This is a genomic window from Paenibacillus sp. FSL H7-0331, from assembly GCF_001956045.1.
This window is the reverse complement of record NZ_MRTH01000049.1, coordinates 1-50,733: the sequence shown is the minus strand read 5'-3', so window position 1 is coordinate 50,733 and position 50,733 is coordinate 1. Positions and strand designations below refer to the sequence as shown.

The 50,733-nt window shown below is 43.1% G+C and carries 44 protein-coding genes and 2 pseudogenes; 42 read left to right on the top strand and 4 right to left on the bottom strand.

Annotated elements, in window-relative coordinates:
* Positions 1-607: IS630 family transposase (locus tag BK127_RS37150; RefSeq protein WP_144026671.1), on the bottom strand; the 607-nt coding region annotated here is incomplete at its 3' end.
* A 52-nt stretch (positions 608-659) separates the two neighbouring features.
* Here BK127_RS37150 and BK127_RS37145 point away from each other — a divergent pair.
* The 14 genes from BK127_RS37145 (at position 660) to BK127_RS37080 (ending at position 21,191) form a co-directional block, all read left to right on the top strand.
* Positions 660-1,805, top strand: coding sequence for a sensor histidine kinase (locus BK127_RS37145; protein WP_256711608.1), 1,146 nt, complete (start codon positions 660-662; stop codon positions 1,803-1,805).
* A 288-nt stretch (positions 1,806-2,093) separates the two neighbouring features.
* On the top strand, positions 2,094-5,300 hold the full coding sequence (locus tag BK127_RS37140) for an S-layer homology domain-containing protein (RefSeq protein ID WP_076237728.1): 3,207 nt from the start codon (positions 2,094-2,096) through the stop codon (positions 5,298-5,300).
* A gap of 31 nt (positions 5,301-5,331) precedes the next feature.
* The gene (locus tag BK127_RS37135; protein ID WP_076237727.1) at positions 5,332-6,417 is read left to right on the top strand and encodes an iron-containing alcohol dehydrogenase family protein; all 1,086 of its coding nucleotides are present in this window, start codon (positions 5,332-5,334) and stop codon (positions 6,415-6,417) included.
* Positions 6,418-6,533: 116 nt separating this feature from the next.
* Positions 6,534-9,179, top strand: a complete 2,646-nt coding sequence (locus BK127_RS37130) for a metallophosphoesterase (protein WP_076237726.1) — start codon at positions 6,534-6,536, stop codon at positions 9,177-9,179.
* A gap of 191 nt (positions 9,180-9,370) precedes the next feature.
* Positions 9,371-11,158 (top strand): sensor histidine kinase, encoded by a 1,788-nt coding sequence (locus tag BK127_RS37125; protein ID WP_076237725.1) that lies wholly within the window; start codon positions 9,371-9,373, stop codon positions 11,156-11,158.
* Complete coding sequence (locus BK127_RS37120) at positions 11,133-12,809, top strand: response regulator transcription factor (protein WP_076237724.1); 1,677 nt, start codon at positions 11,133-11,135, stop codon at positions 12,807-12,809. Before BK127_RS37125 ends, BK127_RS37120 begins: the two co-directional genes overlap by 26 nt.
* Before the next feature lie 304 nt (positions 12,810-13,113).
* Positions 13,114-14,829 carry an extracellular solute-binding protein gene (locus BK127_RS37115; protein ID WP_076237723.1) on the top strand — a complete coding sequence of 572 codons (1,716 nt, stop codon included), beginning with the start codon at positions 13,114-13,116 and terminating at the stop codon, positions 14,827-14,829.
* Between the two features lie 81 nt (positions 14,830-14,910).
* Positions 14,911-15,807 carry an ABC transporter permease gene (locus BK127_RS37110; protein WP_076237722.1) on the top strand — a complete coding sequence of 299 codons (897 nt, stop codon included), beginning with the start codon at positions 14,911-14,913 and terminating at the stop codon, positions 15,805-15,807.
* Positions 15,808-15,825: 18 nt separating this feature from the next.
* Entirely contained in the window at positions 15,826-16,710 is an 885-nt protein-coding gene (locus BK127_RS37105) for a carbohydrate ABC transporter permease (RefSeq protein WP_076237721.1), read from the top strand.
* A gap of 59 nt (positions 16,711-16,769) precedes the next feature.
* Complete coding sequence (locus tag BK127_RS37100; protein WP_144026670.1) at positions 16,770-17,861, top strand: amidohydrolase family protein; 1,092 nt, start codon at positions 16,770-16,772, stop codon at positions 17,859-17,861.
* Positions 17,858-18,214 (top strand): Rieske (2Fe-2S) protein, encoded by a 357-nt coding sequence (locus BK127_RS37095; protein WP_083689876.1) that lies wholly within the window; start codon positions 17,858-17,860, stop codon positions 18,212-18,214. The genes BK127_RS37100 and BK127_RS37095 overlap by 4 nt, the downstream gene beginning before the upstream one ends.
* A gap of 29 nt (positions 18,215-18,243) precedes the next feature.
* On the top strand, positions 18,244-19,320 hold the full coding sequence (locus tag BK127_RS37090) for an amidohydrolase family protein (protein ID WP_076237719.1): 1,077 nt from the start codon (positions 18,244-18,246) through the stop codon (positions 19,318-19,320).
* Positions 19,317-19,697 carry a Rieske (2Fe-2S) protein gene (locus BK127_RS37085; protein WP_076237718.1) on the top strand — a complete coding sequence of 127 codons (381 nt, stop codon included), beginning with the start codon at positions 19,317-19,319 and terminating at the stop codon, positions 19,695-19,697. The genes BK127_RS37090 and BK127_RS37085 overlap by 4 nt, the downstream gene beginning before the upstream one ends.
* Before the next feature lie 12 nt (positions 19,698-19,709).
* Entirely contained in the window at positions 19,710-21,191 is a 1,482-nt protein-coding gene (locus BK127_RS37080; protein ID WP_076237717.1) for a glycoside hydrolase family 88 protein, read from the top strand.
* Positions 21,192-21,270: 79 nt separating this feature from the next.
* Here the strand turns inward: BK127_RS37080 and BK127_RS37075 are convergent, their stop codons facing one another.
* Positions 21,271-22,308, bottom strand: a complete 1,038-nt coding sequence (locus BK127_RS37075) for a phosphatidylinositol-specific phospholipase C/glycerophosphodiester phosphodiesterase family protein (protein WP_076237716.1) — start codon at positions 22,306-22,308, stop codon at positions 21,271-21,273.
* Positions 22,309-22,737: 429 nt separating this feature from the next.
* Between BK127_RS37075 and BK127_RS37070 the strand changes: the two genes are divergently transcribed.
* The 9 genes from BK127_RS37070 to BK127_RS37030 all read left to right on the top strand — a co-directional run bounded on the left by BK127_RS37070 (position 22,738) and on the right by BK127_RS37030 (position 31,747).
* Positions 22,738-23,757: a metallophosphoesterase family protein gene (locus BK127_RS37070; RefSeq protein WP_083689875.1), complete on the top strand. Its 1,020-nt coding sequence runs from the start codon at positions 22,738-22,740 to the stop codon at positions 23,755-23,757.
* 12 nt (positions 23,758-23,769) lie between these two features.
* Entirely contained in the window at positions 23,770-24,336 is a 567-nt protein-coding gene (locus BK127_RS37065) for a hypothetical protein (RefSeq protein WP_256711607.1), read from the top strand.
* Positions 24,337-24,340: 4 nt separating this feature from the next.
* Entirely contained in the window at positions 24,341-24,748 is a 408-nt protein-coding gene (locus tag BK127_RS37060; RefSeq protein ID WP_256711606.1) for a hypothetical protein, read from the top strand.
* Between the two features lie 95 nt (positions 24,749-24,843).
* Positions 24,844-26,283, top strand: coding sequence for a hypothetical protein (locus tag BK127_RS37055; RefSeq protein WP_076237715.1), 1,440 nt, complete (start codon positions 24,844-24,846; stop codon positions 26,281-26,283).
* A 32-nt stretch (positions 26,284-26,315) separates the two neighbouring features.
* Complete coding sequence (locus BK127_RS37050) at positions 26,316-26,774, top strand: hypothetical protein (protein WP_076237714.1); 459 nt, start codon at positions 26,316-26,318, stop codon at positions 26,772-26,774.
* Positions 26,775-26,807: 33 nt separating this feature from the next.
* Positions 26,808-28,220, top strand: a complete 1,413-nt coding sequence (gene melA, locus BK127_RS37045) for an alpha-galactosidase (RefSeq protein ID WP_076237713.1) — start codon at positions 26,808-26,810, stop codon at positions 28,218-28,220.
* A gap of 347 nt (positions 28,221-28,567) precedes the next feature.
* A complete protein-coding gene (locus BK127_RS37040) occupies positions 28,568-29,683 on the top strand; it encodes a tyrosine-type recombinase/integrase (RefSeq protein ID WP_076237712.1) in 1,116 nt (371 codons plus the stop codon).
* Positions 29,684-29,827: 144 nt separating this feature from the next.
* Positions 29,828-30,949 carry a toll/interleukin-1 receptor domain-containing protein gene (locus BK127_RS37035; RefSeq protein ID WP_076237711.1) on the top strand — a complete coding sequence of 374 codons (1,122 nt, stop codon included), beginning with the start codon at positions 29,828-29,830 and terminating at the stop codon, positions 30,947-30,949.
* A 237-nt stretch (positions 30,950-31,186) separates the two neighbouring features.
* Positions 31,187-31,747: a DEAD/DEAH box helicase family protein gene (locus BK127_RS37030; protein WP_076237710.1), complete on the top strand. Its 561-nt coding sequence runs from the start codon at positions 31,187-31,189 to the stop codon at positions 31,745-31,747.
* A 527-nt stretch (positions 31,748-32,274) separates the two neighbouring features.
* On the opposite strand, the gene BK127_RS37025 is transcribed toward BK127_RS37030, so the two are convergent.
* A protein-coding gene (locus BK127_RS37025) for an IS3 family transposase (RefSeq protein ID WP_372237405.1) occupies positions 32,275-33,416 on the bottom strand; the annotation gives its coding sequence in 2 pieces (ribosomal slippage) (positions 32,275-33,140 and positions 33,140-33,416; 1,143 coding nt in all).
* Positions 33,417-33,495: 79 nt separating this feature from the next.
* On the opposite strand from BK127_RS37025, the gene BK127_RS37015 reads away from it, so the two are divergent.
* The 5 genes from BK127_RS37015 to BK127_RS36995 all read left to right on the top strand — a co-directional run bounded on the left by BK127_RS37015 (position 33,496) and on the right by BK127_RS36995 (position 37,855).
* Positions 33,496-34,365, top strand: coding sequence for a hypothetical protein (locus BK127_RS37015; RefSeq protein ID WP_076237707.1), 870 nt, complete (start codon positions 33,496-33,498; stop codon positions 34,363-34,365).
* Positions 34,366-34,584: 219 nt separating this feature from the next.
* Complete coding sequence (locus BK127_RS37010) at positions 34,585-35,769, top strand: hypothetical protein (RefSeq protein WP_076237706.1); 1,185 nt, start codon at positions 34,585-34,587, stop codon at positions 35,767-35,769.
* Between the two features lie 257 nt (positions 35,770-36,026).
* Positions 36,027-36,350, top strand: a complete 324-nt coding sequence (locus tag BK127_RS37005; RefSeq protein ID WP_076237705.1) for a hypothetical protein — start codon at positions 36,027-36,029, stop codon at positions 36,348-36,350.
* A 283-nt stretch (positions 36,351-36,633) separates the two neighbouring features.
* Positions 36,634-37,074, top strand: coding sequence for a hypothetical protein (locus BK127_RS37000; protein ID WP_076237704.1), 441 nt, complete (start codon positions 36,634-36,636; stop codon positions 37,072-37,074).
* A gap of 247 nt (positions 37,075-37,321) precedes the next feature.
* Positions 37,322-37,855: a hypothetical protein gene (locus BK127_RS36995; protein WP_076237703.1), complete on the top strand. Its 534-nt coding sequence runs from the start codon at positions 37,322-37,324 to the stop codon at positions 37,853-37,855.
* A gap of 185 nt (positions 37,856-38,040) precedes the next feature.
* On the opposite strand, the gene BK127_RS36990 is transcribed toward BK127_RS36995, so the two are convergent.
* A complete protein-coding gene (locus BK127_RS36990) occupies positions 38,041-38,250 on the bottom strand; it encodes a hypothetical protein (RefSeq protein WP_076237702.1) in 210 nt (69 codons plus the stop codon).
* 176 nt (positions 38,251-38,426) lie between these two features.
* On the opposite strand from BK127_RS36990, the gene BK127_RS36985 reads away from it, so the two are divergent.
* The 14 genes and pseudogenes from BK127_RS36985 to BK127_RS36910 all read left to right on the top strand — a co-directional run.
* Positions 38,427-38,729: a helix-turn-helix domain-containing protein gene (locus tag BK127_RS36985; protein WP_256711605.1), complete on the top strand. Its 303-nt coding sequence runs from the start codon at positions 38,427-38,429 to the stop codon at positions 38,727-38,729.
* A 297-nt stretch (positions 38,730-39,026) separates the two neighbouring features.
* Complete coding sequence (locus tag BK127_RS36980; RefSeq protein ID WP_076237700.1) at positions 39,027-39,806, top strand: DUF5677 domain-containing protein; 780 nt, start codon at positions 39,027-39,029, stop codon at positions 39,804-39,806.
* A gap of 642 nt (positions 39,807-40,448) precedes the next feature.
* Positions 40,449-40,862, top strand: a complete 414-nt coding sequence (locus BK127_RS36975; RefSeq protein WP_076237699.1) for a hypothetical protein — start codon at positions 40,449-40,451, stop codon at positions 40,860-40,862.
* Positions 40,863-41,112: 250 nt separating this feature from the next.
* A complete protein-coding gene (locus BK127_RS36970) occupies positions 41,113-41,469 on the top strand; it encodes a hypothetical protein (protein ID WP_083689874.1) in 357 nt (118 codons plus the stop codon).
* Between the two features lie 937 nt (positions 41,470-42,406).
* Positions 42,407-42,859 carry a hypothetical protein gene (locus BK127_RS36960; RefSeq protein ID WP_076237697.1) on the top strand — a complete coding sequence of 151 codons (453 nt, stop codon included), beginning with the start codon at positions 42,407-42,409 and terminating at the stop codon, positions 42,857-42,859.
* 280 nt (positions 42,860-43,139) lie between these two features.
* Positions 43,140-43,946: a class I SAM-dependent methyltransferase gene (locus BK127_RS36955; RefSeq protein WP_076237730.1), complete on the top strand. Its 807-nt coding sequence runs from the start codon at positions 43,140-43,142 to the stop codon at positions 43,944-43,946.
* Between the two features lie 48 nt (positions 43,947-43,994).
* On the top strand, positions 43,995-45,179 hold the full coding sequence (locus tag BK127_RS36950) for a hypothetical protein (protein WP_076237696.1): 1,185 nt from the start codon (positions 43,995-43,997) through the stop codon (positions 45,177-45,179).
* 762 nt (positions 45,180-45,941) lie between these two features.
* A complete protein-coding gene (locus tag BK127_RS36945; protein WP_076237695.1) occupies positions 45,942-46,430 on the top strand; it encodes a GNAT family N-acetyltransferase in 489 nt (162 codons plus the stop codon).
* A gap of 533 nt (positions 46,431-46,963) precedes the next feature.
* Entirely contained in the window at positions 46,964-47,359 is a 396-nt protein-coding gene (locus BK127_RS36940) for a hypothetical protein (RefSeq protein ID WP_179097737.1), read from the top strand.
* A gap of 223 nt (positions 47,360-47,582) precedes the next feature.
* Positions 47,583-48,149: a histidine phosphatase family protein gene (locus BK127_RS36935; RefSeq protein WP_076237693.1), complete on the top strand. Its 567-nt coding sequence runs from the start codon at positions 47,583-47,585 to the stop codon at positions 48,147-48,149.
* 258 nt (positions 48,150-48,407) lie between these two features.
* Positions 48,408-48,803 (top strand): annotated as a pseudogene (locus BK127_RS45190) (DUF4259 domain-containing protein).
* 393 nt (positions 48,804-49,196) lie between these two features.
* The gene (locus tag BK127_RS36920) at positions 49,197-49,538 is read left to right on the top strand and encodes a hypothetical protein (RefSeq protein WP_144026668.1); all 342 of its coding nucleotides are present in this window, start codon (positions 49,197-49,199) and stop codon (positions 49,536-49,538) included.
* 224 nt (positions 49,539-49,762) lie between these two features.
* Positions 49,763-50,230, top strand: coding sequence for a hypothetical protein (locus BK127_RS36915; RefSeq protein WP_076237690.1), 468 nt, complete (start codon positions 49,763-49,765; stop codon positions 50,228-50,230).
* Positions 50,231-50,457: 227 nt separating this feature from the next.
* Positions 50,458-50,733: pseudogene (locus tag BK127_RS36910) on the top strand (transposase); the annotation flags it as partial.

The following is a 50,733-nucleotide window of genomic DNA, read 5'->3' as shown; positions in this document are numbered from 1 at the left end:
GTTGCTCCCCTTTGGGAAACCAGTTATACTGCAAAGCCAGGTAGGTGCGAATCATGGATTCGTCTTCGAAGAGCAAGTGATCGATTTCCCCTTGATCCAACTGCTCTTTCAACTCAGGCAGCGTCACTTCGCGGAACTGTTCTTGTTCCTCTGGATTGGCGTTGACCAGTGAATACGTAGCTTTTGTGTAGCTAAAACCCAACCGCGCCAACAGCTTGGAAACACCCTTTTCTGTAAACGTCTGGTCAAATTCTCGCTGGATCCATTTCCTAATGATGTTCAGGGTCCAAGTGTACCGGGCTTTGAATCCAACGTCGGCGGGACGCAGATTCGTGATGGTAGTCTTCACTTTGTCTTCTTGTTCTTCGGAGAGTTTTTTTGGACCTCCAGGCGAATGTCCAAGATCCAGACCCAGCAATCCTTGGTTACGGTAGGTGTTCCAATACGTGCTGACGGTTTGGTATGTCCGTCCTAAGATACCCGCGATTTCCGTTAACGTCCGTCCTTCCAAGTGAAGACGTACAGCGAGATAGCGTTCATACATCCGAGTGCTATTGGTTTCTTTCATTGCTGTTGCTAGTATCTCTAGTTCGTTTTCTTTTTTCATCTCTGATCCCTTCCTTTTCGGTCTTTTCTACATCATTACCCGAATTGGTCGGTTGTTTAAAACACGAGTTCATTCTATATACATTATGGGACCGAACGGCCAGCTGCTATATGGAAACGATATCGGTCGGGGGCTGCGTCCCCAGCTATTGGATTTGTTAAAGGGCTGGACCCCTAAGAAAAATGAATTGCGCTACGACAAGCTGAGATTATCCAAGGATCGATTCGGGGATCGACGTTTCCCTCGAGGATATAACAAACCTTTAGATCAGGCGAATACTCAGGAGATTCGTTTGCTGGCAGCCGGAAAAGCGATTATGCAAGGAAATAAGCAGATCGGTACTTTATATGTAGGCAAAAACATTTCCTATAACTACGAGCTGTTTAATTGGTTATTGTATATTTTTGGTGGATTGGCTGTGCTTTTTTTTGGAATTGCCCTGTATATGAGCCATATCATGTCAAGACGGGCGATGATCCCGATTATACAATCCTATACAAGGCAGCGAGAATTCGTGGCTGATGCGTCGCACGAGTTGAGAACACCGCTAAGTGTCATGCTGTCGTCCATCGATTCACTGGAAATGGAACAGACGGAGGAGACGGATCCGTTTGTGCGAAAGCTGCTGGTGAACATGAAGGATGAGGTCAAACGCATGACCAGACTGGTTAGTGATCTGCTGCTGCTGGCTCGTTCGGATACGCCGGAATATATTTTGCATTGGGAAGCTTTTGATTTGGAGCCTCATGCCCAAATGATTGTGGAATCCATGAAAAATTTATCCGGTTCCAAGCAAATTGATCTGCAAATGGTTGCCTCAGGTAAGCTTGAAATCGAGGGAGATGTGGAACGTTTTAAGCAACTGCTCATCATCCTGCTGGATAATGCGTTGAAGTATACGCCAAGCGGCGGTAAGGTCACTTTGAGGCTGTCACTAAATGCCAGCGAAATCAATCGCAAGCTCATCATAGTTGTTGAAGATAACGGTATTGGGATTGCTGAAGAAGAACAGAAGCAAATATTTCTGCGTTTTTATCGCGCGGACAAATCCCGTTCCCGACAGATGGGCGGACATGGTCTGGGGCTGGCTATTGCGAAGTCGATTGTAGATGCCCATCACGGTACCATTGATGTCAGCAGCACGCTCGGCGAGGGAACGAGCTTCACCGTAACATTTCCGGCGGCCAGGAGTAGATGAGTGGAGTGGGATGGGATGAGGTTGAAGGCAAAGCAGGTAACCTGAGGCGGCAGTCTTGAGGTACCTGCTTTTTTCATACATGCCAGAACGTGTAAACGGCCTTACTATCAGCATATTTCAACACCAATGCAATATAATGTTCAATTTCCACAGAATGGGTAATAAGTATTATCTCGCGTGTTTGTTCATCACAATCCATGGATACCATCCAGATACGAACGCCGCACTTATTACATAGGCTTTACTTGTCCATTGCTTGACAAAATCGATTTATTGGGGGAAATATGTATGAAAAAAAGCTTATCAGTTATTGTATCTCTGTCCGTCGTGTTCTCAACTCTTGCTCTGGGAGGTGCGGTATCTGCCAAAACCTCTGCGGATTTCAATGATTTGAAGGATCTGGATGCTACGACGAAAGCCAAATTTGATTCATTGATCAGTGCGGGAATATTTGACGGTGTCAGTGAAGGCACATTCGGCTTGAAGGACAAAATGAACCGTGCCCAATTTGCTAAAGTAGCCGCTTTGATATTCAAGCTGAAGGTAGACAATACGCTGACAGCCTCCACCTTTACGGATGTAAAGGCAAGCGATCCGGCCAACGGCTATGCTTTACCTTATATAGAAGCTATCGTGAAAGCGGGGATAACTGACGGATTCGCGCCAGGTCAATACAATCCCGCAGGTGAAGTAACGAAAGAGCAGTTGGCTGCATTCCTCATTCGCGGATTGGGTATGGAAAACCAGGTAAAAGCAACAGCTGGATTGAACGACCCAACCATATCCACCTGGGCTCAAAGCTATGCGGCTTTGGCGATCAGCTTGAAGCTGCTTCAGGCGAATGCGGACGGTACGTTTGGCGGCATGACACCGGCAACGCGTGATTTGCTTGTGTTATCCTCCTATGAATCGTCCCAGCAGTATAAGCCGATATTTAGCGGCAAGTATGGGATCGTTTCCTTCAAGGCGAGTAATTCCAATGCATTCACGGTTCAATTCAACGGTGCCCTGCCTGACACCTCGGCAGCCAAGCTGATCCTGACTCGTAATGGTTCACCGGTAACAGGTGGATATACAACCAGTTGGAATGATGATAAAACAACAGCGACCTTGACTTTGGATAATAAATGGGATGCGGCAGCATGGGGCGTTACGCTGGATGGCGTATCGAATCTGGATGAGTCGGCCAAATCCGCTCAATTTACAACGACTGCGGAACAAATCACGGGTATCAGTTTCCTGACCGCTGGCGATACGCTGCCTAACGATAAACGGATTCGTATTGATTTTAAAGCAGCTAATCAGTATGGTGGCCAATCCTCTTTATCGGCGAGCAATTTTAAAATTTATGCCAGCAAAGGTACAACAACGGTCATTGGCGGGGAGCAAGCCTTTTATCTGGATTTACCTGAAGGGACGGTTAAGGGCGAAGGGGTATCCATCACGGTCATCTATGAGTCAACGAGTATACAGGGCAATAAAGTATTTCAAATTGGGGACAAAAGCACCGTATCCAGGCTGGAGGTCGGGCAGCTCGTTGATGATTCCGGCAATAAGCTGGCTGCGATTGCTTCCAAGGGCTACGCTTATCTGAATGTGAAGGCCTATGACCAATACGGCATTCGTGTGGAAAATAAAGCCGATTTGAATGCAGGTATTGTGGTGCTGACGAATGATTCCGATCTGGAAAAAGGTAATGAGGGCGAGAATCTGGCCTTTATTGACAATGTGATCGGGGATACGGCCGCAGATCTGAAGCTGCGCTCAATATCTGATAAAACGAAGGAGGTTACCATTTCCCTTATTGCCAATGGTTCGGGTCAAACCTATACGAAGATAGTCAAGATATCCGGCAACCAATCCGCAGCAAGTGTGGCATTTGGCGCTTATAATTACAGCTTGTCCAAGGGTGATGTGCCGACAGGGGATGAAGCGATCGATGCGAAGTTTTATGTGCCGATTATTGTAAAGGATTCCCAAGGTAATCAACTGACGCCACAGGAAATTTATGATCAACGGGCCAAATTCAATATTTTCTCCAACGGTGGTGTAACACTGGCTGCTGATCCTATATCCAATAATGGCTCGCATAAGGGTATGATCGCAATTACAGGTGTGATCAACAAAGATAATTCAACTATCACCATCCAGCTCAAGGATAGTCCGGATGTGAGAGCCCAGCTGACATTAAACGGCAATGAAGAGCGCAAGGCTGACGACATTCGCTTCTCAATTACACCAGCCAAATACATGACTGCCGGTACTAATAATGAGTTGAAAATCAAGCTATATGACCAATTCGGCGGCGAGCTCAAGTACGATGCTGCTAATCAATATGTAGTTCGCTACTCCTTGAAAGCCAATTCAGGAGATGCCGCAACGCTTGGCGCTACCAGTCTTGCAAGCACGCAGCGGACGGATCAGGCTAACAGCGCCTCGCCGCGAAAATACATTTTGCAGCCGATGACATTGGGTCAGGAGGTATACCTGGACTTTAAGCTGGCTCATGATTCATCCGATATGAGTGTGGATTCCGTGTTTGATAAATCATTCAATTTCTACACCGGAACTGGCGCAAAAGCTGCGAATTATTTGTTCAAGGCTTCCTTGTTGAAGGCGGATACGAATGGCGGCATTGCTGTGAATGGGGTTAACTATGCAGAAATTGATTCGGTTTCAACGACAATGAGCGTTATTGACCCTAATGATTCTGCGAATAAGCTGACCTATGAAGCCTATCTGGATCATTCAAACAATACTTTACTGGCGACCGATGATTATTTGAGCACAGGATCAGGGGCAGCAGGAGCGAGCAGCGTCTATGACAACTACCGCGGATTTGCCAAGGAAGTCAAAATTAGAGCTAAGCTGGATAATAACGAGATCGTCAAGGTGCCATCCTCCGTTGTTTCGGTTACGTCCAGCAACAACCAGGTGGCGGATGCAGCGAGCAAATCTGCCGATCAGAATGGCAGTCGGTTCGTTGCCGGAGGCAAAGCGGGAACAGCCCAGCTCAGCATCCTGTACAACAATGGCCGGAATGAAATTGCCAATTCGAAGATCGATGTAACCTCGAAGAATGAAGGTCCGGTTGTAGGCAGCATCGTGCTGAACAAGACAGGCAAGGAAGTTGCCTTGGCGGAGCTTCAGGCAGGGCTGTATATCTGGGATACGAAGCTGGCTGAGAAAATAACGGTTACTGATCAATACGCTGGTGAATTTGTAGCAGAACGTGCACCTGGGGCTTTGAGTGAGGAAGCAGCTGTTTCACGTAATGATTTGTTTAAAATTGGAAATACAGGAACGAACGGTAATGAGGTACTGAAGCTGAGCTTCTTTATAAGCAACGTAGTAGGCAGCAAGCCAAGTGCTGTTACTATAGATAAAATGGGTAAAGTTCAATATACAGGTGCTGCAGGCGACGTAACCAGCTTTAAAATTAACATTGTGGCACCAAGCAGCCAAACGGCCTCCTTTGATGTCAGTGTAAAATAATCGGTACAATCCATACGGAGGAGCGGTTGAGATGAACGGAGTTCATTTGGTGATGGGAACACCGAATGCTTATATGCAGGAGGTGGGATTGATTCATGCAGCTGGCGAATGGATTGCCAAATGGGGAAAGCGGATTTTTATTGTTACAGGCGCAGCCTCTTGGGAGAGCGTGAATAAGAAGCTGACCGCGAGTCTGGACCGAGCCGATATCGTCTACGCATATGCTGTCTATGAAGGGGAATGCTCTTATAATGAAATCGAGAGATTATCCGCTATGGTTCTGGAAGGTACAGAGCTAATCGTTGCGGTTGGAGCGGGTAAAGTGACGGACATCGCCAAAAAACTCAGCCACGATCTGAAGCTGCCCTTCATAGCAATTCCTACGCTGGCAGCTACATGCGCGGCGGCCACGAATTTGTCTGTGATGTATACCGATGAGGGGCATTATTATGATAGTCAAGTATTTCTCAATAATACGCTGCTGGTACTGATCGATACGGATGTTGTGGCCAAAGCCCCACCTCGTTATTTGATTGCAGGGATAGGCAGCACGTTGGCAACGTGGTATGAAGCATCGGCTTGCTCCATTGATAAGCGGCATAATGTACCGACAATTAGCGGGCTGCAAGCAGCGAAGCTTGGCTATGACACCATAATGAAGTATGGAGTAACTGCGATAGAAGATGCAAGGCAAGAGAATGCATTATTTGCATTGCAGCAGGTCGTTGATGCCATTGTATTATGCGGCGGTATGGTCAGCGGCTTGGGTGAGGATAACTGTCGCTGGGCTGCTGCTCATGCGATCTATAATGGCTTGATAACTCTTCCCCAGCAGCAAGCCTTACATGGAGAAATGGTTGCTTATGGCACATTGGTGCAATTAATATTGGAGCAGCGTCAACCAGCGGAAATAAATGAACTGCTTGCCTTCTATAAGCTTATAGGTTTGCCAGTCAAGCTTCACCAGTTGGGCATAGACTATCCGATTGAAGAGGCAGAGAAGGAACATTGGATGAGCGCAGTGCTCTCTGCAGCCGGGACGATCGGAAACATGCCTTTTGAAGTGACAGCCGAAGCTTTAACAATGGCCGTGGAGCAGCTGGAGAAGTGGGAATAGCATCAAGTAACAGTCCTCGTTGTTGTTCGTGGCGGGGCTGTTTGTCTATCATTCGAATGCAAGGTGGTATACAATAAAGTCCATCATGGATTGTGCTAACAGAGGGAGGTTTCAGCATGGAGAATCAACCGCGGTTTAATGGAATGCAAAAAACAGTGCTGATCCTGTTCACCGCGCTCGCTCTGATCGGGTTACTGTGGATTATTCGTTTGATCGCGATAGATGGCTTCCTCCAAATAGGTATTCCGCAGGTTTCGGCGAACGATACGAGTCTTACCCTTTCCTTGGATAATGGAGATATCGTAAGAGGGAGTAAAGGGATCATAGCATCAGGCAGCAAGCCGGAGTCTAAGCTTAGTTTGCTCATTGATGATGTGAAGGTGACAGCCAAACCGGTTATGCAGCAAAAAGCAATGCTCACCTTTGAAGCTGATGGGATGAAGTCAGGCGATGGGTTTAAAAATTCGATATGGGTGAACGACAAGCTTGCCTATACCTTTGATAAAAATATTGCGGGATTTACCAAATTGACAGTTCCCATCAACGCGGAGCTGCTGCAGCAGGGAAATAATAAAATAACGCTGCGTGCTGGCAGCAAAAAAACGCCTGATGACAAGGAGGGTGAACGCGATGTGTGGAAATTCCGCGCCCTGAAGTTCGAGCTTGGGGACGGAACGGTTCTGGATGATCCGAATTATAAGACTGCTACTGTGTATACGGTCGGGGCTGCTTCTGGCGCGGCACAAGATCCAAGCACGTTCCAAAAAGAATTTAATTATGTGATCAAAGACGATAAGTATCGCAGTGTCTATTATTTGTGGGATACGCTGGAACTGCCTGAAACCAATCATAAGGTCGAATTAATCGCTGAGGAGGGAACGAGCAAAAAGGCCAAAACGGTTATCGTTCAAGTCGATAATACCGCACCGGTTCTTGAGGTCGTTTCACCTATCGAGGGCAGAACCTACAAGAATCGAATTGCTGTTAATGTCAAATCCAATGATGCGATATCGGGCACTGCTTCTGTTGTCGCCAAGCTGGACGGTAAGGTGATCGAGCTGCCGGCCGAGCTGCAAACAACTGAGCTGCCGGTTGGTGCGCATAAGCTGGAAGTAAGTACGACCGATAAAGCGGGTAATGAGCGCAGTAGTGCCGTCAACTTTCAGGTTTTGAATGAAACGCCTGAGCTGCCGAGCCAGCCTGCACCAGCCGATCGTTCTTCAATTTCAACCGCTGAGCTGAAGCTAAGCGTACAGGTGGATGATTCGACCAAGGATCCGTTAGATGTATCCTTTTACAAAGCTCGGCGTTACGATTTGAGCGAAACGGGCAATCACGAGGCATTAACCCATGCCGTTGATCGGGAGCCGCCGCTCGAATTGGTACCCCAGGGTGAGACTATGATGACTGATGAGCAGCGATCCTTGGTTGCCGTCAAAGATGGTCAATATCTGGTTAATGATAACAAAGAGAAATTTCCGTATCACCGCTTCACCTTTGAGGTGGGCAACGATCCTTTAACCGATTCTGATATCGTCTGGACGGGACATTCGCTGCCTGATCGACTGGTCACTATGTATGTATGGAATTTCGATACGCAGCTATGGGAAGACATAGACTCTAACAGAGGGACAGAGGACTTTACGTTAAGAGGGAGAATCAAGCCAGCTCAGATGGTGCGCGGCGGCAAGGTGGAGGTGCTTGTGCAGGATCGTATTCCGACGACAGGTGAGTATGATTTTGCCTTTCTATGGATGACCGATACCCAGTACTATTCGGAGTCGTTCCCCAAAATTTATGATCTGATGACCAAGTGGACCGTTGATCACTGGAAGGAAAAAAAGTTCAGCTATATGGTGCATACAGGGGATATTATCAACAATTGGAACAGCAAGACTGAATGGGAAAATGCTTCAAAAAGCATGAAAACCCTTGATGATGCTCATATCCCTTATGGTATCGTTGCAGGTAATCATGATGTCGCTTATGATGTCGGCAATTATGAGGAGTTTTGGAAATATTTTGGCCGCGAGCGGTATATCAAGCAGCCTACCTTTGGCGGGGATCTGAACAATAACCGGGATCATTACGATCTGGTTTCGGTCAAGGGCAACGATTTTGTTATTGTTTATCTCGGTTGGGTGATCGATCAAAAAACGTTCGATTGGGCCAATAGTGTGCTCAAGAAATATGCGGACCGCAATGCTATAATCGCGACACATGAATATTTGAAACCAAGCAAAGCCTATTATGGTCAAGGTCGTGGGATTTATGAGCAGCTCGTAGAACCGAATCTGAATGTGTTCATGGTGCTGGGCGGTCATAATCCGGGTGTTGCCTATAATATTAAGAAAATAGGGGACCGCAAGGTGCTGGAATTGCTAAGCGATTACCAGAATGGTCCTGAAGGCGGACAGGGCTATATGCGTTTCCTGCAATTCGATTTGCAGAACAAGCAGCTATTCGTCAATACGTATTCACCCTATTTAAATAAGTACAACTTTTTCAAACCGGACGAGGATGAATTCGTGCTGCCGCTGAATCTGAAACCGATTGAAAAGCAGGTGGCAACCGATTATATCGGTATTTATTCGAGAACGAATGAGCTGATCGGCAAAGCATCGAAGGTTCCGAGCGGAAGCACGGCGACAGTTCCATACCCGAATACGCAGCCGGATGAAAGCTATTCCTGGTTCGCGATAGCACGGGATGAATTTGGAGGCTTTAGCCGATCGGATGTATGGTCATTTACAACCAAATAAAGATGCGAAGAACAGCCACAGGGCCTACTCTGTGGCTGTTCTTCGTGCTGTGAGTCGTATTCAGCTTGACAGTGCCGCTTGTTAACTTCTTATTGACTTGTGATTACGCTTCATCTACGATGAACGCAAACCAATTGACTTAGCACCAAATAACAAGCTGTACAGCCATTCAGGAGGGTGAGGCTATTTTTATGAAAGTAAACTGGCAAAAATGGTGGTTTTCGATATTCACCAAGCTGCTGGCGATGTTCTTTATTGTTGTGCTTCCAGTTTATGCTTTGGCGATTCAGATGAACGATCTGGGTGCTCAAATTGTAAGGGATGAGGTGTCCAATTCGCTGCTTTCGCAAATCCACTTTTACAGCAATTCCCTGAATAAGGAAATCGATCGCATGGTCAGGCTTCAGCGCGAGTATGTGAATGACAATGATCTGACCTCGTTAAGCGTGATTGCAGAAGGCTTGACCTTCTATGAGCGCACAGCGCAGATGAAGCAATTTCAGCAAAAGCTGGAATTGATGAAAAGCTCAGGTATTTACGTAAAAAAAGCAAGCGTTTACATTCCACCGATACAGCGGGTAATTTCGACAGACGAGCTGTCGGAGGCGTTATCCCCAGAAATGACGAACCGTTTGAAGGTTGAACGCGAGCTTCCCCATACTTCACCGCTGCTGTATAAGGACGGTGCGTTGTTGCTTCGTGAATATTATCCGAGTTTACCTGTTTCTGCCCAGCGTGATCCGTTATTTGTACTGGAGACCGAGGTTTCTGTAGAAGAATTGCGGCATTTTTTGCGGCAAATTTCCGGCTCTAAGGGCGGGGCAGCGCTGCTGCATACGAGCTGGATCATTGCAGGCGATCAGGGACAACCGGAGCTGGAACCGATAGCGGCTAACGTTCGCAGCTGGGTGACGAACAAGGGAGAAGGGACGCAAGGCATCGAGACGATCACCTTGAACAAGCAGAGCTACATTACCGCTTACGAATATTTACCGGATACCGATACGACACTGATGGTTTATATACAGGAAGCGGACCTGCTCGGACCTCTCAACAAATATAAGAGCTACATCATCCTGATGTCGATTGTCACCGTGGTGCTAATTATTTTCGTTTCGTACTGGGTGTATAAGGTTATTCACAAGCCTTTGACCAAAATGGTTCGTGCCTTCCGCAAGGTGGAATCGGGTAATTTGTCGGTCTCCCTGCATCATAAAAGCAGAGATGAATTCAGCTACTTGTATCATCAATTTAATGTAATGACGGCGAAGCTGAATACGCTTGTCTACGAGGTTTACGAGCAGAAGCTGCAAACGCAGCAGGCTGAGCTTAATCAGCTGCAGTCCCAGATCAATCCGCATTTTTTGTATAACAGCTTGTATTTACTGTACAGGATGACCAAAGCAGAGGATTACGATAACAGTCTGAGATTCACCAAATATTTGGGTGATTATTTCCGCTACATTACGAAGAAGACGGGGGATGATGTTCGACTTGCCGATGAATGGCATCATGTTCGGATGTATATGGAAATCCAGAACGTCCGATTTTCCAATCGTGTTCAGGTGAGCATTGATGAGCTGCCGGAAGCGTTGCTTTCGTTTCAAGTGCCACGACTTATTTTACAGCCATTGGTAGAGAATGCCTATAATTATGGGCTTGAGCACACGATCACGGATGGCAAGCTGTCGGTAACGTTGGAGTCGCGGTCTGAAGAACTGCGGATTATTATTGAAGACAACGGAGCGGGAATGTCGGAAACAGATCTCACGAATTGGCGGAGCCGATTATCCTCGAAGCAGGTGAACGCGGAGGTTAGCGGCATTATGAATGTGCACCGCAGGCTTCAGCTGAAATTTGGAGAACAATCGGGAATTACGCTGTCCACCGGACTGCAGGGAGGACTTCAGGTAGTTATGAACATTCAGATGACCAAGGAACAGGAGGGACAACATGCTGCACTTGATGCTGGTCGATGATGAACCGTTAGCTGTCGATTACTTGTTCGATGCGATACAGGAATGGAAGCAGTATGAGCTGACGGTGACCAAAGCCTATTCAGGTCTTCATGCGATGGATAAAATGAACGATATGCGTCTGGATATTTTGCTCACCGACATCAGAATGCCAGGCATGAATGGTCTGGAGCTTGCGGACCGTGTACGAGAGCAATGGCCACGCTGCAAAATCATTTTTTTATCGGGCTATAATGACTTTGATTACATCCAAACCGCCATCCGCAAAGGCGGAACCGATTACGTTCTCAAGACCGAGGGTGATGAACTGATATTTCAGGCTATAGAAAAGGCAGCCCAGGAAATCACCACCGAGCTGATGGAGGGTGATATCTCGCTTAAGGCCAGACAGCAGCTTCAACAGGCACTCCCTGCCTTGCGGCGTGATTACTTGTTGGAGCTGCTTCGTGGTGAGGGAGATTCTGTGGCTGTCCGAGCAAGAAGGTTTGCTGAGCTTCAGATCGGATTGGATGCCGAGCAGCCAGTATTCGTGGCCTTGGGCCGTGTGGATGATTGGAGAGAGTATGCTTCGCTATCGGACAAATCGTTGATGCTCTATTCGATTCAGAACATTGCCAAGGAGTTATTGGCTGACAGATTTGGATTTCTGTTCATCCCTTATGATAAATTCCGGTTTGTATGGCTGATACAGCCCAAGAGCAGCAGTGATGGAGAGGCTTCTTCAGCTTCACCTGAAGAATGGGAACGACTTGGCCGATTTGTGAGAGGAACCTCGGAGTCTATCCAGGAAACGTGCAGCAAGCTGCTGAAGCTGCCCATTTCGTTGATTATGAGCTCTGGGTCATGCACATGGGAAGAGGCGGCCCGGCAGATCGATTCACTGAAGCTGCTGTTAAGCAGCGGCTGGATAAGAAGCCAGGAAATGCTGATTACCGAGTCGGGCTCATCCGAGACAAGCGGGGAGCGATCCAGTCGTGCTTTCTTCGCCGAGACCGAATTCCGCAATCAGCTGCGCAAGCTGGATCTGCTTGAACCGCATCTCGATAATGGAGATAAGTCTCAATTTGTACAGCTGTATGAGGACATTACCCGGTTTGACGAGCTGGCTTTCACGGAGCAGAAGATCACCTATTTGACTTTGGAAATATTCAGCCATTTATCGGCTTTTTTTCTTTCCTATTTGAACCGACGCAATCTGACGGACAGGATCGGTCCGCAGCTGCAGCTGGACACTTACATACAGCTGGAAAACCATCGCTCCTGGCAGACGGCACTGAGCTATTTTTGTCGATTGGGAGAAACGATAGCGGAGCATAACAGTCATGTTCAGGAAGAAAAAACGACGGATATGATTCGGCTCATTCATCAATACGTGCACGATTATATTAATGAAGAGCTGTCGTTAACCCGTTTATCCGAGGTTGTGTACCTGAGTCCTCCTTATTTATCCCGTCTGTACAAGCAGCTTACAGGGATCAATCTGCTGGACTACATTACAGAGGTTAGAATAACGCGTGCCAAGCACTTATTGAAAAGCACGAACCTCAAAATCCACGAGATCGCAGCTGAGGTTGGTTTTGACTCGGCTCCGTATTTTACCCGCTTATTTAAAAAGATCACGAACAGCACGCCGCTTGAGTATCGGGAATTATGATGGAATGGGAAGCTGGCTTACCAAGCAGTTTCCTTTTTCATAATATCAGAATTTATTAGTTTCAGCAGAGCTGAATATTCTGATATTGCAAGAAAAGCTACATTTAAAACACGGATGTATCTTCTTCGAATAGGCTTCGATCAGAAGTTTTTCTTATATCCATTTGCTATAAGGACAGCATCAATCTTGTCTAATTCACGAATTGGATAAAATAAGATAACGATCATAAGAAAGTCCCGTATGCTTCGAGGCGGGTTCGTTTTACAATCAGGATAGTAAGAATAAATATCAAGGGGGAACGTTCATGAAGAGAATACAACGCAATTCACTCATTATGACAGCGCTATCAATTCCACTGCTGTTGAGCGCCTGTACCTCAACCAAAGAGGCGGCAGCACCAAATACTACACCACCGAGCTCTACACCACCTGCAGCAGCAGTGGATAACAAGCCTGCAGATCCGATGGGTAAATACAGTCCGACGATTGAGGTGTCTACAGTTCGTGCGATAGATGCGAGCTTCAAATTTGCCGAGGGAGAGTCGCTGGATAAAAACATTTGGACCCCCATTATGGAAAATGATCTGGGCATTAAAGTCAAAAACCTGTGGGTTGTCGATGCCTCCCAATTTTCACAAAAGCTGAACGTCACACTTGCTTCAGGAGAGCTGCCCGATTTTATGGCGGTTGACCGGGTGGTCATGCAGCGTTTGATCGATTCCAATTTGGTGGAGGATCTGACCACGCTTTACGATAAATACGCAACCCCGTTTACCAAGGAAGCGCTGCTTAAGGATGGCGGTGCCGCAATGAAGTCTGTTACCGTGAACGGCAAGCTGATGGGGATTCCGCAGACATTTGAGAACAATGGTGTAGCCTCCGCCAGCATGGTTTGGATCAGGACGGATTGGATGAAGAAGCTCAATCTGGCGGAGCCGAAGACGATGGACGATGTGTTGAATATTGCCACGGCATTTGCCAAAAACGATCCGGATGGCAACGGCAAGGCCGATACGATTGGGCTTGGTGTGAGCAAGGATATTTTTAAGGAAGCCAATAACGGGGTCACGCCTGCTTCACTGATCGGACTGTTCAATGCGTACCATGCCTACCCGACATTTTGGGTCAAGGACGCCTCCGATAAGCTGGTATACGGCTCGGTGCAGCCGGAGATGAAGCCAGCTCTGGAAAAGCTGCAGCAGCTCTATAAGGATGGCGTGATCGATAAGGAGTTTTCCGTTAAGCCTTGGAAAAAGGTAGCTGAGGATGCGGCGGCAGGTAAGCTGGGTGTAGCATTCGGCTATGTGGCGGATGCGACGACCTTCTTCAAGGACAACCGCAAAAATGATCCGAAGGCGGATTGGCAGGCATTTCCGATTACATCCGCAGACAGCAAACCGGTTATTCTACAGGCTAATGATGCCGCGACTTCATTCTTTGTCGTGAAAAAAGGCAGCAAAAACCCTGAAGCCGTAATCAAATTACTGAATTTGTACAATAAACGTTACTTTCAGACCGATTACAGCGGCTCCAAAAATCCTTTTATTATCGATACAGCAACCGGTATTTACCCCGGAAAATATTTCCCAGTGCTCATTAATCCGGCAGACTTGAATATCAATGCCCATTTGAAGGTGGTAGAGGAGCTGAAAAACAAAGGTGATGGAAGCAAGCTCGACTTTCCGGCATCGCTCCACTTCAGCCGGGTAGCAGGCTTTCGCAAGGGTGACGACAGCCTGTGGTTCTCGGAGCGGACCTTTGGTCCTGAGGGTTCATTCGGTGTCATCGCGACCTATTTGAAAAACAAGAACTATCAGTTCAATGCCTTCACCGGTGCCCCTACAGCTACGATGGTGGAGAAGGATGCCACACTCCAAAAGATCCAGAACGAAATGGTAACCAAAATTATAATGGGGGCCGCACCGATAAGCGATTTTGATAAATTCGTCAAGGAATGGAAAAGCCTTGGCGGCGATGCAATTGAAAAGGAAGTTAACGAGTATTACAGCAAAAATAAATAATACAAGGGGGCTTACGGGGAGGTTGTGCCCGGCCCCTTTCCTTCGAAATCAAGTCTTGAAGCATAAGGGAGTTGAATGGAAATGAATACGAAATGGAGGCTGCAGCTTCCTCTGCATTTGATGATTATTCCGGGTTTATTGCTCGTACTCATCTTCAGCTACGGTCCTATGCTGGGCATTATTATTGCCTTTCAGAAATTTAATCCGGCCAAGGGAATTATGGGTTCACCTTTAGTCGGCTTCGATAATTTTGTGTATGTCATGAAGCTTCCGAGCTTTTATCAGGTTATCTGGAATACGATCTATATCGCGGTAATGAAAATTATAGCGGGGTTAATAGTTCCATTGACTGTGGCTGTGTTATTGAACGAAATGCGGCGAGAATTTGTGAAGCGTATGGTGCAAACTCTCGTGTATTTGCCGCATTTTTTATCGTGGGTTATCCTGAGCGGGGTTCTGGTGGACATCCTGTCGCCTTCTTCCGGGATTGTGAATCAAGGCCTGCAGTGGCTGGGTATAGAGCCGATTTTTTTTATGGCGGATAATCACTGGTTTCCCTTTACACTGGTGCTGTCCAATGAATGGAAGGAATTTGGCTTCAGCTCAATTATTTATTTGGCAGCCATTACGAGCATTAACCCGTCGTTATATGAGGCAGCTGTCATTGACGGTGCTAATCGATGGAAGCAAACCTGGCATGTGACTTTACCCGGCATGGCTCCGATTATTGTGTTAATGGTCACGCTTAGTATAGGAAATGTGTTGAATGCCGGATTTGAGCAGGTGTTTAATTTGTACAGTCCGGTTGTTTATGAAAGCGGCGATATTATCGATACATTTGTTTATCGAATCGGGATCGTTGATGCGCAATATGGCGTTGCAACGGCCATAGGACTGTTTAAATCAGTGGTTTCCTTTATCCTGCTGTCTACATCTTATTTGATGGCTTATCGTTTCGCTAACTACAGAATTTTCTAGGGAAGGGAGGAAAGCGTAATGGTTGAGCATCCGTCGTGGTCCCGCAGACTGTTTATTATCTCGAATTATGTGCTGCTGGTCGGCTTGTCGCTCTTATGTATTTTACCGTTGATTAATGTATTTGCGATTTCGCTCAGCTCCAGCTCTGCTGCGGCAGCAGGCTTTGTCAAGCTGTGGCCGGTCGAATTTACATGGAAGGCTTATGCGTTTATTGTCCAAAAACCCGAGTTCATACGCTCGCTTGTGGTAACGCTGCAGCGTGTGGCGCTGGGTGTTACCTTGAACATGGTGCTTGTTATTCTGGTTGCCTATCCGTTATCCAAGGATGCCAAGGCATTAAAGGGAAGAACGTTATATGCGTGGATCTTTGTGTTCACCATGCTGTTTAACGGTGGTCTGATCCCGTTATATATGACGATTAAGGCGCTTGGCCTGCTGGATTCGATTTGGGCACTGGTTCTGCATCATGCACTGCCTGTGTTCAACATTCTGATTTTACTTAACTTCTTTCGCGGACTCCCCAAAGAGCTGGAGGAAGCAGCATTTATGGACGGCGCCGGTCATTGGACGGTGCTGTGGCGAATATTTGTCCCGCTGTCGACGCCGTCTCTGGCGACCCTGCTGCTATTTTCCATTGTTGGGCAGTGGAATGCCTGGTTTGATGGCATTATCTTCATGAATTCACCGCATAATTATCCTTTGCAGAGCTATCTGTATACGGTTATTACGGCAGTAGATACGTTATTGGCAGGCAGTGTTGATATGGAGATGCTGGCTGAGGTATCAGATCGGACTGCAAAGTCTGCACAAATTTTCCTCGGAGCACTGCCGATTTTGTTAGTCTATCCGTTCATCCAGCGTTTCTTTATGAAAGGGATTGTGCTTGGCAGCGTGAAGGAATAAAGAAATGCAAGGACGTAATGTTAGAAGCTAAACAACTCCGATAAAGGATGGGACTCATAATGGGGAATAAATCATTAATCGTCGATGCCGATGTGCACAATGGAATGAAAAGCTTAAACGAGCTGCTGCCATTTCTCCCGCGGGTATGGCACGAGCAGTGGCTGGAGATGGGAATTGGAGCGGCTCGGGTCTATTATTCAGCAGTCGGCGGAGCCATGAAGGACGCAGTCCCGGAGAATGGTGGCGGACAGGGAAGTGACCCGGAATTTATGCTGAAGCACCTGCTTGAGCAGTATCATATCGACTATGCGATCCTGAACTCCGGAATTGAAATCTCCTTATACCCGGACCCGGATTATGCCAACGTGGTTGCCTCCGCCTGGAATGATTGGATGTCGGAGCTGTGGCTAAAGGCTTCACCGAAGTTTCGCGGCTCGATTCTGATCAATAATACAGACCCGATTGCTGCTGCCAAGGAGATTGATCGAATGGCTTCTAATCCGAATATGGTGCAGGTGGTCATGACGAGTGCATCACGGATGCTGCTCGGTCAGCGTTTTTTTCATCCGATTTATGAAGCGGCAGAACGCAATGGGCTTCCTGTAGCCGTTCACCCGGGAGGTGAAGGACGAGGGATTTCCCCGTCCCCGACGAACTCAGGATATCCGACACGTTACTTTGAATGGCACAACATTTTACCTACTGGCTATATGGCGCATGTGAATAGTCTGGTTTGCGAGGGTGTATTCGAAAAATTCCCGCAATTAAAATTTGTTGCCATAGAGGGCGGCATATCCTGGCTGCCTCACCTGATGTGGCGGATGGATAAGAATTTCAAGGCGCTTCGATCCACCGTGCCTTGGTTGAAGCGTCGCCCTTCGGAATATATTCGTGAGCATATTTATTTGACAAGTCAACCGATTGAAGAGCCGGATGATCCCAAGGAGCTGCTGCAAATTTTCCAAATGATCGGAGCCGATAAACGGGTGATGTTTTCAACAGACTATCCGCATTGGGATTTTGATAACCCGATGATGGCGCTGCCGCCGATGCCACGTGAAATGAAAAGGCGTGTGATGGGGGAAACCGCGCAGGAGTTATATCGATTACCTGCTCTTGCGGCTGAAGTGGAGGAGGTGCATGAGTCTTGAATCCATATTTTGCAGCTTCTGAGGAAGAAGTTATGGCACTAGGTAAAAAAATCGTCGTCATCAAAAATATGGAGATTGGGATTTTCTATGTGGGTGGCCGTTTCTATGCGTGGCGCAATCTGTGCCCGCATGCTGCTGCACCGGTGTGCAAAGGGTTAATTAACGGAACCACGCTGCCCAAGGACGTTTACGAATATGAATTCGGTTATGAAGGCCAAATCCTGCGCTGCCCTTGGCATGGATGGGAATTTGATTTGACCGATGGTCGTCATCTGGCACCTGATTCCAGCGCCAAGCTGCGGGGTTATGAGGTTAAGGTAGAGGATGGCAGCCTGTATCTAATGATGTCTTGAGATATAACCTGATACGAGGAGATAACTTTATGAATAAGAGAGTTATTGTCGATATTGATGTTCATCACGCATTGAAGAGCAGTGACGAGCTGCTTCCCTTTCTGCCCAGAACGTGGCACAACGAATGGAAAGCGATGGGAGTCATTCCCGCACACTATTATTCTCTGATTGGAGCGTATAGGAAGGATGCCTATCCAGAGTCCGGGCCACCGGGAAGTGACCCAGCATTAATGAAGAAACAGCTTCTGGATGAAAATGGCATTGATTATGCGATTCTGACAACGGATGCAATCAATATTTCGGTGTACTATAATCCCGATTATGCCAATGCGGTTGCTGCTGCTTACAACGAATGGACAGCTGGTTATTGGCTTCCGGAGGATTCGCGCTTCAAAGGCTCGATCCTCATTAATAATAGCGACCCTGTAGCCGCTGTAAAGGAGATTCATCGCTGGGGCGATCATCCCGATATGGTGCAGATTGTGATGCCAAGCGCCTCGCGGACCTTGTATGGACAACGGATTTTTCATCCGATTTATGAGGCTGCTGAGCAGTATGGACTCCCGATAGCGATTCACCCTACTGCCGAGGGGAGAGGGATTGCACCAGAGCCTACCAATGCCGGTTATCCGACCAGGTACATGGAATGGCATGCAGGCTTAAGTCTCAGCTATATAGCCCATCTGATTAGTCTGGTTTGTGAAGGCGTATTTGAGAAATTCCCGGGCTTTAAGCTGATTGGTATGGAGGGTGGAATATCCTGGCTGCCTAATGTGATATGGACGTTGGATAATCACTACAAGTCGCTGCGATCCTCAGTTCCTTGGCTTACCAAATATCCGTCAGAATACATTATTAATCAGGTTTATTTAACGACCCAACCTTTGGAGGAGCCCGAAAAGAAAGAGTATTTCCTGCAAATTCTGGAGATGATCCATGCGGAGAAAACACTGCTTTATTCCTCGGACTACCCGCATTGGGATTTCGACGCGCCCAAAACCGTCGAATTAAGTCTTCCGAAGCATTTGAGAGTACCTGTTATGGGTGAAACAGCATTGCAGCTGTTCGGTTTGAAACGACCTGTCGGCAAGGAGGCAGCCGAATGAATCGTCATTATATAGCTACGTTGCAGGAATTACGGGAAGCAAGGAGCAAGCTGGTCGTCCTTGAAGGGCAGGAGATCGGGGTGTACGAGGTTGAAGGTGAAGTCCATGCCTGGCGAAGTGTCTGTCCTCATCGGGGAGTAAGCATATGTAAGGGGTGGGTCGGCGGTACCAATCTGACCTCCCAGGTCTACGAATATCACTATGACAGGGATCAGCAAATATTGCGTTGTCCCTTGCATGCCTGGGAATTTGATCTCAAGACAGGACAATTTTTACTGGATGCATCGGTTAAGCTCAAAAGATACGAAACAATAATCGAAGAGGACCGTGTATATGTGGTGACAAGCTCGAAGTCTGGATCTGGAATATCATCGTAGAGGAGGGACGGAATGCAGCAGCAACAGCAACAGCTTGAATGGCATAAGCATTACCGATTTGCGGATTCGGTCGTCGCACCGAATCGTCCATTCGACGGCTCGCATCTTCCCAAGGGAAGTGCAGCAGCAGTGATAGTCGCTCCTGCTAATATAGGTACATCCACAGTGCTGTACTTTACAGGCAAGCTGCCAAAGGAGCCTATTCAAGGCTTGCGAATCACGTTTGCGGTCCATGTCAGAGAGGAAGTAGAGCTCGAGGCTTTTTTGTATGAAAGTGGGGAACGACTCGGTCTGTTTGATGTCAGATATGCTTATGCCAAGCAAATGTTCGAAATCCCTGTTACTCCTGACGGGGGAGAACGAATATTTCGCGAAGGCGTGGGCTTGCGGATGATCAAGGGGACAGAAGATGTATGGTTATTGTGTGGTGAGGGCGAGGACTGCGCCGTATTTTCCCCACACTTACTGCTGGCTCCAGCCCATGCAACGAATCGTTTGGCATTATTCACATACCATCTCCAATCTCAGGCCTGCTACCACCGCTCGGGATGGATGGAAGGCTGTGTGCTGGATGGACTGTACGATATGTATCGTTTTACGAAGGACACTCACTATCTATTGGCTGTCGAGCAGCATTTGAAGCTGTTTGTGGACGATAACAAGGAAATCGAGGAGCCTACTGGACCGCGAGTGAAGAACGGTAAAATAGTTGCTGATGTGATTGAACAGACATTACCCTATGCAGTATTGGCTAAAATACAACCAGATCATCCGGTTATCGATTCACTAATCGCTTATTGGCTTGATTATCAAAGAGCAGATGGTTCCATATACGATCGTGAAACCGATACGATTACCGGTGAAGGCGTTTATACGGTAGGTTATCCTATAGCAGCTATTGCCGCGGCACGCGGACGCGACGATCTGGCTGAGCTCGCCTTAATGCAGCTATGGTCACGCAAAGAGAGGTTGGTTACGGAGCGTGGGATTTATTTGCGTGCAGATGCCGAGAATCACTGCTCCTACCTGAATTGGGCCCGTGCCTTAGCCTGGTATTTGCTCGGCGCTGCCAGAATGTTAATCGAGCTGAAGGCTTGGAATGACAACAAACCCAGTACCCTCTATCAGCAAGCGGCAGCAGAGTTCGTCCGTTCAGCTGGATTTGCGGCGTCTTTACAGCAGGAAAACGGCCTATGGACCGTATTTGCTGACGATTCGTCCACAGGTACGGAAGCTGGGGGATCTGCTGGAATTGCTGCGGCAATGGTGTTGGGCGCAAGAGAAGGGCTGCTGGAGGTCAGCTATCTGATTCGCGGGGAACGGGCCTGGATTGCTCTGCAGGAATATTTAACCATCGATGGGTTCATAAGAGGAGTTTCCCAGACCAATCAGGGCGGTGAGGAATTGCAGCGGAGCGGCTATAGGGTCATGTTTCAAATGGGGATGGGGCTGCTTGCTCAGCTAGGAGCAGCGCTGAATAAGCCTTGTAACTGAAATAACTTGGATGCCATACAAAAACGAAAGAACCTTCCCCACGAAGTGAAGTGGATCGGAAGGTTCTTTTGCTTATATTTTAGCTATTAAACAGCTGTCCCAGCAGCAGCTTTATCTTTTCCCATGTCGTTGGAGCAGGAGCGACTGTGGACTGTCCTGTCACCGTATCAGCAGAAGCTGTTGTAAGGGAAGGGTCCTGCGTTGTAAGATTTGCAGCGGATTTCTCTGCATCGGTCTGACCTACGGCAATCAAGGGTGCTTCGTCAATTCCAAGATCCTTATAGCTAAGGAAATCCGTGTAGACTCCATGAACGCCCATTCTCATCAGTTTTTTCACATCTTTGACCTTATTCAAGGAATGGACGTAAGTGACTACACCGATATCGTTTAAATCCTTGATGAAGGACTTGGTAGCTCTTTCCTCAGGCATAGCAACCACATGGACATCGTGCTCTTTTACATATTGAACCACCTCAGCTGGCTCCATGGAGGTCAAATACAGCGAGAAAATCACATGTTTGAAAGGGATTATGTCACGAACTATATCCAACATTTCTGGAGAATAGATTTCGGGAATAAAACGGTCAAGAATTGTCGGATCAATTCGATTGGCTGTATCACGAATCACTGTGAACTGCTGTTTGACCAGCTCAGGATCGGTTTCCTTGGTGTCGGTAATAAAGTAGACATCCGGATACTTTTTGCTTAAGCGGGCTACATCGGCAAAAGAAAGCGGCGTGTAGTTTTCAAGAATTTTATAGCTCTTGAACTCTTTAAGCGTTAGCGGCTCCTCCAGCTTGTTAGCAGGTATATCTTGCTCAAATTTGGTAGCCAGATAGCCCATCCAATCATGACGGGCAGCTAACAGGCCGTCCTTGGTAATCGAGAAATCAACCTCGAACAATCGCTGTCCTTTATCATAATTCGTTTGGAAGGCTTCAAGGCTATTGGTGTAATCGACCCCATCAATGCCGCCAAGGGCATGGGCGATTAAAGGGAAGCGGGTCCAATCTTCATTCACAGCAGGTTCTGCTGCAATTGCGGGAATCGCTTGTGAGGATATCAGGATCGACAGTAACAGTGTGAATGGGATACATGCTTTTAATATGCGTTTCATATCATTCTCCACCTTTCTTAATGGTTATTAACTCCTATCCGATTGTATTGCTCTATCTCTCTCTCTCTGGGGCCTTCGTTAATTGTTATTACCCATTTGAAGCACAACTGTATGGATTAAATCGCGAAAGTAACACATTTTACAAATTTTTTACAACTGCATAGGGTGCTTTTCCCTCTGAATGCTTACGCTTCTTTCAGCATAGCAAATCAGATTGAACGTTAAGTGAAAGCCCGCTGAATGTCTACTGAATAGAGACTGAATGTTTGCTGAATGCGGTAGTCAGCTTGTATCGCCGATTTCTGGAGCTCCTTATTCTTGGTAGGGTACGGAAAAATGTGTTAGTATAAAAGGAACTTTGACATGTGATGAAACTGTATTCAGCAGGCTTGATCCTCGCGGTTGAATATGGAAAGGAAGTGCAGCAGCATGCACACGAAACCTCGTGAAAGCTTGATGATAAATATCAGAACTATCAGATTCTTATTGCTAATCGCCGGACTAGTCCTGCTGGCAGGATGCTCGTTTGGAGCGCCAGCCGCTAATCCTGAACTCAATAATGGACAACCAGCAAAGCCTGATACAGCGCAAGTCACGCAAAAACCATTTCGATTTGTTGTGATGGGAGACAGCCGCGGGTCGTCCAATGGTATTAATGAAGTGACGCTGCGCGGTCTTCTGGATAAGATCAAAGGTTTACAACCTTTGCCCGAATTTCTGATGTTTACCGGGGATCAGGTCGTTGGGGGCTCTGACGTTGGCAAACAGTTGGGAGCATGGTCCAGGCTAGTCAGTGATTATTTTCCGATGACCTCCGTCTATCCGGCACTCGGCAACCATGAGCATGATGAAAAAATATTTTCAGAAGCTTTTTCGATGCTGCCTAAGGAGCAGTTGCCCGGCTATGGAAAGACGGTGTATGCGTTTGATTATGGCAATGCCCGATTTATTACATTAAACTCTGATCGAAAAAATGCCGCAGATCACTATGTTATTGATGAGCAGCAGCGGACGTGGCTGGAAAATCAGCTGAAAACTAGCAGCGACAAACATATATTCGTACAATTTCACGTACCGGCTTATCCGATAGGCGCCCATTTGGGAAGCTCTCTGGATGCTGAGCCTGCAGCCCGGGATGCACTTTGGTCGCTTTTGGATAAATATAAGGTAACGGCTGTGCTCGTTGGCCATGAGCATAACTATAATCGTAGAAAAGTGGACGCAAGCTTTGACGGCAGTGGATACCATTTTGACAACACAATTTATCAGCTGACGATAGGTGGAGCAGGTGCGCCTTTGTATAATGGAGGCAAGGAAACCAAGCAGGTTGTGGTTGGCCCCAAAGCAAGCTATCATTACATGGTTATCGATATTGATGGCAGTAAAGCAACCTTTAAAGCTTATGATTTACAACAAAATGAAATTGATGCGTTCACAGTTGAGCGATAGGAGCGTTGAAGCATGAAAATAGGTCCACAGTTCCGGGACTTGGCGGTCGCACAAGGGTTTATTGCGGTTGTCTTGTTTCTCCTCATCCCGCTTGCCAACGCATTTGGCGGACCGAGTGCTAATCGATTAGCAGGTATCCTGCATGGAGTAGGGGCTTCTATGACGCTTCTGGTAGCTACCTATACGTGGCATGCCTACTATATGTACGTTCGTGGTGCACAGGGGGCACGATTGAAGCTGGAGCGGCGGCTGCTGGTCACCAATCTTCTGGTGCTGCTGACCGTCATTATCGGTAATTGGTTGTATATCGGCTATCAGTCGCCAGAAGGTGCTGCCGAGTGGTTTAAGCTGCATCTGCCATTCGGCCATTGGGTAGTCATGGAATATAAAGAGTTTGTCTCGCTGATGGCGATTCCCTGTGGGATTACAGCCGCTGTATGTCTGCGGAGGTTTGCTTCCAGTGGTGACGGTGGTCGCGAAGTTCGTTATGCTGTTGGTGTCCTGCTGTCGATGATGTGGCTAACTTTACTGATCGGATTTGTATTTGGATTGGTGCTGTCCAAATGGAAGGGTGTCTGATGAAATGGAAACGGTGCACGATGAAGGAGATTTTGATGACATGGTGACAAAAGGAGGCGGCACATCGCCTCGTTCCGGTGAGGTCGTCGCGGGTATGCTGGCTGCTTTACTCGGCATGGCTGCTTTAACAGCTGCCCATTGGTGGAGTGCAGCTGATCCTGCTGCGGCCAATGTATGGTTGATACGGTTAAGCTCATGGCTGCCAGGTGGATTGCGTATTGGTCCCTACGGTGGCAAGGAAATCACAGCGCTCACTGTCTGGCTGGGAAGCTGGCTTGTATTATTCATTACACTGAAATGGTTTGAGCTGCGCTTGCGGTTCTGGACGGTGTTGTTTACGATCGGAATGATGATACTTCTCGTACTGCTGTGGCCGCCTGTATATCACAAAATTTATGGTTGGCCGACTTGATTCGATCTGAACGGATCGATCCTTATTGATTGGTTGCCGTCTGTTAGGCGGAATTTATATAAATAGCTATGTGAGCAGGTCAGGAGATGTCAGACATGAAGAGCCGTGAAGAGCGTATTACGGATAAGATAAATAAAAAAGGCGGCTATCTGCTCACTTTGCTGTGTCTGTTTCTGTTTGTCATTCTGCTTGGAACCCTGTTGTGGTCGAAACCACCTGTTGCTGGTCGATTTGAATCGACTCCAGCGGCCGAAAGCCCGGTTTGGACGATGGCCTATTTGCAGGATGAAGGCGCCGCTTATGTGGATACATTAAGCGAACAAATGAAGCTGCATCCCGATGTTTTGCTTTTTGCTGGACCTGCGGCTTTGGCTGGAAAAGTGGAGCGGTCCGGAGCTGTTCCGGCTCCCAGAGCATTCTTCCCGGTCTGGGATGGGTCCGCTACAGAGGCGAACATGGCTGTTCGTTTCACTCATATTCCTGAGCAACAGCTGACTGGTTATGGCAGAACCGCTTATTTTGTTGATTATGGCGCAGCGCGGTTCTGGTTTCTGAATGCGGAGCGTCTGGAGGCGGAGCCAGCCATTCAGCTGGCTTGGTTGAAGCAGACAGCGGAGCATAATCCGCGGCTGCATCGGGTCGTGCTCCTGAACAAGGAGCCGATGCAGCCTGAGGTTTGGAGCGGGCTCACGGTTAGCGGCGCCGAGCTCGTATTGATCGGCGCGAAGGCTTACGCGCCGGAGGCTGCTGTAACCGAACGGCCGCAGGCCGGTTACAGCAGCACCTCCGCCCACCCGGGGTGGGCGGAATGGACCATGAGCAGCCCCGCAGGCGGGCTGCTCATGGTCCAGGGCAGCGGCAGCCGGCTGGAGGCGGCTGCGGGCAGCGCCGGTCGCGCAGCGGACCGGCTGGCACTGGATGCAGCCGGACTGCGTCAATCGGCTGCTGTGCAAGAGCGCGCGTCGATTAGTATCGGCGCGATGTGGAAGTACCACGCCGGCGGTCCCGACGTGCGCACCGTGCTCCCACAGGGGCTCGACCTGACCGGCGAGCAGCCGCTCGTCACCCAGAGTCCGCTGCCACGCGAGGATTGGCGCAGCGCTGCCTATTCGGATGTACAATGGGGCTGGGCGCGTGCGCCCTTCGGACGCTCCCGGGAAAGCTTGGCAAGCAGAAGTATCGCAACAACGCTTCCGGCACAGGCTCAATCGCCAGCCTACTATTTCCGTAAAACATTTGTAGTCGATGAAGATCCTGCGGACATGAAGGATTGGATACTGAGAGTTGCATTTGAGGATGGCTTTGTCGCTTATTTGAACGGGATCGAAATTGCCAGAGATTCCATACGGGAGGGGCTGGTTGATTACCGATCAGTGGCCATTCCCCATCAGGGCGGGTTATTTGAAGACTATCCGCTCACAAATCAAAAAAATGTGATTGTAAAAGGCTTGAATACGCTCGCCATCGAAGTGCATGGCAGTCATCCGCAGACACCTGAATGGTGGTTTGATGCCAGTCTGACGTACCGTAAATAAGATGCGAAGAAACCGCAGGAAGGGAGAAGCTTATGAGCAGTCGTAGAGCTGGATATAGATTCACATCTTCTTGTATGCTACTGTCCTCATCAGAATCGGATAAGCGGAGAAGCCTTCGTCCTGCGGTTATTAGACGGATATGTATCTGGTTTGCCCTGCTGCTCTTGCTGTCAGTGCTGAACGCCTGCAGTTACTTGCCTAACCAGCGAAGCATCCACCATACAGACTTACAGGCGGCTCTTACCTTCTCCAGTACGAATATCATGATCGACAATGGCAATGATTTTGTCTGGAAAGGAGTTACCTTACGACTCAATAATGAGTATGATTTAACGATTGATCTGATGCCGCGCGGCATTACGAGTGTGTCTCTGGCTGATTTTCATAACGTACAGAGACAGCCCTTCAATCCGCAGAGCATGACACCGCATCAGTTGAATATACAGGCTCAAGCCGGATTCGAAAATAAGCCGGGCAGCTTTAATTGGTAACCAATTTGTACAACCACCGGGGAGGGAATTCGAATGAGAAAAATCGCAATCATCGGTGCAGGAAGTATCGTTTTCTGCAAAACATTAATTCTGGATATGATGGCGACAGAAGCGCTGGAGGAAACAACCTTTTATTTGATGGCGCCTTCAACCGGCAAAACGTCACAAGTGGAAGCGTTCGCAAACCGCGTAATCAAGGAAAACGGCTTGAAATCAAAAATTGTCATTACGACAGATCGTCGCGAAGCGCTTGCTGATGCCCATTACGTGATTTGCTCATTTCAAATCGGAGGTTTGAATGTATACGAAACGGATTATACGATTCCTCTTCGATACGGTGTGGATCAATGTATCGGGGATACGTTGGGGCCGGGAGGCATATTTCGGGCTATGCGCAGCATACCGGTTATACTCGAAGTCGCACGTGAGATGGAAGAGCTATGTCCACAGGCTACACTGCTGAATTACGTGAATCCGATGGCAATGGTATGCTGGGCGCTGGGTGAGACAAAGGTCAAATTCGTGGGGCTGTGCCACGGCGTACAAACGACTTTGGATTTAATATCCGGTTACGTGGGTGTACCTAAGGAAGAGATTGATTTCCTATGTGCAGGTATTAATCATATGGGCTGGTTCACGAAAATTGAACACCGTGGTAATGATTTGTACCCGATCCTGCGGGAGCGGTTTGAGCAGCCTGAGTTTTATGTGAATGAAAAGGTGAGGGGAGAGGTGTTCCGCCATTTTAATTATTTTATGACCGAATCGACGGGGCATCTATCCGAATATGTGCCCTGGTTCCGTAAAAATACCAAGGCGCTGGAGCTATACTGCGACGAACCGGCATTCGGTGGTGAATCCGGTGCCTACTACAACTGGTGCAAATACGTATACAGCAAGTATGGCGAGCAGGATATATTAGCAGGTGAATCCTACAATCTTCCTCCGCGCAGCGTGGAATACTGTGCATATATCATTGAAGCTCTGGAAACGGGTAAACCATTCAAATTCAATGGGAATTTACGAAATAACGGAATGATTACGAATCTGCCTGCGGATTGCTGCGCCGAGGGTCCGATTTTTGCTGATCGCAATGGGTTAAACCGTGTCGTTATAGGCGATCTGCCGCCACAATGTGCAGCATTAAATCTGACCAATATTAACGTCCAGCGGTTAGCGGTGCTGGCTGCCAAATCCGGTGATCCGGAAACGCTCGTTCAGGCTTGTGCCCTTGATCCGCTGACATCGGCTGTGCTTACGTTGAACGAAATCAGGGAGATGGTTTCGGAAATGCTCGAAGCGCAGAGGGCCTGGCTGCCTCAATTCGCAGGTCGATCCGTCCGCCAGACACCTTCCATCCATATCCCGGCAAATGTACAACGGGCCGATGTCCCTATTGATCCGGCGCTTGCTGTTATTTCACGGTTTGGTGAGCTTTCCAAATAAAAGCCAGTTATGCAGTGGCTGGAGTGTTGCATGAAGCTTTCTCAATACCTTATGATATCAACAGAAAGACACTAGCGTTGCATCAAATCGCTTAACAGGTCGTCGAGCTTACGCCTCTCACGTTGTTGCGAAGAAAGCCATAATCTAAACTTATTTGTCATCCAACAATTGGTTAGAATGAACATCTCTTTACGACAAGTATCCGCAATGATATTATTAAATTATCTTTTACAACTTAAATCGAACCGAAAGCATCGGGGGGTTGCAAAGTCTATCAGAGACTTTGTGAGCCTCCTTTTTCATTTCCATATTTTACAATGATTGATATAATGGAAAGGCGGGTCATGATGGAGATATCCTTATCAAAACGCAATGAAACGACTTTGGCGGTAAAATTTATCATCTTTTATAAAGATGGCATTGCTAAGATTAAGAATGTACCTGGTAGAAGATGGATTCCCGAAGAATCTATCTGGTCACTGCCTTATACATTGGAAGTGATTAATCAGCTATTGATGACCTTTAAGGACTGCAAATTTTATGTAGAACCACAATTGTTAGAGGAGTGCTACTTGCTTCAATCCTATGAACAGGTAAATATTTCTGATTCATTATCTAATGTATCTCAGTGGGATTCTGTCCTGAGGCAAAGCTTGAAAGATGAATTACTTCTCAGGGGTTATAGTTCAAAAACCGTCAAGGCCTATTTGGGCCAAGTCGAACGTTTTTTCAATTACTTTAAAGAGCAGGATATGTTCTGGAATCATCAAACAATTCATAACTACTCATTATATTTGTTACAAAAAAATTGCTCTCATTCCTATGTAAATCAAGCAATCAGTGCGATTAAATTTTATTTTCAGAAGGTTCTTAAACAAAATGAATCTACACCATATATTAGACCCAAAAAGGAACATAAACTTCCAAATGTTTTATCCCTCAATGAAGTTATGCTCATTTTAAAAGCCATCCATAATTTGAAACATAAAGCCATCTTATATTTAACTTATTCTTCAGGATTACGAGTGAGTGAGGTCGTGCGTTTACGATTGCAGGATTTTGATCAAGAACGTAAAACCCTACATATTCGTCAAGGTAAAGGACGAAAAGACCGGCTTACCCTTCTATCCGATACAGCTTTAGAAGTGTTTCTCCGCTACTATCAGCAAGAAAAACCCGAAATATGGATGTTTCCAGGACAAAACAAGGAGAAGCATCTGACGGAACGCTCGGTGCAAAAAATCTTTGAACAAGCTTTAGTTTCGTCAGGAGTAACAAAAAAAGTTAGTGTACACTCGTTGCGACATTCATTTGCCACTCATCTACTAGAAGGAGGTATCGATATTCGCTACATCCAAGAACTGCTGGGTCATCGAAGTACTCGGACCACCGAACGGTACACACATGTAAGTATAAAAGATGTCAGACGTATCAAAAGTCCTCTTGATCAAATTGATGACTGATTTAGTCTGTCTTACACAAAACCGTCACAAATTGTGATATTCCCGAAGTTCGCAAATACTATAAAACAAGATTATTTTACGAAGTTCGCAAATAAGACGTTATGGGAAATAACATGCAATCAAATATTGAAAGGACATAAATTCATGAACACTGATTATGATGTTGCATTATCCTTTGCAGGGGAAGATAGGAAGCAAGTAGAGCAACTTGCACTTGAATTATTAAGTCAGGGTATCAAGGTATTTTATGATGAATTTGAGCAGGCAAATCTTTGGGGCAAAGATTTGTATCAATATCTTTCAGAAGTATATTATTCAAATGCAAGGTATTGTGTAGTATTTATTTCAGAACATTACTCAAGAAAACTATGGACTAACCATGAATTACGTTCAGCACAAGCGAGGGCTTTTGAGCAGAATTCAGAATATATACTCCCTCTTAAATTAGACGATACTCAAGTACCGGGAATTCATTCCACAATAGGATATATTGATTTAAGGATAATTGGAGTAAAAAAGGTAGCAGAAATGATTATTACAAAGTTAGGATATAAAACATTTAAGGTCCATCCTTCTTTATCAGTGCTACCGATCATCCCTAACATTGCCCTACCTAATGATTTAATCGAGGATATTAATGCTATTTGTAGTATGCTTGAACTGGAAGTATTTACTGATAGAGAAATTGATAGAAAGTTCCTAGCGAAGAAAGATAGAATTTCTGTAGAGGTTATTAATGAGCTCAAAGCATTTGGACTCCTTGATCAAGGCGGATATTTAACAGAAAGTGGAATTTCTATGATACAAAAATTCTCAAGTGAGCTATCTAAGAATCGTATTGAAAATCTATTAACAGACAGAAGTAATAAGGTAAAACTTATTGAAACTATAAATTACTTAAGCATCCCTTCAAAGGTTAGAACTGAGTTAATTGAAAGTATTAATAAAAATGATGAATTACTATATCCAGTTATTAAAGATCTACTGTATGAAGGAAGTTCAATAAATTCAGCTAGAAGATTTAGACCAGTTAGAACTTATCATAATTTTCTTAAAGATATGCTCGGTAGCATTTATGATATGGATAAATTAGTAGAACTAACTGGAACGGAATTATATAGTTTTCTAAATTCATCATTGAAAGATGTAGATCCAGAATTAATCCATAACTTCTTTATTAAGTATGGATTGATGGAAAATCATCATATAAGTAAGACAGGATTTATTAATATTTATGAAGCAATACATGAATTAGAAAAAGAATGAATGTATTGCTAAGATGGCATGTTACATCCCATAACACCGTTTTCCCGCTGCGGGACTAACGCCCCTTGGTCTGCAAGAGGAATTTCGAGGAGGCTATTCAGCAGACGCACCTGCACCGACTAACCGCATCGCGGCCGCCCTTCGGGCTTAAGTCGGTGAGGCGTCGGGAACACAACAACGTTATGCGAAAGATCTGAAAGCCAATTAAAAACAAATTCATCATCAGAAGGGATTCTTATGAAACTGGTAATCATATTCGGGCCTCAAGCTGTCGGAAAGATGACGGTAGGACAAGAATTAGAAAGAAAAACGAAACTGAAATTATTTCATAATCATATGACAATAGAACTTGTTTCTAATTTTTTTAGTTATGAAAGCAAGTCGGGCAAACGATTAGTTGGGCTATTTCGTGAAGAAATATTTAAAGAAGTAGCCGCCAGTGATTTAGATGGACTAATATTTACATATGTTTGGGGCTTGGATATCCCAGCAAAGTGGGATTACATCAAAAAAGTCACCACTATATTTGAAGAAACAGGCGGGTCTGTTTACTTAGTTGAACTGGAAGCGGATGTTGAAGTGCGGTTAGAACGTAATAAAACAGAAAATCGATTATTACATAAACCGACTAAGAAAAATCTTGAACAATCCGAAAGAGATCTATTAAAAACAATGGAAAATCATAGATTAAATTCACTTCCAGGGGAATTTGAAGAAAAGAATTATATGAAAATTAATAACACAAATTTAACTCCAGAAACAGTGGCACAAATGATAATAGAAAGATTTGAGATATAAGGAGAATTTGAGGGGGAATTCAAAGAGGGCAGATCCTTCGCATAACACCGTATCTACGCTGCGGAGTCTACGGCTCCTTGGTCTGCAGAAGGGGATCGAGAAGTGGATTCAGCAGACAACCCTGCACTGCCTAACCGCATCGCGGCCAGACGCTACGCTCCTTTAAGGCAGTGAGGGTTCGTAGATACACAAACGTTAGCTGAAATTCCTGCAAAAAAAGATGGGAGTAATGTTATTATATAGAAAAACATCTTGAAAGGTAAAAAGCGTATGAAAATAAACTACAAAGAGATTAGAATGCTTCAAGAAAAGGAAGCAAGTTTATCGAATAAACTTAAAGAATTATTACCCAACGTTTTAAGAAGGTCTAATAAGATATTGCTTGAAAAGTACGAGTATAAATATGAATTTGAGACTACGGTACAATCCTTGCATGGCATTATAGGAAGTAAGAATAACACTTTTGTTGACAGTATTAGAACACAGTTTATAGATCCCTGGATTGTCAACATAAAACTGGACAATATTTATGAGGGGATTTTTCTAGCTTCAATGGGAGTGAGATACCCCAAAGTCCCGTGAATTCGGTGGTGGTTAAACCAGTGGACATAGTCGCTAAGCTCCAGAGCAAGTTGATCGGAGTTCAGGAAATGAGCGTGGTTAGCAAATTCCGTCTTGAAAATCTTAAATGTGGCTTCGGCAACCGCATTGTCATAAGGGCATCCTTTTTTGCTTAGTGAACGTTCAATTCCAAAGGTTTGTAACGCCTGGGAAATCAGTGTATTATCGAATTCTTTACCCCGATCGGTGTGAAACATTTGGATACGATCTAATCGGACGGAGATGCTCGCAATCGCCTTGTAAACCAGCGTTGCTGTCTTCCTCGGACCGCTGCTAAACCCAATGATTTCGCGGTTAAATAAATCCACAAACAAGCAGACATAATGCCATTTTCCTGCTACTCGTACATACGTTAAATCGCTTACCACAACCGCATAGGGCTCCTCTTGCTTGAACTGACGTTGTAGTTGATTACTGATCTTAGCCTCGTTGGCATCGGATTTGAACGGCCTGAACTGGGCAACGGTATAATTGGATACCAAACCATGCTTACTCATGATCCGACCGATCTTACGGCGTGAGATATGGAACGATTTCTTCTTCAATTCCACCTTGATTTTACGGGTGCCATAGTTGTTGCGGCTGGCTGCAAAGATGTCTAGAACCGCATCCTCAAGCTGTTGCTCCTCTTTATTCTCAGCAGGTAGTGGCGTGTAATAATAGGAACTTCGCGGGATTTGTAGGACTTTACACATTGCTGATACCGAGTACCTGTGAGCGTTGTTCCGAATCACATTTACTTTCGTCCCATGATCAGCGCGGCTTGCTTTAAAATGTCATTCTCCATTTTGAGCTGCTGGATTTCTTTTCGTAAGGCAAGAAGTTCATTTTCCTCTGGGGTACGGTTGGCTTTCTCTGAGAAGGAACCCGAGGTTTGACTTTGTTTGATCCATCGGTCTAATGCTGTTGCACTCAGATCATACTCACGAGCTATATTTGCTCGAGTTTTTCCGCTTTCATATAACTGAACCATTTGGCTTTTAAATTCATCTGTAAATGTACGTCTTTGCTTCGGCATCGTAGATTCGCTCCTGTCTGATGTTTTCATTCTACTAGCCCCTATTTTTTCTGTCCAATTTACTGTAGCCGATCCACCCAATGATTTTATAGCTAGATGGCTAAATGGAATGATGACTTATGAAGAGAAGCGAAGTTCAGAATTGAAGAATTACACTCCATCTAATGATCTTGTATTGTTTCAAGATCCGGAGGTCAGGGAATATACACTTTTATTTTTAGAGCGAAATTTTTACCGCAACTTAATTGCCCGAACCCGTTCAAAACCTCAAGATAGTTTGTGGAAGATTTGGTTTGGAGGGGGGAAGTTCGTTTGGGGCCTACTTATTGCACCTGTATATAGACAAGGAGCATGGACGAATGATGTGAGTGAAATACGAAGAGCAAATTATTCATATTGGACAATTGGTCACATACTTAACACAGGTTTCATCGACCCTACATCTCCACATCCCCATAAATTTTCTGATATTGAGAGCTTAATGGGTTTTTACCGGAGTATTCTAAAGCGTGTTTCTAATTCTCAATATGAGCAAGACATATTTGACAGATATTTAGATTATCTACAAAGATCCCAAAATGTTTATGAAGAACCCTTATTAATTCCAGAATTAAGATACGCTGGTTTGGAAAATAAACATCAATATAGATTGGATTTTATAATTCTTAACCCTCATTCGACGAAATACGTGGGATATGAAATTAGCCCCCATTCCACCCATATGGCGATTTCCGGAATAACCCAAAAGACGCAAACAATATTAAATAAGGAATTGTCTTTGAAATGGAACAAAGAAATGATAAAGAGAAATGAATATTTCTCTTCATTTGGGATAACAACAATCACATTTACAGACGAGCAACTGTCTAATATAGATGAATGTTTTCGATTAATCGAAAGAGTATTAAGTGAAAGAACAACAGAGAAACTGAACTTAAATATCGAGATGGACAAGTTCTTAAAGCACTATTGTAGCTAATTCAAGATGGTAGGAACTTCAGCTAACACCGTTTTCCCGCTGCGGGGCTATTGCCCCTTGGTCTGCACGAGGGATTGCAAAGAAGCATATTCAGCAGACAACCCTGCAATGCCTAACCGCGCAGCGGCCGGGACTTCGTCCCTTAAGGCAGTGAGGGTTCGGGAACACACAAACGTTAGCTGAAATTGCTGAAATTATCAAAAAGAGAGAAGGTAACAAATGAAAGGAATTAATAAGATAATAGAAGCAGTTCGATCAGAGAGTCCACTTTTGGAATTTTTTAGAGCAGGAATAAAACCGGAAGAAATAAAAGAACAAATTATTAGTGATTTCGATCCGTATTTTAGGAATAAAGATAACCTTTTCAAATATTCTATGACTTATTTAGTTTCAGATTGGATTCTTTATAATAAATATCGTGATAATAGTTGGTTCAAACAAAAATTATCAGAGTCATTAAATATGTATAGAGATGCTTCTAAACGTGATGTACTAGCATGTCATGATATTTTTAAGCAATTAATCGATGACCAAATTGAGACAGGGAACCGATTTTGGAGTTTCGTTTTTACAGAAACAAATAAAAAAGATTTAGAAATATATGAATTTACTCAAATGACAATGAATGATATCGGTAGAATCGTTGAAGGATTGTTTAAAACATTGTTATTAGAATATATCTCTATGTACAGATTATCAAAAGGTAAGAAGGTTGTTGTAAGTGATATCAAAAAGTTGGATCTTGGAATAATAAATAATGAACTCATTCAAACCTCTATTTTTCTCGATTTATTCTCAATTAGATCGTTAAAGCTATCTGATTGGAGAAACATTGCTTATCACCATAATTACTCAATTGAAAGTGAAAAAATTAAATGTACTTATGGTCCAAAGGATAATCGAAACACTATATTACTAGATAAAGATGAATTATGGGCTGTTTTGCTTGAAATATCACGAATACTTGATTTGCTTAACCTTACCCATAAATTCTATTTTTATGATAATGACACAGAAATACTCCAGGGGTTTGATTCTGACTCTATAAGCGGAGAAGCAAGAACGGAAATTTGGTTTTTAACATTCGCATCTGCGCTAGTAGCTCAAGGATTTGACATTATTTCATTTGAGACAAGCAAAGAATTTACAAAATTGATAGTTAGAGAAACTATTATTGATTCTGATAAAAGAACTAGAGCAATACATTCTTCACAATTTACATACAATTTATGGTACTATACATCCTCGGTTAAATTGGAAGTTGAATATAGGGATTTTGAAAACGTTCCATACTTAAGAGCATCTACAACAAATGAAATATGTGAAAAGATAGGAAGTAGAGAGAAGCCTTTCACTTATCTTGCTGAGTTTATTAACTTAGAGCTTTTAGAGAATGATGCTTGAAGGTTTTTCATGGATGTCAGCAACATCAGCTAACACCGTATTCACGCTGCGGGCCATACGGCCCTTGTCTGCAGATGTATTTCGAGGAAGCAGATTCAGCAGACAACCCTGCGAGGCTAAGTGGCGAAGCCACCCGGTCGCATTCGCTCCCTTAAGCCTCTCGGGCTCGTGAATACAAGAACGTTATGTGAAATTGGAGCAAGATCATATTTAAAGATTTATAAAGCATAATTAAATATTGTATGTGGGTGACAATCATGAAGTATATTTATAAATCGATTCCAGTATTTTTCATTACCCTATTTTATGGAATAATTGAATTAGGAATACTTGATTTGATTGTTTACGGTGAGGGGGATCGGCCTCCGGAAATGATTTCTTTTAAAGATTTATTGATTTATCACTTAGGAATTACTCCAATTATTTTCTTCTTTTTCGTTTTTATTTTTTATAACGTTGCATCTAAGTTGAGTAAGAAAGCGTCTTTTTTGACAGTAGGGATTTATTTTATATTAATAGAAGTCTGGATTTTCATTGCCTCAAAATTGATTAATGATAAACAACTAACTTTATATTTTTAATAATAATTTTTGTGGATAATTCGAAGAAGGCTCCCACATCACATAACACCGTATCTACGCTGCGGCCTGACGGCCTGGGTCTGAAAGAGGAATTTCGAGGAAGTATATTCAGCAGACAACCCTGCACAACCTAACCGCGTCGCGGCCAGTCGCTCTGCTCCTTTAAGGCAGTGAGGGTTCGTAGATACCCAAACGTTATGTGACATACCGTGAAACCCTATTATAAGGACATATTCAGATCATTCTTTGATGAAAACTCAAATTAGAAGGTGGCCTCTGAGTTATGACAGAAAATAAAGATGAAAAAGATATTATACAAATCCCGCAATATCATAGCCCACTCCGGCATTTAATGAATGAAGCATATGAACTTGAACACAAGTTTATTAAAACATTAGAGGAAGCCAAAGAAGTACAAAACTCATATCTCGTTATGGAAGGAGATCACGGCGGACAAATTTATATTGTTTGTCCAGTTCATATTATTAGAGCAGATAAAGATACACTAATTAGATTACTTAAAGATATCGATAAGGTGGAATGGGACGAATCCGATTCGACTGGTATGTACTTTGAAAGATTTAATCAAGGTGATATCGTTTCTGGTGGGATGGGTGGAGGACTAGCAACAGAGAAGCTATGGGTTCATGATAGCTTGATAAGGATTGGAAATGAAATATCAAAAGTAATTTATGGAAAGAAGAAGAGAATTAACTTAAAGTAAACAATTTTTGGATGGCAGCTCGAAGAAGCACGGTACGTCACATAACACCGTATCTACGCTGCGGCCTGACGGCCTGGGTCTGAAAGAGGGATTTCGAGGAAGCATAATCAGCAGACAACCCTGCACAGCCTAACCGCGTCGCGGCCAGTCGCTACGCTCCTTTAAGGCAGTGAGGGTTCGTAGATACACAAACGTTAGGCGAAATATTGCAATAATCTATAAACATCGTAATAAGTCGGGGTGAACCATGAAGATATTTTCAAAGAAAGATAATGTAATTAAACAAGATATATTATGCATTGATATGGAAATAGAGACTAGAAAAGAATACAAAAATATAACAAGACAGAAAGGGCGAATGGTTCCTGTTATTGATTGGAGGATTTCCCTATATATAAACGGGAGTAAGTTGGATGAAGACGAAGTGTTTGTAGAAGACGAGTTTTTCAAGTCCTTACTTAATCCAGGGAAGTACCCTATGTTCACATGCACTTGTGGAATATTTGGTTGTGGAGGTTATTATGTTGAAGTTATCCATGAGGGCGAAAGAGTGATTTGGTTAACAGAGCAATCCCCTTTTGAGGATCGCGCTGTCAAAAGTTTAAATAAGTTTATTTTTTCATGGGACCAAATTATTAGTTTTTCAGAAGAGTTAGTACAAAAATTTGAGAACCTCAAAAGCTTAATGAATATTAGTGACTTAGATTTTCATTTTGATGTTGAAAGATATAGCGGAATAATTAATGAAATTAAAGTAAGAAAAACTAATAATAACTTTTGAGGGGATTCGAAGAAGTCGCAATACATCGCCTAACACCGTATCTACGCTGCGGGGCTTCCGCCCCTTGGTCTGCCCGAAGATAATTCAAGGAAGTGGAGTCAAGCAGACAACCCTGCGAGCCTAAGTCCTGACGGACCCAGTCGCTACGCTCCTTTAAGGCTCTCGGGTTCGCAGATACACAAACGTTAGGCGAAAGTGCTGGAAGGGCGTTTATTTAAGGAAATTGCGAGTTTTAATTGACCGTTTTCTACAATTAATTCAGATTGAAAAGATTTATAGGAAATGCCTTTTATAGATATAAGGTTCACAAGTTCTAATATAAACAGAAGTTGATCTATGTTGGGAACACTGGATTCTAAAGTAGTATCATCAGGTAATAACCAAAGAACATTCATGATAGCACCCTCTTTACTGCGGAATTAATTACACATATTGTGTAAATTTATTTGAATATATCACATTAATGATGTGTAATCAACACTTTTTGTGTAAATCATCAATAATAACAAAATTTGTTGTTACAATATCATTGAATGTGAGGTGAAGACATGTGTCCGTACTTTCTGATCGGTTGAAACAGTTAAGAGAGGACAAGGGCTGGTCTCAGACATATGTATCAGAGCGGTTAGGAATAAAGCGAAGTAGTACATATGCCAATTGGGAGTATGGGATACGTGATCCGGATACTGAAACATTGGTGAAATTAGCGCAGATATTTGAAGTAACAACAGATTATTTGACGGGAGCTTCCGATATTATACAATTCCCACAATTAGATGAGTTGGATCGGGAGTTATTTCAAGCAATTCGAAGCTTAAGCAAGGAAGATAAAGAATACGTATTAGGATTTATACAAAGAATCAGAAATAAATAACGACTAGAAAGACAGACACCGCTAAGTATTAAAGGGTGTCATTTTTTTATTTATTAGAGTAAGAGTTTTTGAAAGTAAACTCAAAGAAGTCAGCACCATCGCCTAACAACACATTCACGCGGCGGAGCCTTACGGCTCCTTGGTCTGCCCGAGGTAATTCAGGGAAGCGAAGTCAGGCAGACAACCCTGCACCGACTAACCGCAGCCGCGGCTAGCCCTTCGGGCTTTAAGTCGGTGAGGGTTCGTGAATGTACAAACGTTAGGCGAAATTATTCTTAAAAGGATGTTGTAGAGGATATGTATATTAAAGAAGTAATGGAAGAAATGGAAATAAATCATGCTAAATCATTAGAAGCAAATAAAATTATGGTTAGATTATTCGACAAATATTTACTAGGTGGTGAAATTCCTGATAATCTACTCTCCCACCTATCCTTATATTTTATTACTAAATTCCACAAGTCAGTGCTTGCATTTCGAATGCTAGTTGTTTCAGGTTTCGACGAAGATGCAAGTGTTGTTTTACGAACTTTAGTTGAGCTAGTAATAATATTGGCTTATATTTCAAAGAAACCAGAGGAGCGAGTCGATCGATTTATAGAATTTGACTTTATAGCTCAGTATAAATTATTACAAATCGTAGATAAACATTATCCAAATACAGTCATTAGTAATGAACGAAGGAATCAAATTGAAGATGATTATCGAACATACAAGCATAATTATAATAGGAAAGATCAATGGTCTGATAAGACAGTTTATGATATGGCAGTTGAAGTAGGAATGTTGTTTTGGTATGAGATGGTTTATAAAATTGATTCTAGTTATGTACATTCCAATATTAGTGCCAGTAGAGGATTTATGCTTGAAGGAATAGAGGGGTTACAGTTAGCGGTTGGTCCACAAGTTTTTAAAGCTACAGATATCCTTTCTAAATCATGTGAACTTTCAAGAGTGATTTTATTTGTAGCATTGCAGAATATGGGGTTTGATACCGACGAGACAATAGAAACATGGGATAATGCTCAGAAGTTGTTACAAGAAGAATTTAGAACGCATCTCGAAGAAGAAGAATAACTTCGCCTAACACCGTATCTACGCTGCGGCCTTACGGCCTGGGTCTGCAAGAGGGATTTCAAAGAAGCAGATTCAGCAGACAACCCTGCACTGCCTAACCGCGTCGCGGCCGGGACTACGTCCCTTAAGGCAGTGAGGGTTCGTAGATACAACAACGTTAGACGAAACCAACGCAAGGCTATTGAAGAAATTTTTCTATCCATGCTCCCTCATACTGGAAAGTAATAATTGGTTACTTATTATATAATCTATGATCAGGTTTTTAGTTTGACAAGGAATGAATCAGAAACGACCCTTAATAAAGAATGTCTTTCAAGATCGTTTTCAAGACGTTTTCAATGACTTTAAAGAGAAGTAAATTAAGACTTATTTTAAAGATTGAAGAGGGATGTTTTGTGGCTAAATCGAAGAGGGCCGTTGGCATCGTCTAACACCGTATTCACACTTCGGGGGCAAGCCCCTCGGTCTGCCCTATGAGATTCGGGGAAGTGGATTCTGGCAGACAACCCTGCGAAACTAAGTCCGCAAGCGGACCCGGCCAGACAAGCTGTCCTTAAGTTTCTCGGGTTCGTGAATACACAAACGTTAGACGAAAGACCTGTAAAGATATTTTAGTAAAACCGAAAGGATAGACATGAAAATATGGAAATATTTGAACATATAACCTTTAAATCTAATTTATCACTAGAAGAGTTTACTGAAAGGCTGAGTGAACAAGTTTTTCTTACACAAAAATTCCAATATGATTATGAGAATGAAAATAATTGGAGTCGGGCATTTGATGAGGACCATATAGAAATTAACATATCTAAACCATTTGAAGAAGGTACATTACAAGAATGGGATAGCACAGTACCAGAAGGCTGTAACTTTGGAATTGCTTTGTGTAGTAGTGATGAAATCTATAATTATGAAAACGATAAATTAAATCAAGGCTTTGTACTGGAGAAACTAATACCCAAATATATAAAGCTTGTTGAAATAATAATAAATAGTAATGCTTACTACCATAGAGGGAATTATTTCAAACAATATAAAGAACTTAAAAATTTATAATTTTTGAATGCATTTCACAGAGGACAGGTCCTTCGTCTAACACGGTATTCACGCTGCGATCGGCAAGCCGATCTTGGTCTGCCCGAAGATAATTCAAGGAAGTGGGATCAGGCAGCCAACCCTACAAGGCTAAGTGGCGGAGCCACCCAGTCGCTATGCTCCTTTAAGCCTTTCGGGTTCGTGAATACAACAACGTTATGTGAAATCATTGCAAATTCATTTTTGTAAGTAAAGGGAAGGAAGATTAAAGTTGGACTTACTTTACAACAAAATTCAACAATTTAAACAAAGGCCAGGAATGTATCTGGGAAGACCATCTGTATTCTTACTTCAGGCTTATATGAATGGTTATGTGGATTACTATAATGAAGTGAATGAAGAGCAGAATTATTTTTTTCTTCCTCAATTTCAGGAGTACATTCAAAAACGATTCAAGATAGAGAGTACGCATAGCTGGGCACAGATAATTTCTTTTTACTCAAGCAGTGATGAGGAAGCATTTAATGCATTTTATAGATTACTAGATGAATTTATTGAAGAAGCGGTTGAAATCACAAGAACAAACGATAGTTTGAAGCATATTCATGGAGGCAATGACATCACCTAACACCATATTCACGCTTCGGGCCATTCGGCCCTCGGTCCGGCAGAAGTTAGAAGAGGATTCGATGAGGCAATTGGCAGTAGCAGGGAAGTGGATTCAGCCGGACACACCCGCACCATCCAACCGCGTCGCGGCCAGTCGCTTTCGCTCCTTTAGGATGGTGGGGCGTCGTGAATACAAGAACGTTAGGTGAAACTCTCGAAACATATAATAAATAGAAATTAGGTAACAAGATATTTTAACAATCTCTTCAGTTAAGACTGCTGGATTTATATTTTACTAACAATAACATTAAAGTCTAGAAGAGGGATAATATGAGATGGACCAATATAATATTAAAACTTATAAGCCATTTATTATTGTTAGTCTCGATCGGGTTCGCTATATTTTTGTATTCGGATGATTACGAAGTTTTTCCTTGGGCGACAAGAGACGAAGCCCTAAAATATTTACATCTTATTTTAACAATTCCAATACCATTATTAGGCTCATTAATAATTAATATGTTCATTACCCGAGGTAATAACGGTTTGTCTACAAGGATACTTAGATATTTTCCAATTGGTTGTCTTTTTTTGATATCAGGATTTTTCTTTTTAATTACTTCATTGAACACAGTAATGTTACAGCTAGGCTTTGGTATCGCAATAGTTCTTTTTATTATAGAAATATACTTGTTGATATATGATCTAAAACAATAAACTTTAGCTCGTGTATGTTTTTCAGGATGTCGAGAGCATCACCTAACACCGTATCTACGCTGCGGCCTACGGCCTGGGTCTGCGAGAGGGATATCGAGGAAGCGTAATCAGCAGACAACCCTGCACAGCCTAACCGCGGTCGCGGCCAGTCGCTACGCTCCTTTAAGGCAGTGAGGGTTCGTAGATACACAAACGTTATATGAAAGAGTCTAAAGAATATTATTTAAGGACTGATTTAAATGAATCGACCATGGAAGAATACAAGCAGTTCAAATGATTTTAATTACATTGATTTTCATGATTCTGTAGTACTTTCATTTGAGAACACTGAGAATATTCTTAATTTATATATAGAAGCAGTAAATATTTTAGCAGAACATCCCTTAAACCCACATTCAGTTGCTAAACGAGTTGATGAAAGTAAGTTAGAATTTATTAATATTAATTTAGTGGAGTCTACTCTCTACAAGTATGATACAGAGCCTATGAAAGCAGATTTAACAATACTTACTGAAATGGAAATACTGAAATTTGAAATGTTATTAAACAATAAAGTAAAGATATTTGGTGAGGCAAGTACTCAATATAATAACTATTTTTGTGAGATTCTCATTGAAGCAGACGAATATAGATTTTCATGGAATGAGTTTATCTCAGACGCTTGGTTTGTAAATTGGAATAACATTAACTAATAAAACATTTGCCAGCCAAATCACAGAAGAGACTCCTTCATATAACACTGTATCTACGCTGCGGCCTGGCGGCCTTGGTCTGCAAGAGGGATTTCGATGAAGTTAATTCAGCAGACAACCCTGCACTGCCTAACCGCATCGCGGCCAGTCGCTCCGCTCCTTTAAGGCAGTGAGGGTTCGTAGACACCCAAACGTTATCGGAAATCAATGCAAATCTGAGTTTAAAACTGTAGTGTAGTAGATATAGGAAGAAGAAAAATTACAAATGGAAGGTGTATCTATGAAGGGAAAGTATGAAAATGAATTAAGCTTAATTGGCAATGATGAGAATGAGAAAACTCCAGAAGGAAGCGATAGTAACGTTATTCAACAGAAAAACAGTTACTATTGGGATACAAAAGGTAATGAGTTCTTAAAAGCAATCGTGCTTCCTTACTATGGTGCGTTTATTTCAGAGGAAAACTACCAACTTTTTGGCGATATTTCAGAAAAAAAACTATTGGAGATCGGCTGTGGCAACGGTCAATCTATGCAATATCATGCAGAACGTAATGCATCTGAACTATGGGCTCTGGATATATCGGAAAGACAGATAGAGAAGGCAGCACGGCATTTGGTTTCAATTGGTGTATCGGCAAAATTGATCTGTTCTCCTATGGAAGAAGAATGCGGTATACCTGAGGATTATTTTGACTATGTTTATTCAATATATGCCATCGGTTGGACAATCGATCTTGAAGGTACCTTTTGTCGAATTGCTTCTTACCTTAAAAAAGACGGTGTATTTATTTTCAGTTGGTCTCATCCCATACACAGATGTGTTACTGATGATAACGGTAGGTTCTTTTTTCAGAAAAGTTACTTTGATGAAACATGGTATCCAGTAGCAGTTGAAGGGGAGCTATTATTAGCGGACCGTAAACTGTCATGTTATGTGAACGCTTTGGCAAAAGCGGGATTTGTTGTTGAGCAAATGATTGAACAACCGGATGACGATATCATGCATTCGAGCGATAATAACAGTGATAAGATAAAGAGAGCTAAAATGCTTCCTTTAACTTTTGTGATTAAGGCAAGAAAATTATAATATCTGATTGAAACAGCGAAACAAATATTAAGATTGTAGGATGAATCAATGAAGGCATTGACATCCGATAACACCGTATTCAAGCTGCGGGGGGCGAGCCCCCTTGGTCTGCCAGAGGGATTTCAAGGAAGCGGAGTCAGCAGACAACCCTGCGAAGCCACCCAGTCGCTGCGCTCCTTTAAGCTTCTCGGATTCGTGAATACAAGAACGTTATCGGAAATTGAGGCAAATATTAATATTACAGGATGCGATTCAATGAAGAAGATAAAAATAGAAAAATCACCGATACCTATTATCTGGTTAGACACTCTTGCAATTATTGAGATATATAAGACAAAAACAGGAAAATCATTCGATAACAGAGCTCAAAAATTATACGATTTAATTAAATTGAAGGTCGCGGCTGGAAAGCTAATTTGTCCACTAGGTGATCATGAAGAAGAAATAGAGGAAGATCTAAGGGAGGTAACTAACACTATATTGGGTTTGACACTTGGTATCAGATTTAAAGCTAACGAAGATATACAACAGACTCAAGTCATTAAAGCAATAAAACTATACGAAACGAATAAGTTACCTATGCTCACATATAAAGATGCTTTTTATAAAGACCCGTTAGAAGAGATTAAAAGAACCAGTCCATTTATCATATCTGTTGTTATTAATTCAACCTCAGAAGAGATTGGTAGAAGAAAATACACCAAAAAACTAAATTTGGAAGAATTACAAAGAACTAAAGAAAATTATTATATGGATAAAGATTTTTACGAGCAGTTAGAGGATGAGTTGATGGGCCACTATAGCGCAACTAGATATGTGTATGAGACGCTAATGCACAAATCTAGAAATAAGTTGCCATTTACAGAAAGGGAATTTAATCAAATCAATAACATGCTCGCAATACCACTAACATATTGGAAGAGGTATAAATCGAATGGGTTAAATGGATATATTGAGTTTCTTAAATCAGTTGAATATAAGAATCTTCCCTATGTAGATATTAATGCAAGGATGACCGCGGATTTATTTACTTCAAAAAGGAAATTGATTGATAGTGGGGATCCAACTGATATATCAAATATTTCAACATTGCTGCCATTTTGTAATTATGTCTTAACAGATAAAGACCAAATGAACAGAATTAAACGTCAAAATATAGATAAGAAGTACGATACTTATGTTTATTCTATGTCTAATATTGATGAGTTATTTGATAAGTTAGAAAACCTTTAATTCACAATGATTTTGAAAGTAACTCATAGTAGGCCTCAACATCCGATAACACCGTATCTACGCTGCAGCCTGACGGCCCTGGTCTGCAAGAGGATTTTCGAAGAAGCAGAATCAGCAGACAACCCTGCACTGCCTAACCGCGCCACGGCCGGGACTACGTCCCTTAAGGCAGTGAGGGTTCGTAGATACCCAAACGTTATCGGAAAGATACGCAATATGTAGAGACATGAATGGAGATACATAGAAATCGTATTTCCATTTTTTCATATCCATGCTAATGTTATGTTAATTATTGGAATTCGATTAAAGGAAGTAAATAACAAGAGAATGATACTGAAGATCGGAAGAACTAGTTAAGGTCAAAGGACATAAAAGATCGTAAGAGACAGTTAAGATCAAGGGACATAAAGATCGTAAGAGACAGTTAAGATTAAGAGACATGAAAGATCGTAAGAGACAGTTAAAGTCAAGAGACATATAAGAACTTAAGAAACAGTTAAGGGCTGAAATATAGTTAAGAGATTTTCGGGTAACTCAAAGAAGGCGTATCCATCCGATAACACCGTATCTACGCTGCGGCCTGACGGCCTGGGTCTGCAAGAGGAATTTCGAGGAAGCGTAATCAGCAGACAACCCTGCACTGCCTAACCGCATCGCGGCCAGTCGCTACGCTCCTTTAAGGCTCTCGGGTTCGCAGATACAAGAACGTTATCGGAAATCGTTGCAAGACTATAATAAAACACTAAGTCTGGAAGTGATTCAGTGGCTGTATTATTAGAGAAAGTTACAGAAGATGGACTGATTGCTCTAAAGAATTTATGTGAACTTGGAGCGTATGATCTATCTGAATTAAATGGGACCAATGTTAATGAAAATGGAATATATCTAAAGAACAATAACTATAAGAATTGGTATGAGGATCCGAGTTATGACCTATTCTTTATACGTGTTGAGGGATTATTAGCGGGATTTGTAATTGTTAAACACATAATTGAAGAAGATGTCTATTATTTGAATCATTTTTTTATACTGAGGAAATTTAGAAAGCAAAATATTGGTAAGCAAGCAGCAAGAATGGCATTCGAACTGTATGCAGGTAATTGGCGAGTAAGTCAATTTGATTGGAATACTCCAGCTCAGATATTCTGGAGAAAGATCGTAAGGCACTATACAAGCGACAATTACGTCGAGACAAGAAGAAAAGACGATAAAGGGCCTGCACAAGAATTTACAAATCGGGAGATTTTGTGAGTTAATCATTGAAGGCAACGACATCTGATAACACCGTATCTACGCTGCGAGGGGCAAACCCCCTTGGTCTGCAAGAGGCATTTCGGGGAAGTGGTTTCAGCAGACAACCCTTACTGCCTAACCGCGTCGCGGCCAGTCGCTACGCTTCTTTAAGGCAGTGAGGGTTCGTAGATACCCAAACGTTAGGTGAAAGTTCTGAATGATTATTAAAATCGTTAAATACTTTTTTAATTACACTAAGATGGAGGATAATTGGTGAATATTATATTGAGATCCATACCATCAGCATTACATCTAATATTAACTATATTTTATTTTCATTATATATTTGGCTCTAATGGAGATTTCTTAGAATCAAGATTAGTCATAGGATTCTCGGTATTACTATTAACGAATGGAATTTCTAGTACTCTTGTTTCTAAAGGCCAAATAAATTCCCTTGGAGTATCTTGATCTTCAAAATCAATAATCCTGATAAAGAAAGATTATATAATGGGCAAGATCTAATAATGACAAGTAATTATTTCTTACAGATGAATGACATTGGAATAATATCTCATTTGCAAGATAATGGGCTAATGAAAGAATTTTTCTTAGAATATAGAAGTGAGTTTGTAAATACGATATTGCATCCCATTCAGTTCAGAGAACTTTGTACTGAATTTCAATACAAAAGCTATTTACTTAAAAGATCCCCATTTTATACAATTACCTTGCCAAATGAGCAAAATGGAAAGATGCAAATTGTATCTCATGATTTTAATAGTGATTTCGAGGAATGGGATAATGAAACGTTTTGTAGATTACTTGAATATAATTGGAAACCTTGGGGGCTAAGTTTTGAAGACATCTATAAAGATAAAAATCACAAAATAACATATTTGAAGAATGAAGACGGGTCTATAAAGAATTTATTCGTAGCTCAATGAAGTCATAATCCTTCGTCTAACACCGTATTCACGCTGCGGGAGCTAAAGCTCCCTTGGTCTGCAGAGGGATTTCGGGGTAGTGGATTCAGCAGATAACCCTGCACTGGCTAACCCCGTCGCGGCCGGCAGTAAGCTGCCTTAAGCCAGTGAGGGTTCGTGAATACAAGAACGTTATGTGAAATCACAGTAATATATTTAATGAAAGCATCTCAAGGAGGCCTGTATGAAGACAATTATCTATATGGTTAGGCATGGAGAATCACCATACAATGAAGGGAATGAAAGAACAAGAGGGCTTACCCCAAAAGGAAAGATCGATATTGAAAAAGTAACGAAGTTACTTGTAGGTGAAGGAATAGATATGATTATATCAAGTCCATATACTCGGGCAATTCTTAGTGTTGAGGGATTGGCCGAGCACTTAAACTTAGATATTAAAGTATTTGAAGATCTTAGGGAACGTCATTTTGCAGCAGAAATTATTGAAAATGCAGAGTTAATGTCTAGTATCAGAGAGAGTTTTAATGACCCTGATTATACCTTGCCGGGTGGAGAGTCTAATGCTGATTGTCAGAAAAGAGCAATCGCAGTTCTAAAACCCATATTAAAAGAGCATAAAGGGAAGAAAATAGCAATCGGGACTCATGGTCTTGTAATGACTTTGATGATGAATCATTTTGATCCAGCTTATGGCTTTGAATTTTTGAATCAATTAAAGAAACCGGATATCTATAAAATGCTATTAGAGGACTTGGAATTAAAAGAAGTAACAAGATTGTGGAATGATTAGATTTTATAAGGTTTATCGAAGAGGACTGTGACATCACATAACAGAGTATTCATGCTGCGGGGGACAAGCCCCCTTGGCCTGCCCGAAGCAATTCGGAGAAGTATGAGCAGGCAGACAACCCTGCAAGGCTAAGTGGCGAAGCCACCCAGTCGCATGCGCTCCTTTAAGCCTTTCGGGTTCGTGAATACAAGAACGTTATGTGAAATTCCTGAAATGAAATAAAAACTAAAAAATCTGAGAAAGAATGGGTGTTAATACATGGGAGCTTGGGGATACGGAAATCTTGAAAATGATACTGTATTAGATTGGGTAGAAGAACTTTTAGAATCGGAGGATTTGAGCTTAATATCTGAATCTATTGAAACAGTGTTTGAGGATAGTTATTTGGATGCAGATACAGCATCTATCGCTGTTGGAGCATTAGAAATATTGGCAGCGCTACAAAGCAGACAGGGAAAAGAAGAATATGATGAATAACTTGTAGAATGGATAAACAAACATAAAGGACAAGGTACTAATCTATTAGTAACGGGTCAAAAAGCGTTGCGAAAGATACTAGACGAATCCGAACTTAAGGAATTGTGGGAGGAAAGTGATAGTTTTGAGGATTGGGTAAAGACAATTAAGGAATTGGAAGAAAGATTATTTTCGTAAGGCAGTTTCAAGAAGCCAGGAACTTCACATAACACCGTGTTCTCACTGCGGGGCTTACGCCCCTTGGTCTGCAAGAGGAATTTCGGGGAAGCATTTTCAGCAGACACACCTGCACTGACTAACCGCATCGCGGCCGCCTTCCGGGCTTAAGTCGGTAAGGCGTCGGGAACACAAGAACGTTAGCTGAAATTTCTAAAGATCAATATTAAATAAATATAGAAAGGAAGCGGGACGATTATTAAGAGGAATGTCATTTATAATGTAATATCAATAATTATTCATTTGTTTACTTGTGTAGCTTCGGGATTTTTTATGATTTTTTTAAGTACAATAGACAATTCCTTAATTCATTCAGAAATAATTTGTTTTATAGTCTCGAGCCTATTTTATTTTTTGTTAGGCTATGGATTTTCTTTATATAAAGATGATTCTATCAATAATAATCGTTTGAGAAATGCTTTTTTATTTTCTGGAATTGCTATTTTCGGAATAGTTATTTGGTTGTATGTATTTATTTTTTTCCCATATGAAGAATACGACATAAACAAAGGAAGAGTTAGTAACGAGATATTTTATGAATTATATAACTTCCCATTTATAGCTGCTTATGAGGAGAATAATAAATGGAGTGTTGTATATTTACCCTTTATCCCTTCATTACTTATGTGGATAGGTTTCCAATTAACAGGATGGAAATTTATTTTTAAACAAAGAATGATGAGAAGTTGTAAGTAGCGCACAGAAGCCAGCAACATCAGCTAACATCGTATTCACGCTGCGGTTCCTGACGGATCCTTGGTCTGCCCGAGGCATTTCGAGGAAGCGGAATCAGTCAGACAACCCTATGAGGCTAAGTCTTCGACTCGGCGCTGAAGCGCCTTAAGCCTCTCGGGTTCGTGAATACACAAACGTTATACGCAACCCCGGAAAACCGGATAAAGAGAAGAGAGGTATATTCGGTGACGTTCAAGAACAAAAACTTAAAAATAATAACTTTAATTTTATGTGGAATCATAGGAACATACTTTATATTAAACAATTTAATAGTGCTTGATCGAACAAATCAAGAATTAGGTATATATGACTTCGTTAAATCATCGGCTGATGTAGAATTATTAGTTGAAGGGACAGGTAGACAGAACATAATGGGGGAAACGGTCTCAACTAAATTAAAGATAATAAAGATCCAATGGAATAAGACTTCTCATAATCTTGTTGAGGGAAGCGAAATTGAAGCTAACGAATATTTTGTAGTACATAAGAATAGACAAGTGAGTGGATTACAATTCATTCCAGGAAGAAGCATCTATAGCATGGGAACAAGCTATAAGAGGTTGGGGATTGGTGAACAAAAAACAATCGATTTAAGAATTAATAAAGAAACAAACCAATTATGGATAATGCCGGAAGAACATATAAAACAATGATATAGGTTATTCAAAGAAGCCGGGGCAGCGTATAACACCGTGTTCCTGCTGAGTCGCATACGCTCCTTGGTCTGCCCGAAGCTTTTCGATGAAGTGGAATCACGAAGACAACCCTGCACCGACTAAGCGCATCGCGCCCGGCCTATCGGCCTGGATCGGCTACAGTAAGTTGGACAGATAAATTGAGGGCTAGTAGAATAAAGATATCAGACAGGAGCGAATCTACGATGCCCAAAGAACGACGTACATTTACAAACGAATTTAAAAGCCAGATGGTTCAGTTATATAAAAGCGGAAAGACTCGAGCCAACATTGCTCGTGAATACGATCTGAGTGCAACAGCATTAGATCGATGGATCAAACAAAGTCAAACTTCCGGTTCCTTCTCAGAGAAAGCAAACCGTACCCCTGAGGAAAACGAGCTCCTTGCTTTACGTAAAGAAAATCAGCGGCTTAAGATGGAGAACGACATTTTAAAGCAAGCCGCGCTGATCATGGGACGA

Coding starts and splice junctions, on each gene's coding strand:
- BK127_RS37140 (WP_076237728.1), top strand. CDS start 2,094: ATGAAAAAAAGCTTATCAGTTATTGTATCTCTGTCCGTCGTGTTCTCA.
- BK127_RS37135 (WP_076237727.1), top strand. CDS start 5,332: ATGAACGGAGTTCATTTGGTGATGGGAACACCGAATGCTTATATGCAG.
- BK127_RS37130 (WP_076237726.1), top strand. CDS start 6,534: ATGGAGAATCAACCGCGGTTTAATGGAATGCAAAAAACAGTGCTGATC.
- BK127_RS37125 (WP_076237725.1), top strand. CDS start 9,371: ATGAAAGTAAACTGGCAAAAATGGTGGTTTTCGATATTCACCAAGCTG.
- BK127_RS37120 (WP_076237724.1), top strand. CDS start 11,133: ATGCTGCACTTGATGCTGGTCGATGATGAACCGTTAGCTGTCGATTAC.
- BK127_RS37115 (WP_076237723.1), top strand. CDS start 13,114: ATGAAGAGAATACAACGCAATTCACTCATTATGACAGCGCTATCAATT.
- BK127_RS37110 (WP_076237722.1), top strand. CDS start 14,911: ATGAATACGAAATGGAGGCTGCAGCTTCCTCTGCATTTGATGATTATT.
- BK127_RS37105 (WP_076237721.1), top strand. CDS start 15,826: ATGGTTGAGCATCCGTCGTGGTCCCGCAGACTGTTTATTATCTCGAAT.
- BK127_RS37100 (WP_144026670.1), top strand. CDS start 16,770: ATGGGGAATAAATCATTAATCGTCGATGCCGATGTGCACAATGGAATG.
- BK127_RS37090 (WP_076237719.1), top strand. CDS start 18,244: ATGAATAAGAGAGTTATTGTCGATATTGATGTTCATCACGCATTGAAG.
- BK127_RS37085 (WP_076237718.1), top strand. CDS start 19,317: ATGAATCGTCATTATATAGCTACGTTGCAGGAATTACGGGAAGCAAGG.
- BK127_RS37080 (WP_076237717.1), top strand. CDS start 19,710: ATGCAGCAGCAACAGCAACAGCTTGAATGGCATAAGCATTACCGATTT.
- BK127_RS37075 (WP_076237716.1), bottom strand. CDS start 22,308: ATGAAACGCATATTAAAAGCATGTATCCCATTCACACTGTTACTGTCG.
- BK127_RS37070 (WP_083689875.1), top strand. CDS start 22,738: ATGCACACGAAACCTCGTGAAAGCTTGATGATAAATATCAGAACTATC.
- BK127_RS37065 (WP_256711607.1), top strand. CDS start 23,770: ATGAAAATAGGTCCACAGTTCCGGGACTTGGCGGTCGCACAAGGGTTT.
- BK127_RS37060 (WP_256711606.1), top strand. CDS start 24,341: ATGGAAACGGTGCACGATGAAGGAGATTTTGATGACATGGTGACAAAA.
- BK127_RS37055 (WP_076237715.1), top strand. CDS start 24,844: ATGAAGAGCCGTGAAGAGCGTATTACGGATAAGATAAATAAAAAAGGC.
- BK127_RS37050 (WP_076237714.1), top strand. CDS start 26,316: ATGAGCAGTCGTAGAGCTGGATATAGATTCACATCTTCTTGTATGCTA.
- melA (WP_076237713.1), top strand. CDS start 26,808: ATGAGAAAAATCGCAATCATCGGTGCAGGAAGTATCGTTTTCTGCAAA.
- BK127_RS37040 (WP_076237712.1), top strand. CDS start 28,568: ATGGAGATATCCTTATCAAAACGCAATGAAACGACTTTGGCGGTAAAA.
- BK127_RS37035 (WP_076237711.1), top strand. CDS start 29,828: ATGAACACTGATTATGATGTTGCATTATCCTTTGCAGGGGAAGATAGG.
- BK127_RS37030 (WP_076237710.1), top strand. CDS start 31,187: ATGAAACTGGTAATCATATTCGGGCCTCAAGCTGTCGGAAAGATGACG.
- BK127_RS37015 (WP_076237707.1), top strand. CDS start 33,496: ATGATGACTTATGAAGAGAAGCGAAGTTCAGAATTGAAGAATTACACT.
- BK127_RS37010 (WP_076237706.1), top strand. CDS start 34,585: ATGAAAGGAATTAATAAGATAATAGAAGCAGTTCGATCAGAGAGTCCA.
- BK127_RS37005 (WP_076237705.1), top strand. CDS start 36,027: ATGAAGTATATTTATAAATCGATTCCAGTATTTTTCATTACCCTATTT.
- BK127_RS37000 (WP_076237704.1), top strand. CDS start 36,634: ATGACAGAAAATAAAGATGAAAAAGATATTATACAAATCCCGCAATAT.
- BK127_RS36995 (WP_076237703.1), top strand. CDS start 37,322: ATGAAGATATTTTCAAAGAAAGATAATGTAATTAAACAAGATATATTA.
- BK127_RS36990 (WP_076237702.1), bottom strand. CDS start 38,250: ATGAATGTTCTTTGGTTATTACCTGATGATACTACTTTAGAATCCAGT.
- BK127_RS36980 (WP_076237700.1), top strand. CDS start 39,027: ATGTATATTAAAGAAGTAATGGAAGAAATGGAAATAAATCATGCTAAA.
- BK127_RS36975 (WP_076237699.1), top strand. CDS start 40,449: ATGGAAATATTTGAACATATAACCTTTAAATCTAATTTATCACTAGAA.
- BK127_RS36960 (WP_076237697.1), top strand. CDS start 42,407: ATGAATCGACCATGGAAGAATACAAGCAGTTCAAATGATTTTAATTAC.
- BK127_RS36955 (WP_076237730.1), top strand. CDS start 43,140: ATGAAGGGAAAGTATGAAAATGAATTAAGCTTAATTGGCAATGATGAG.
- BK127_RS36950 (WP_076237696.1), top strand. CDS start 43,995: ATGAAGGCATTGACATCCGATAACACCGTATTCAAGCTGCGGGGGGCG.
- BK127_RS36940 (WP_179097737.1), top strand. CDS start 46,964: ATGAATGACATTGGAATAATATCTCATTTGCAAGATAATGGGCTAATG.
- BK127_RS36935 (WP_076237693.1), top strand. CDS start 47,583: ATGAAGACAATTATCTATATGGTTAGGCATGGAGAATCACCATACAAT.